Raw genomic sequence first — 57,671 nt, 5'->3', positions numbered from 1 at the left:
GAAGACCTGCAAAAATTCCGCGAGCAGATGGACGCCGCTACGAAAGACGCCGACAAGGCGCGCAAGGGAGGCATCTTCGGGGTGATCTTCGACTGGATCGTGGCGGCCGTCGATGTCGTTGTCGGCGCCGTCAAGGTCGTGACCGGTGTGCTGACGATGAACCCGCTGATGATTGCGGGTGGCATCGCGGACGTTGGCGCGGGCGTCGCCGGCATCGGTGCTGCGGTCTACAAGACGATGGCGCTCGTCGATCCGAAGAATGCCGAGAAGTACGAGGCGGAAGCCACGAAGTGGGGCTACGCGCAGATGGCGTTTCAGGCGCTTGGGATGGTTGTCGGCTTCGGTACGTCGGTGCGCGGATTCATGGTTTCGCGCTCGGTGACGAAGGCCGCTACGCGCGTGATGAAGGGCGGGGCGGGCGAAGCGCTCACGAAGGCCGTGAAGGCCGGTGACGACGCTGCGATCGGCGCGATCAAACAGCGCGTGGTCTCGGAGGTCTCGTATCAGGTCGGTACGGAAGTCGGCAAACGCGTCGGCAAGTCGCTCGCGCAGAACGGCACGCGCACCGCGCGCAATCTCGCCAAACGCGGCTTCAACCGCATGGCCGAGCAATTCACGCAGCAGATGGTCGAGCGCATGGTGTCCCGGTCGTTCGACAGCGTGGTGAAGTCGACGGGCAAGCAAGTCGCCAAGGGCGCACGCGTGACGGCGGCCGATGTCACGAAGTCGTTTAGTCGGCAGATCGGGGCCCAGGGACGTCGTGCCATTGTGCGCGGCATGTGGTCGCTCTCGGGCGTGATACGCGGTGGCGTGGTCGGTGCGCGGGAGATCACGGCGGGCGCGATCGGCATCCAGCGCGCGAAGCTTCAGCGCCAGGCGCGCGATATGGGCACGGAAATGATGTGGTTGCAGTTTCTGATGGAACTCAACGGCGACGACAAGAAGCGTGTCGCCAAGCGCATGGAGACGTTGTCGGCGCAGCAGGGCGAGATCGCCGCGTCTGCCAGCGACGCCGTGACGAAGACGGGCGCTGTGCGCATTCGCATCGCCGCCTCGATGGCGTGAGCGGCGTGCGCGTTATCGATATTCGACGCGGCTTTGGCCGCGTCTTCCGAAAATGGACATGCAAAGGGAAACGCAAATGACGGGCATTGCAACGACGAAGCCGTGGCAAACCACGGCGCAGAGTGAGCGCGGGGCGTGGGTGTCGGATAGGCAGATGCCGGATCGCGGCGGACGTGCCGTCGACGGACTGGTGACGCTCATGCAACTGGTAAAGCTGATGATGGAAATTCGCGTGGGCGAGCGCAACACCGATCAGTCGTACCGCACGCGGCACGACGTGATGCTGTTCGCAAGGGGTGTGGCGGCGCGCGACGAGAAATACCGGGCCAACAAGAAGCACTACGACGCGGCGATGACCTCCGCCGGCGGATCGCTCTTCACGGGCGTCATGTCGCTCGGCGGCAGTGTGATCGGCGCACGCTACGGCATGCGCGACAAGATGGAGATCGGTCAGATGTTCGGGGGTGTGGTGAGCGGCGTCGGGCAGTTCGGCAAACCGGCGTTCGAGTTCGCGGCCGCCGATCTGTCGAACCGGGGGCGTGACAACGAGGTGGTCGGCGAATTCGCGACCGGCCTGACCGACGAGACGCGCAAGAGCAACGATCGTTTGCGTCAGCGTATCGATGCGGCGAGCGCTGAATTGCGCGACGTCACGCGTCAGTTGTACGGCCTGGCGGGGCAACATCTCACCAAACTTTACGAAGCCATCCGCTAACGCATCCAGTGACCCATCCATGACAGTCTGCGAGCGCGCCGTTGCGGCATTTTTCAGAACTCACCGTTTCACGGCGCGCGCGGAAGTCTGCGAACGCATGCACATCACCCTGGGGCAACGCGTCGAGAACGGCGAGTTGTCGCTTTGTCATCGTCTGGACAAAGTCGCTGCGGGCTACGTGCTGACCATCGTCGATTTCCGGCTCGATGCCGACGCGCGCTCGAGCGATCAGGCGGTGAGGCGATTCTGTCAGTTGATCCGCACGTTGTTGCGAACGGTGCCGCATCTGAGCTACGTGCGCGGAATGATTCTGCCCGGCGTGAGCGACGCGCATCTGCGCGACATGCGGCTTCGGCTGGGTGTGATTCTGGAGCGGGAGGGCGCGTTCTGGCGCGACGAAGACGGCGATCGCTGGCTGGTGTTCTGCCGCGATCATCAGGGGCTTCCGACGCGTCACATGGCGGCTCGCAACGCGTCCTCTTCTTCTTCCTCCTCGTCTCCGGCGGCTTACGGCAACATGCCGAGCACACGCCACCACACGTAATCCAACGGGAAGAGCAGCACCAGTGAGATGACTGTCATCACGACGGTCAGCCGTGTGCCGTCTCGCATGCCCACGCCGCCGAGGTGCATCGCGATCATCATCGGCGGGCTTTGATACGGCAACAACACGGTGGAGAACACCGGCACCTGAAGCATCAGGACGGTGTAGAGCGGCAGCCCGCTCGCCGTGGAGAGCTGGCCCGCGAGCGGTGTGAGTACGGCGGGCAGGCCGGGCAGGGTCGCCACAAGCCCGATGGCCGCGCCGATGGCGATGAGCCACGCCGCATTGGTGACTGGCGTGCCGGGCACCATGCCCACGGCATCCAGACACAATCGCGCAACTTTCTCTCCCAGTCCGCTATCCGCAACGACGGCGCCCACGCCGAGGAACCCCGCGACGTAGATGAGCGGCGTGATCTGCATCTGGTCGGTGAAGGTCTTCGGCGTCACGATATGAATCGCGGGCAACAGACAAATGATCGCGGCGGCCACGGAGATCCACGCGGGCGAGATGCTGTGCCATGCGTCCGTCGCAAAGCCTGCCAGCGCGAGTGCCAGCAGAATGGACAGATGGCGCGCGTCGGCGGTGAGTGGTGGCGCGGTGGTGGTGGACGTGTTCGTCAGCGGACCGTCGTCCGGGAACAGACGACAGACGACCCATACGAGAATGACTGCCTTGAGGGCGCCGAGCACGGGGAAGTGGAGCAGCAGGTACGGCGCGTAGTGCAGCTTCACGCCATAGAAGGAGTCGGCTGCGCCCATCAGCACGCTGTTCGGAATGTTCGCAGGGAGGATCGTGGTCGGCGGCATGTAGCTCGCGGCGGCGACCATCATCACGAGACCGGTGCGTCCGCGTCGTCCTTCAGTGAGACCGATGCGATCCGCGAGCGCGAGCACGATGGGGATGAGCAGCAGAATGCGCCCGGTGGTCGAGGGCATCACGAAAGCGAGACCGACGGCGGCCACCATGACGGACGCGACATAGCGCGGGTATGTCGGACGCTTGAGCGCGAACACCGTGGACGCGAGCCGTGAACCGAGCCCGGTCGTGCGCACGGCAAGCCCGGTGACTGCGCCGCCGAAGACGAGCCACCATGCGGCGGAGTGGAAACCGGCAAAGATGACTTCCGGCTTCGCGACATGTAGGAGCGTTGCGAGCAGGAAGAAGGTCAGCGTAGTGACGGGTTCGGGGAACAGACCGAACGCCCACGCGCCGATGGTAAAGAGCACGAGGACTGCCGCTTGCGCTGCCGTGGGCGATAGCCCGAGCGTGGTGCTTCCATGACTTGCAGCCCATAGCGCCAGCGCGAGAAGCACGAAGGCGGCGTAACCGCCGAGCGCCCGCAACCGGGCGCGCAATCGTTCGCGACGCAAGAGATTCGAGGCGTGCAATGTCTCCGACGAAACCGTTTCGTTCATGGCGCTTGTCGTTTTGATGATGGGCCAGAACAGCGATCTTACATGGTTCGGTCTTTGGAATGGTGCGACTACAATACGCGCATCCTTCAGAAGCAAACTCAGACGTTGGAATCAAACGAAGTCATGACCGTCGCCGCACCGAAGCCCTGGTATCTCTATTTGCTGGAGTGTGCCGGTGGACGCATTTACACGGGGATCACGGTCGACGTGGAGGCGCGTTACGCGGCGCATGTGGCAGGCAAGGGGGCGCGCTTCACGCGGGCCTATCCGCCGTCGCGTGTGTTGCTCTCACTGTCGTTTTCCGACCGGTCGACGGCCTCGCGTGCCGAGTACCGCATCAAGCAACTGAGCGCATCGCAGAAACGCGGCCTGATTGCGGGGACGTATGCGTGCGACTTCTCCGATCTCGCCACGCGCGCAGATATTGCAGATCGCGCGGATCTCGGCCACGCCGCCGTCGCCGAGCCCTCCCTCAAGGCACCAGACGCGCCTGTCGAATGATGCGCCGCGCGTCGCGCTGCAGCGCGCCGAACTGGCCGCGCGGCGGAATCGGCGAGACCACCAGCGCCCAACTGTCGCCCGGCACGGTCTTCTCCACCACGGTGTAATAGGTCGACTGCGTGCGGAAGAAGTCGGCAATACCGTCGTGACTGACGCGATAGCTTCGATCCCCGGCCCCCGGCAGCAGGAACACACCAAGCGTGTAATAGACATCGCGATCCGAGTTCACCGGCCCCGACTGCTTATCAAGCAACAAAGCGCGCAGCGTCTTCTCCGTGAGCAGACTCGGGTGGCGCACGTCGAACACGCGCCACACCTTGAGCAACGCGCCCGTCGACATCTGCCAGCCCGCGAACGGCGCAAGCAGGCGCCAGCTTTCGGGCAGCTTCGCATCCGCTACGCCCAGCGGCGCGAAGATGTGCTTCTCGCAGAAGTCCTTGTAATCCTCGCCGGACACCGCCTCGATCACCATCCCGAGCAACAGGTACGAGACGTTCGAATAGACGAAGTCGGAGCGGCCCGTCGAATGGCTGGCTTCACCCGCATCCAGATAGTTGAAGAAGTCGGCGCTGCCGCCCACACGACGAATCGCCAGCCCGCTGAACAGGCCATTGACCGGATCGTTGAAGCCGTTCGTCGCCAGGCCTGCGCGATGGGCGAGCAGGCGTCGTACCGTCAGCTCGCGCAATGACGGGTCGAGCGGCTTGCCGTGGGCCTTGGCGTATTCGGTGAGCAGGTCGCTGAGTCTGGCGTCGAGCGACAACTTGCCTTGCTGCACCAGCAAGGCGATGCCGATCGCCGTCACCGACTTCGACAGGCTCGCGACGGGCAGCAACTGCTGGACTTCGTCGCCCGGCGTGGCGGCTTCGAGCGCGACGCCACCGTCCGACTCGGTGCGCAGCCAGACGTGCGAGAGGTTGTAGCGCTCTTTGAGCTGCGCGATACCCTGCGCGATGGTCGTCTGACCGATCGGCACGGCGGGCTTGATCGGCGTGACCGCGCCCGATGACGGCAAGGCGACGACCGCGCCGGTGGTGTTGGTGATTGCGGTGGCCGATGAGGCCGCCGCATTCGATGGCGCATTCGACGGTGTTTGGGCGAGCGTATGGCCCGCCGTCATCAACGTGGCAGTGCCCAGCAGGATGGTCAGGACAACCCGGCGTGCAGATGCGCCGGTGCGCCCCATGGCGTGCGCCACGGCATGCCAGTCGCCCGGCATGACCGATTGCGCGGTATTGCGTGCCCCTGCCGGACGGCTATGCCGTTCGACGTTCATTACTTAACTCCCCCCGCGCACAAAACTTCGAACCGCGAATCGACTCTCTTCGGAGTCGGAATGGTTCGGAGTGCGCACGTGCCGCTTTGCGGCGATGTTCGAAATCGAAGTGTAGGAAAAACTTCGGGTAAATACCCAGCAAAACCTGCGCATTTTACATTAAGTTGCAGATATCGCGCATTTCTTGCGATAGAGGAATGCAATCGGCCGGGTGCAGCCCCGCGCGACGGGCGCTGCACAGCGAACGTCACCGATATTGCGCTGCCAAAACTCCCTCATAACGCAAAGCATCGGCGGCAGACGCCCGTCTGACGGTGCATCGTGGGCATTTCGGCACGGTAAATGCGTGCTTTGTCAGTGCGGCACCGACAAGACCTGTTACGTATCGCGGTGTAAGCTATCTCTTAAGACTGACAGGCTCCGACTCGCCCACAGGCCGTGAGGGCGGCGTCCCGATGACGTCGTGCCGGCCGAAGGAACGACCGAAACATGACTGAACCGTCCCGTGCGCGCCCGAGCCGGCCCGCCGATCCAGCTTCTCCTGTGGCGCTTTCCCCGGCCACTGCCGGACCCAGCGCTGCGGCCTCTGCCGCTGGCGGGCGTGACGGCGACCCGCCAGAATCCCCCAGTTCCTCCTCTGCTTCGCCCGTCGAGGCCGCTTGGCAGGCCTTGCCCGCGCCGATCCGCCTGATCAGACGGTTTCCGTGGAGCGCTGCCCGCCCGTGGCTGATCGTCGCGGGGGTGTTGCTGCTCGGCCTGTTCGTCTTCGACGCGCTGCATCACATGTTGCGACACGTGCATTACGACAACGTGATCGCCGCCATTCACGCCACGCCGGTGACGCGCCTCGTGCTTGCCATGTTGGCAACGTTGGCGAGTTACGCCGCGCTCACCGGCTACGATGTCTCGGGCCTGGCGTTCGCCGGGGCGAAGGTGAAGCGCTCGACCGTCGTGCTGACGTCGTTCATCGCCTATGCGCTGGGCAACTCCGTCGGTCTCGGTGTGCTGACGGGCGGCACGGTGCGCATGCGGATGTACGCGGCGGCGGGCGTCGATGCATCGAAGGTCGCACAGGCCGTCGCCTTCAACGCCGGGGCGTTCGGGCTCGGGATGACGGTGTTCGGCTCGCTGGGGATGTTGTGGGGCGCGTCGCGCGTGTCGGCGCTGGTGCCGATTCCTGCGTGGATGTTGCAAGCGTTCGCCGTGCTGCTACTGGCGGGCGCCGCCGCGTTCCTCGTGCTGTGCGCGCGCAAACGCTCGGTCGCGATCTTCGGGCGCTGGTCGATGCCGTTGCCGCCGCTGCGCCTTGCGTTGCGTCAGTTGGTGATTTCCGCCGCCGACCTCAGCATGGCCGCCGCCGCACTCTGGTGCCTGCTGCCCGCCGGTGTGGTGGATCTGCCGACGTTCGTCGTCTTCTATGCCATCGCCATGGCGCTGGGCGTGCTTAGCCACGTGCCGGGCGGCGTCGGGGTGTTCGAAGCGGTGATTCTGCTGGCGACGAACGGCCACGCACCGATCAGTCAGGTCGCAGGGGCACTGGTGCTGTATCGCGGCATCTACTATCTGCTGCCGCTGATCTTCGCGGCGTGCCTGCTCGCGGCGTTCGAATTGCGGCAGGGGCCGGCCGCCCCGATCGGACGCGCCGCCGTACGTCTCTTCCCCGGCTTGCTCGCGGCACTCACGCTCGTGGCCGGTGTGATGCTGCTGATCTCGGGGGTGACGCCTGCAACGCGCGATGCCGAAGACTTCCTGCGACGCCATGTGCCGCTGTTCCTCGTGGAGGTGTCGCACCTGCTGGGCAGTGTGGCGGGGCTGTCGATGCTGTTCCTTGCACGCGGTCTGCTGCACCGGCTCGACGCGGCGTGGTGGGGCTCGCTGGGCCTGACCGTCATCGCTGCCGTGCTGGCGATTCCGAAGGGCATCGCGTTGTCGGAATTCTTCGTGCTGGCCGTGCTCGCGACCCTGCTGCTCGTCTCGCGCAAGCAGTTCGACCGGCGCTCGTCGCTGTTCACGCAATCGTTCGAACCGGGCTGGATCATCGCCGTGCTGTCGGTGCTCGGCGCGTGTACGTGGCTGATGTTCATGTCGTACCGGCGCGTTGGCTACGCGAATCAACTCTGGTGGCAATTCACGTTCGACGGCGACGCGCCACGCTCGATGCGCGCGCTGATGGTCGTCGCCGTGATCGGACTGGGGTTGTCGCTGTGGCAACTGCTGCGCCAATCGCCGGGCGCGATGGTGCCCGCGACGGAAGACGAACTGGCGCGCGCGAAGGCCATCATCCGCAAACAACCCGCCGCCGACGCGTGTCTCGCGCTCATGGGTGACAAGAGCTTTCTGTTCTCGCCGTCGGGCAACGCGTTCATCATGTACGCGAAGCATCGCCGCTCGTGGGTGTCGCTCTCCGACCCGGTGGGCGATCAGAAGGAGTGGCCGGAGCTGATCTGGCGGTTCATCGAACTGGCCGATGCGCACGGCGGTCGCGCGGCGTTCTACAAGACGCGTCCGCAAGCGTTGCCGCTCTACATCGACGCAGGACTGCGCGCCTACAAGCTGGGTGAGGAGGCGTTCGTCTCGCTGCCGGAGTTCGGCCTGCAGGGCGCGCGTCGCGCGAATCTGCGTCATGGCGTGACACGCGGCGAGCGTGAGGGACTGACGTTGGAGATCGTGCCGCCGGAAGACGTTGCGTCCCATCTGGCGGAGATGCGGCTTGTGTCGAACGCGTGGCTTGCGCGTCAGCACACGCGCGAGAAGGGCTTTTCGCTGGGGGCGTTCGACGATGCGTACGTCGCGCGCCAGCCGGTGGCGCTCGTGCGTCGCGAAGACCGGCTCGTCGCGTTCGCCACGCTGATGTGTCCCGACGTGCAGCGCATCGAAGCGAGCATCGATCTGATGCGTCAGGTGCCCGATTCGCCGCCGGGCACGATGGACTTCCTCTTCGCGAAGCTGATGCTGCATTTCAAGGCGCAGGGCTATCAACGCTTCGGTCTGGGTATGGCGCCGATGTCGGGCATGGAGACGCATCAGCTTGCGCCGCGCTGGCACCGCTTCGGGCGGATGATGTTCGCGCACGGTGCGCGCTTCTACAACTTCCGGGGACTGCGCAGCTTCAAGGACAAGTTCGATCCGCAATGGGAGGCGCGCTATCTGATGACACCGGGCGGCATTGCCCCCATGCTGACGTTGGCCGACGTTGCCGCGCTCGTGGGCGGTGGCTGGAAAGGGATGATTACGAAATGACAGGGAGCGCGATGGCGATGGATGGCAAGAGCGACGGCAGGCGTGCGGAATCGGTGATCCACAGCGTGAAGCAAGGGCAGCCCATGCGTGCCGCTTGCTATGCAGCGGCGCTGGCGCTGACGTTGACCCTGTGCGCTTTCTCCGCGATAGCGCAGACGTCGAAGACCGCAGAGCAACGTGGTAATCCGTTGAACGTTCTCAAGCCCGCGCCGAAGGCCGGACCGGTGGCGCAATCGCCCGCCGCGGCGTCGAGCGTCGCCGCACCGGTCATGCCACAGGCGGCGGCTGCGGCGGCCGGCGCTGCCGCCTTCCGCAGTGCAGGCACGGGCGGCGCTGCCCCGGAGATCATGACGCACGGCCGCTTCGAGAGCGTTCCCATCTTCCGGCCGGAAGGCGAACCCAACGCGACGGTGCTGTTTTTCTCCGACGACGACGGCTGGACGCCGCGCGCCGAGCGCATGGCCCGCGCGCTGGCCGACACCGGCGCGCTGGTCGCGGGCATCGACACCGCGCGATTGATGGCGAACTACACCAAGGACGATATCGCGTGCGTCTACGCGGCGGGCGATCTCGACAACTTCGGCCGATGGGTCGAGGCCGCCGTCAAACTGCCGGGCTACACCCCGCCGATTCTCGTGGGCGACGGGGTGGGCGGCACGTTCGCGTACGCCATGTTGGCGCAGGCCGGTAGCGATACGTTCTCCGGCGCGTTGTCCGTCGACTTCTGTCCGGTGCTGCCGATGTCCCGTCCGCTGTGTCAGGGCGAAGGCGTGCATTTCGGACGCGGCATCACCCATACGCCGGGCGGCGCACCGATGCGCTTGCTGCCTGCGCCGGTGATGAGCGCCCCGTGGCTGGCGATGGGCGGCCCCTCGGGCGGTCCTGCCGGTCCGGCGCGCGCACCGCGCTGCTCGAACCACGTCGCGCAGGAGTTCGCCGCGCGTACGCCGAATTCCAACTGGCTCGTGGGCGGGCTGGCGGGCAGTCTCGGGGCGATGGATACGAGCGGTACGACGTCCGCCTCGGCGACCGGCGCGTCGTCCACACCGGTGCTGGCGGATTGGGTGACGCAGTACAAGAATGCGTTCCGGCGTCTGAATGCGCATCACGTGGCAGGCACGGCGCGACCGCCTGCGGCCGTCGCCGATTTGCCCGTGATCGAGGTGCCGGCGACGGGCAAGCCTGCCGCGAATCTGGCGGATACCTTCGCCATTCTGATGTCGGGCGACGGCGGCTGGGCCGGACTCGATCGCGATGTCGCCGGGGCGCTTTCCGCGCATGGCATTCCCGTCGTGGGCGTCGATTCGCTGCGGTACTTCTGGTCGGCGCGCACGCCGGCGTCCGGTGCCCTCGACATCGACCGTCTCATGCGCTTCTATCAGACCCGCTGGAACAAGAAGCGCGCGATCCTGATCGGCTACTCGCAGGGCGCCGACGTGCTGCCGTTCATGGTCAACCGGATGCCGCCGCTGGCGCGTGAGCGCGTGGGCCTGCTGGTGCTCATGGGCCTCGGTCAGAAGGCCGATTTCGAGTTCCGCATGACCAATTGGGTGATGTCGAGCCAGAACGGGCTGCCGATCCGGCCCGAGGTGGAGCGTCTGCCCGACGGCATGGCCATGTGCATCTACGGGGCGGACGAGGACGACAGCAACTGTCCGGGACTGGACCCCAAACGGGTGCAGATCGTGAAGATGCCCGGCGGGCACCATTTCGACGGCAACTACACCGCGCTGGCAGACGTCATCTTGCAGGGACTCGCGAAGCGCTGACGACGTTGACGCTCGTCCGGCCGGACGCGCGGGCCCGCCGTCTGTCGTGCCGTTCCAACGCATCGGGCAAGCACGGGGTATCCGCGCTTTCTCGCCTTGCCTTCCCGGCGGGCGCTCCGTACACTGCGGCCAGTTTTTCCCTATCGCCTCACGCACTTAGCGTGCTAAGTGCGTTAGCGTGCGACGAATACGATAGGGACCACACGATACGGCACGACAGACAGGAGAAGATCGATATGGCCGAGGGTTACTTTCCGAAGTGGCAACCGCAGGACACCGCCGCCGGGCGCGTGATCGCCCCCGACGAGCGGTTGCCGTGGCCGCAGACCATCGCGATGGGCGTGCAGCACGTGGTCGCCATGTTCGGCTCGACCGTGCTGGCCCCGTTGCTCATGGGCTTCGATCCGAATCTCGCGATCTTCATGTCGGGCATCGGCACGTTGCTGTTCTTCGTGCTCGTCGGCGGCCGCGTTCCCAGCTATCTCGGCTCCAGCTTCGCGTTCATCGGACTGGTCATTTCGGTGACGGGCTATGCGGGCAGCGGTCCGAACCTGAACATTCCCGTGGCGCTCGGCGGGATCATTGCGTGCGGGGTGCTTTACGCGATCATCGGCCTGATCGTGATGGTCGTCGGCACGCGCTGGATCGAAGCGCTCATGCCGCCGGTCGTGACGGGCGCGGTCGTTGCGGTGATCGGCCTGAACCTGGCGCCGGTCGCGGTCAAGGGCGTCTCGGCGACCCCGTTCGACACGTGGATGGCGCTGGCGACGGTGCTGTGCGTGGGCCTTGTGGCCGTGTTCGCACGCGGCATGGTGCAGCGGTTGCTGATTCTGGTCGGCCTGCTGCTCGCCTACGTGCTCTACGCCGTGCTGACGAACGGCATGGGCATGGGCAAGCCGATCGACTTCGCAGTCGTGGCCAACGCCGCGTGGTTCGGTCTGCCGCACTTTGCCGCGCCGGTGTTCAAGCCGGAAGCGATGGTGCTGCTCGCGCCCATCGCCATCATTCTGGTGGCTGAGAATCTGGGACACATCAAGGCCGTGAGCGCCATGACGGGGCAGAACCTCGACCGTTACATGGGGCGCGCGTTCCTCGGTGACGGGCTGGCGACCATCGTGTCGGGCAGCGTTGGCGGCACGGGGGTGACGACGTATGCCGAGAACATCGGCGTGATGGCCGTGACGAAGATCTACTCGACGCTGGTGTTCGCGGTCGCGGCCGTGCTGGCGCTGGTGCTGGGCTTCTCGCCGAAGTTCGGCGCCGTGATCCAGACGATTCCGGGGCCGGTGCTGGGTGGCGTATCGATTGTGGTGTTCGGTCTGATTACGGTGGCCGGTGCGCGCATCTGGGTGCAGAACAAGGTCGACTTCTCGGACAACCGCAACCTGATCGTCGCGGCCGTGACGCTGGTGCTGGGCGCAGGCGACTTCACGCTGAAGTTCGGCAGCTTCTCGCTGGGCGGTATCGGTTGCGCGACGTTCGGCGCGATCATTCTGTACGCATTGCTGCGCGGACGCGGCGCATCGCGCCCGGCGGCGATGTAACGTTGCCAGGGACGCTCGGTAGCAAAGGGGCGTCAGGCAAAAACGAACGGCACGACCATTACGTCGTGCCGTTTTCGTTGGCGCGGGTGATGTCGACGGGCGGCGCTTGCAGGTGTTCGAGCAACTGGCGTGCATAGACCGGCAGGGCGTCGCGTTCGCGCACGCACAACACCAGCGTACGCAGCGCCCACGGGTCGACCAGCGGCACGATGCCGATGTCGAGCGTAGCGGCCGAGCGATGGGCGGCGCTCAACGGAACGATGCCCAGTGCAGCGCCCGTCGCCACCGCGCGGCACAGGCTGTCGAAGTCGCGCAGGCGCAGCCGGTAGTGCAGGGCGCGTCCCGCACGTCTCGCATGACCGTCGATGTGTTCGGCCAGCGCGCTTTGTGCGGGCAGACCGATGAACTCCGCGTCGAGCACGTCGGCAAACGCCGCGCCATCGCGCGCCGCCAGGGCGTGTGCCGGCGGCGTCACGATGACCAGACGGTCCTGCCGGAACGGTACCGTCTCCAGCCCTGTCAACTCAATCCAGTCGGATACCACACCGATGTCTGCCGCGCCTTCGAGCACGGCCTGCACGACGGCGGGGCTCGTCTGCTCGCGCAGTGCGATTTCCACATTGGGATGCTCGGTGAGGAACGCGCCCAGCAGATCGGGCAGGAATTCGGACATGGCGACCGTGTTGGACGCGACGCGCACATTGCCCTTGAGGCCAGCGGCGTACTCGCCGAGTTCGCCGCGCATCTGCTCGATCTGGAGCAGCACACGACGCGCGTGCGCAAGCAGCGCGCGTCCGGCGGGGGTGGGCACGACGCCCTGAGGATGGCGCATGAAGAGGGCTACGCCCAGCGTCTCCTCAAGGCCGCGAATTCGGGCGCTGGCAGAGGCCAGTGTGAGATGCGCGCGCTCGGCGCCGCCGGTGATGCTGCCAGCTTCGGCCACCAGCAGGCAAAGACGCAGATCGGTCAGGTCGAATCGCATGAGATGGGCACGGGATGGACGGGCGCTGGGCACGGGTGAGGAACAGGGTGCCGTCACGGGGTGCCGTCAGTGTACCGGTTCGTCCGGGCGCGATGTCGACTGACTTGGGCAAGGGCGCATGGTAAACTACGCGCTTTCAAGACACGGCCGTACCCGCGACGGTCTCCCCCGCCAAGCCGCAGAGTTTCATTCGCCGGCGGGTCGTCTTGCAGGCGTCTTCAGACGCGTCGCCCCAATGAGCGCGATGCGTGTCGCACGCCCACGCGGGCATTCCATCCAGAACAAACAACATCGATACGCGCGGGGACACACATCGTGGAGTCCGCGCATTGGTCTTTATATGTCTTTTGTAAAGCTCGGCCTGTCGGCCGACATCTTGCGCGCGGTAGCCGATCTCGGTTACACGCAGCCGACCCCGATTCAGCTGCAAGCGATTCCGGCCGTTCTGCAAGGCGGCGATCTTCTCGCCGGCGCACAGACCGGAACCGGCAAGACGGCAGGCTTTACGCTGCCTATCCTGCAAATGCTCTCCTCGCGCCAGCGTGCGCAGGCCGCGAACGGCAAGCGTCCGATCCGTGCCCTCGTGCTGACCCCCACGCGTGAGCTGGCCGCTCAGGTCGAAGAGAGCGTCACGCAATACGGCAAGTACCTGCATCTAACCTCGATGACCGTGTTCGGCGGTGTGTCGATGGTGCCGCAGGTCAAGCAACTCTCGCGCGGCGTCGACATTCTCGTGGCCACGCCGGGCCGTCTGCTCGACCACATGCAGCAGAAGACGGTCGATCTGTCCGGCATCGAAATTCTCGTGCTCGACGAAGCCGACCGCATGCTCGACATGGGCTTCATTCGCGACATCCGCCGTGTGTTGGCGGTGCTGCCGACGAAGCGTCAGAATCTGCTGTTCTCGGCCACCTTCTCCGACGAAATCAAGCAACTGGCGGACGGACTGCTCAAGTCGCCCGCGCTGATCGAAGTCGCACGCCGCAACACGACGGCCGAGACCGTCGCGCAGAAGATTCACCCGGTCGATCGCGACCGCAAGCGCGAACTGCTCGAACATCTCGTGCGCGAGCACAACTGGTTTCAGGTGCTGGTTTTCACGCGCACCAAGCACGGCGCGAACCGTCTGGCCGAGCAACTGACGAAGGGCGGCATTCCCGCACTCGCCATTCACGGCAACAAGAGTCAGGGCGCACGCACGCGCGCGCTCGCCGAGTTCAAGAGCGGCACGCTGCAAGTGCTGGTCGCGACCGATATCGCCGCGCGCGGTATCGACATCGACCAACTGCCGCACGTCGTGAACTTCGATCTGCCGGAAGTGGCGGAAGACTACGTGCACCGCATCGGCCGTACGGGGCGTGCGGGCGCGAACGGTGAGGCCGTCTCCCTCGTGTGCGTGGACGAGCATCAACTGCTCCAGCAAATCGAGCGTCTCATCAAGCGAACCATCGACCGCGAAGTCATTCCGGGGTTCGAGCCGGATCCGCACGCCGTGGCGCAGCCGATTCGCCAGAATCAGCAGGGTAACGGTCGTGGCGCAGGTGGTGGTGGCGGTGGTCGTGGTGGTCGCAGCGGCGGTGGCGACGACGCGCGTCAAAGCGCACGTGCGCCGCGCGAATCTCGTGAGCCGCGTGAGTCTCGTGACGGTGGCCGTGGCGCGCGCCAGGGCGGCGAAGCGAAGCCGCGTCGCGAAGGCGAGCGCAGCGGACGCCAGGGCGGCAATGGTGCCAACAGTGGTAATGGCGGGAACGGTGGTAATGCTGGCAACAGCATCAGCGTCGCGCAGTCCGCCGGACGCCGTGAGCAGGCGCCGAAGCGTGCGGGCAACCCGGCTGACGCTCAGCGCGCCCCCGCGCGCGCCGGGCAGGGTGCAGGCAATGCGCGTCAGGGACAGAGCGCACCGCGCCCGCAGAACGGCAGCGGTGGCGGCGAGCGCGGTGACTTCGGCCAGCGCGGTGCGCGTCCGGCGCGCCGCGACGGTGCCGGTGGCGCACTGCTGATGGGCAAGCCGAAGCGCGATTAAGCGCTTCGCCATAGGCATCGACGATGTGCACGCAGCTCAACATTCCGGTGAATTTGAGCTGCGGCATGGATTTGAGAGATGCCGCCCGGCGGCTTCGCGAGGCCCGCTCCGGTGCGCATGCGAATGAGTGCAAAGCTGCGCCTTCGCTGGTGCCGTCAGGCGTCCCCAGGTCGGCCCCGGCGAGTGCGCTGCGCAAAATAAGTAAAATATTAACTTTTTGCGCCCGAGAATCTCATGATCGCCCGTGTCACCCGGTTGTTCCCCTTGTGGGCCTTGCTGCTGTCCGTCTTCGCTTTCTTCTCGCCGGGCAGTTTCACCGGCATTACGCCGCATGTCACGGCACTGCTCACCGTGGTGATGTTTGCGATGGGCGTCACGCTGACGTTCGACGACTTCAAGCGTGTGTTCACCCGTCCCGCCCCCATCGTTGCGGGTGTGGTGCTTCACTATCTGGTGATGCCGCTGGCCGCCTGGATCATTGCACGCGCGCTTCACATGCCCCCCGATCTGACGGCGGGCATGGTGCTTGTTGGCAGCGTAGCGAGCGGCACGGCATCGAACGTCATGATCTATCTCGCCCGCGGCGACGTTGCACTGTCGGTCACCATCAGTGCCATGTCGACCCTCGTCGGCGTGTTCGCGACGCCGCTGCTCACGCGCTTGTACGTCGATGCCTCGATTGCTGTGGACGTCGAGGGTATGTTGTTGTCGATTCTTCAGATCGTGGCGCTGCCGATTGGCGCGGGTCTGCTCATCAATCACTTCTTCGGCCGCGTGGTGCGTGCCATCGAAGGGTTTCTCCCGCTGGTCTCGATGGTGGCGATCGTGCTCATCATCGGCGCCGTCGTCGGGGCGAATCAGGGCAACATTGCCACGGTGGGTCCGCTGGTCATGGTGGGCGTGATTCTGCACAACGGACTGGGGCTGCTCGGCGGTTACTGGGGCGGTCGTCTGCTGGGCTTCGACGAATCGATCTGCCGCACGCTGGCCATCGAAGTCGGCATGCAGAACTCGGGTCTGGCCGCCACACTCGGCAAGGTCTACTTCACGCCGCTGGCAGCATTGCCGGGGGCACTGTTCTCCGTTTGGCACAACCTCTCGGGCTCGCTGCTCGCGGGTTACTGGCGCGGTCGCCCGACCGGCACAGCCAACGACAGCCAGGCGACGGCAACGCGTCCGACGCACTGAGTTTTGCAGTGAGCTTTCTGCGTGCCGCACACCGGTGTGTGCGGCGCGCAACGGGAGTCCGCACCGTCATCGCGGACATTTGCCTTTCCGTCTCTCATCGCCTACAACTTCGATATACCGTTCGCGGCGGTGAGAGAGTCTGTATCACGGCGCCCGTCCGTGTTTCCCTTCCCCCGCTCGCCCACAGGGCGTATTCCGGCGTGACCAGCGTCGACAGTCCGCGTTGCGCGTATGGCTTTGTTGCGCGATGTGCTGTCGTGGTCCGGCGTACGAGCGAGTGGTCTGGAGTGACTCAAGCATGTTGCGAAAGAATCCGCGCGGGGATTACCTCGTGGTGCACGAAACGTCGTTCGTCGATCCCACGGCCATTTTGTGCGGCCAGATCATCGTGGGCGAGAACGTCTTTATCGGACCTTATGCGGTGCTTCGCGCCGACGAGGTCGACGAAGACGGCAAGATGGAGCCGGTCGTGATCGGCGCCAATTCCAATATTCAGGACGGGGTCGTGATCCATTCGAAAGACGGCGCGCGTGTGACTATCGGCGAGAACACATCCATCGCCCATCGCTCCATCGTGCATGGACCTTGCGTGATCGGTAACAACGTCTTTATCGGTTTCAACTCGGTGCTGTTCAACTGCGTCGTGCACGACGGCGTGGTGGTGCGGCACAACAGCGTGATCGACGGGCGCGATATTCCCGAGAACTTCTACATTCCCTCGACCACACATATCAGCCGCGAGACCGATCTCGCGACCATCCCGAAGGTCACCGTCGACGCGCGCGAGTTCTCCGAATCGGTGAGCCGCACGAACGTGCAGCTCGCGCGCGCCTATCGCCGGATTCAGAACGAGTTCTGACTGAGCTTTGACGATAGATAGCGGCTCGCCAGCATGCTGCTGGCGAGTGCGCGGAGGCCGTGAACGTTTTGTTGGAGTCCGTCATGTCTTTGCGTGTCAACGGTATTGTCATCGACGCACGCCGCGTCGCCGATGAGATCGATCAGCATCGGGACGCGGCCGATCCGGAAGCGGCGGCGCAACGCGCACTCGTGAGTCGCGAGCTGCTGCGGCAGCGGGCGCGCGATCTGCGCCTGCTGGCCGAGGATGCCGGGGCGAGCGACGACGCGGTCGTCGACGCGCTCTTCTCGCGCGACGTGCAGGTTCGTCGTCCCACGCAAGCCGAGTGCCGGACCTATTTTCACGATCACGCGGGGCAGTTCCGCGTGGGCGACAAAGTGCAGGCGAGTCACATCCTGTTTGCCTTGTCGGCAGGCGTGCCGCTGTCCAGCACGCTGGAGCGCGCGCAGTCCGCGCTCGATGCCGTGCTCGCCGAGCCGACGTCGTTCGAAACCGTCGCGCAGGCCATGTCCGATTGTCCGTCGGGACGCAGTGGCGGCAGTCTCGGCATGCTCGCGCGGGGCAGCGGCGCGCCGGAGTTCGAACTGGTGCTGTTCTGCGGCGACCGGCTCGGTGTGTTGCCGAGGCTCGTCAATACGCGTTACGGTTTTCATGTCTTGCGTATCGAACGTCGCGTGAAGGGCCGCATGCCGCCGTTCGAGCGCGTGGCTGAGCGCATTGCCGCGCAGTTGTACGAGCAGGCGCGCGCACGTGCGCTGCGTCACTACGTGGCGTTGCTTGCAGACGCCGCCGAGATCAGCGGTGCGAACGACGAGTACGAAGGACCCACACGCGTGCAGTAATCGGCACGCCTTCACGCGCAATGCAAAAGGGCGCTGCCCGAGCTGGCTTCACGAACGAAGCAGCTCGGGCCGCGCCCTTTTTTGACGACCGTCGTCGTCAGCCGACGATCAGTTCGAGCGTGACCGTGTCGATCGTGAATGAGCCGTCGTCCTGAATCTTGAAGTGTTGTCGCACGCCGTCTGCCATCGCCTTTTGCAGCGCGCGAATGGCGACCTGCATCGGCTCCGGGGTGCGCATGCGTGTCGTCCACGTCTTGAAGTCGAGGTCGAGCGTACGCGGGGTGAGCGATGCCACCGAGAAGCCTGCGCCTGCCGCCATCGTCAGCCATTCGCCGGACGTGTAGTCGCGCACATGCGAGGTGTCGCGCAGCACTTCCACCGCTTGCAGATAGGTGTCGAACAACGGCTGTCCGCTGGATGCGACGTCGCAGATCACGACGCGGCCGCCCGGCTTGAGCACGCGACGCATCTCGCGCAGTGCCGCGCCGACGTCCGCCCAATGGTGCGCGCTGTAGCGGCTGAAGACGAGGTCGAACGACGCGTCGGCGAAGGGCAGCGATTCCGCTGCGCCGAGTTGCGTGTCGACGTTCGCCAGCCCGCGTTTGGCTGCTTCGCCCGCCACCACGCCGAGCATGTCGGCCGAGAGGTCGTACGCTACCACACGGGCGACGTGCGGCGCGGTGAAGAAACTCACGTGACCAGCGCCGCACCCGAGATCGAGAACCTGCGCATTCGGGTGCGCGCGGGCAATCGCGGCGAGTTGCTCCAGGTCCGCACCCTGCGCATGGTTGGCGCTCGTCAGATAGGCCGATGCTTGCGGGCCGAACTGGCCGGTGACGACAGCGTTGTGCGCCTCATGCGAGGCATTGGCTTTGGACCGGTGGGTGTCGCTCGTGTGGCTCACGGGGAGTCTCCTTCGTTTGTGGGGCGGGGCGCAATCTGTCGCGTCTTGCCCGGTGTATTCCGTAGGTACGGGGGAGGGAGGGGCTTGCGCGACATCGATGGGTCTCACGATAATGGCTCATCGATACCGGTACAAGTTGCCTGTTTATCCTGGTATGAAAACTACCCCCATGCCCACACGTGCCTCGTCTTCGGCCGAGCATACGCCGACTTCTCCCCACAGCGACGACGCCCGTCAGCGTCGGGCGCTGGGGGACTTCCTGCGCGCTCATCGCGAACGGCTGACGCCCGCCGCCGTCGGTCTCCCGCCGATGGGACGTCGTCGCACGCCGGGGCTGCGTCGCGAAGAGGTCGCGCAGTTATGTGGTTTATCGTCGACCTGGTACACGTGGATCGAGCAGGCGAGGGAGGTGTCGATCTCGGCCGGGGCACTGGCGGCTGTGGCGGGTGCCTTGCGGCTCTCGCGCGCCGAGCGGGCGTATTTGTTCGACCTCGCGGGCAAGCGCGATCCCGAGCGTGGCGCAGCGCCGCTGCCGCATCACGCGACGGCACAGGTGCAAGCGGCGGTGGCGGCGGTCGCCGCGCCTGCCTACGCGCTGGACCGCTGCTGGGACGTGCTCGCCTGGAACGCGGCGGCGGCCGACATCTTTCGGGGATGGCTCGATGCGCCGGGCGTGTCGGGAGGCGCGGGCACGAAGAACCTGCTGCGCTATATCTTCCTCGACGCGGGCGCGCGTACGTTGATTCAGGACTGGGAAAGCCGTGCGCGGCGCGTCGTGGCCGAGTTTCGCGCCGAATGCAGTGCGTATCTGGACGACACGCCGGTGCGTGCGCTGACCGATGCGTTGCAACGCGAGAGCCCGGTGTTCGCGGCGCTCTGGTCGCAGCAGGATGTAGTGGAGCGCGAAGGCGGACGGCGCGGTTTCCATCACCCCGAGCGCGGCGACATCGATTTCGCGCAGGTGACGTTCCGGCTGTCGGGGCACGACGACGTCAAGCTGGTGATGTTGCTGGCGTGAGCTGTGACGTCGACGGACTGCGTCGGCGCGCTGCTAATCCGTTGATTAACCCGCCGGACGCAACCACTGCACGAGCAGCGTGGCGGTGGCTATGCCGAGCAGCGTCATGATGAGCGAGCCGCCCACGTGCACGACGACGATGAGCGTCGCGGGGCCGATCTGACCTTCACGCAGCAGTGTGGTGACTTCTGCCGAAAACGTGGAGAAAGTGGTGAGGCCGCCAAGAAACCCGGTGACGATGAACAGCCGCCACTCGACGGGGATCGACGGGATGTAGCTGAACACGGCAACGGCGATGCCGATGAGATACCCACCGCCGAGATTGGCGGCAAGGGTGCCGAGGGGAAGCGTCGGCAGGATGGCGTTGAGTTGCACGCTGAGTACCCAGCGCAGCAGCGCGCCGAGCGCAGCCCCAACGCTGATGGCGACGACCGAAGCCAACATGAATGATTCCTCCTGCCCATCCAACGGATAAAAAAACGGCCAGCCGTTTCGAGCTGACCGTCCTCGCCTCTCAAGCGAATACTACGTGCGTTGCCACTGACATGGCCAAAGGATTTAGTCCTTCGGGAACGACGTGGCGCCGCCGTGCGCGCCCGACCACTCGGCCGGTGCGTGCAGGAATTTCTCGACTTCATCGAGCGTCTTCGTGTCGAAGTGATTCTGCTGCTTCGCGACACGCAGCACGTCCCACCACGTGGCGAGCGAGTGCAGCTCCACGTCGATGTCCTTCAGCACCTGACGGCTTTCCGGGAAGATGTCGTAGTGGAACACCACGAACACGTGGTTCACCTTCGCACCGGCTTCGCGCAGCGCCTTGCAGAAGTTGATCTTGCTGCGGCCGTCGGTCGTCAGATCTTCGACGAGCAGCACGCGCGAGCCTTCCGGCAGGTCGCCTTCGATCTGTGCATTGCGGCCGAAACCCTTCGGCTTTTTGCGGACGTACTGCATCGGCAGCATCAGCTTGTCGGCAATCCAGGCAGCGAACGGAATCCCTGCGGTTTCACCGCCGGCGACCGTGTCGAACTGCTCGCAGCCCACGTCCTGAATGATGACGGCCTCTGCGAAGTCCATCAGCGTACGACGCACGCGCGGGTACGAGATCAGCTTGCGGCAGTCGGTGTAGACCGGGCTGGCCCAGCCCGAGGTGAAGATGTACGGCTTCTCGGCGTTGAAATGCACCGCGCCCACTTCGAGCAGGATCTTGGCGGTGATGTCGGAAATCGCCTGGCGGTCGATGCCAATCATGATGCGGTTCCTTAGCGTAGCTGCCCGCCGTGCGGCGTGCAGCCAGGAGTCGTTGATGAGTCAGCGGTGTGCCGCGCCCGATACCGCGCTAAACACGCTACGCAGATGAACAGCTGACTGCGACGGGACACCCTCTGAGGCAGCGGGCGGCACGTCTTGCGACGAATGGCCAGCGCTTAAACGCGAATTATGCCACAAGTTTCAGCAAAAGCGACGTCAATTATGCACTGAGCGTACATTCGTCGACGCACCAATACGCACGGTGTGCGCGCACGGCGCATATGAAAAGGCATCTCCGACAGATGTGTCCAAAAAAAGAGACAGTTGCCGAGCCTTTATGACAGGCATACACTCTCGCCGAAATTCAGACCGGTCCAGACCACTCCCATGCCCAACGATTCCTCGCCTTCCCTTGCCGCACCGGCCTCCGCCATCGCAAAGCAAGACACCGCTTACGCGAACCGCGCCCTGTGGGCGTCAGCCATCGGCTATGCCATGGACGGCTTCGATCTGCTGATCCTCGGCTTCATCCTGCCGGCCATTGCGGCCGACCTGGCGCTCTCCAGCGCGCAGTCCGGCGCGCTCGTGACGTGGACGCTCATCGGTGCGGTCGTCGGCGGCATCGTCTTCGGCATGCTCTCGGATCGCTACGGCCGGGTGCGCGTGCTCTCGTGGACGATTCTGCTGTTCGCGGTATTTACCGGTCTGTGCTCGCTGGCGCAGGGCTACTGGGATCTGCTGGCGTACCGGACCATCGCCGGTATCGGGCTGGGCGGCGAGTTCGGCATCGGCATGGCGCTGGCCGCGGAAGCCTGCGCGCCGGAACGCCGTGCGCGCGCGTCGTCGTTCGTGGGGCTTGGCTGGCAGGCCGGGGTGCTGGCTGCCGCATTGCTCACGCCGCTGCTGCTGCCGGTCATCGGCTGGCGCGGCATGTTCGCGGTCGGCCTGCTGCCTGCGGTCGTGTCGTTCGTCATGCGTCGTACGCTGGGCGAGCCGGAGATGTTCCTCGCCCAACAGCAACAGCCGCGCGAACATGCGCCGCTCAAGCTGCTGGTGAAAGATTGCGCGACCACGCGCGCGAGTCTCGGCGTGGCCATTCTGTGCTCGGTACAGAACTTCGGCTACTACGGTCTGATGATCTGGATGCCCTCTTATCTGTCGAAGACGTTCGGCTATTCGCTCACCAAGTCGGCGATGTGGACGGCCGTGACCGTGCTGGGCATGGCGTTCGGCATCTGGCTGTTCGGTCGTCTGGCCGATCGTTTCGGGCGTCGTCCCACGTTCATCGGCTATCAGATCGGCGCGGTCCTGATGGTGTTCGTCTATGCGCAGCTTCAGTCGCAGTTCGCGCTGCTGATCGGCGGTGCGGTGATGGGCATGTTCGTGAACGGCATGATCGGCGGCTACGGCGCGCTGATTTCGGAGCTGTATCCGACGGCGGCACGCGCCACGGCGCAGAACGTGTTGTTCAACATCGGCCGTGCGGTCGGCGGCTTCGGCCCGCTGACGGTGGGGGCGTTGGCGGCGGCGTACTCGTTCAAGATGGCGCTCGTGTTCCTGGCTGGCATCTATGTACTCGACATTCTCGCGACGCTGTTCCTGATTCCGGAACGTCGCGGCGAAGCATTGCTGTAAGTCGCAACTATAAGGCGCTGCGGCAGGCGTTACCGCATTCCCAGCCGCACGCCAGCCTTGCTGCGCGTGCGGCGTCACGCTTCTGGCGCAAGGTGTACACTTTGCGTCCTGCGGTGAGCACCGGCCACCGCAAGTCCCACGGTCCGACGCGCGCGAGCGCGGTATTCAGGATCGGGGAAGCGATGGTCATCACGCCATTGCGCTGCGAAGACCCCCGTCGACGACACAATCGCCGAATCCCTCCGGTTGGCTCTTCCCCCCGCCGTGATCCGTCAAAAGACGGCCGAGTCCAGACGCTGCCCGCATGCGGCACAGGCCCGGCCGTCGCCCAGTTCTTAGGTATCGAGATATGGATGAACAACTGAAACAAAGCGCCCTGGCGTACCACGAGAACCCGCGTCCGGGCAAAATCTCGGTGACGCCGACCAAGCCGCTGTCGAACCAGATCGATCTGTCGCTGGCTTACTCCCCCGGCGTGGCCTACGCCTGTGAAGCCATTGCGGAAGACCCCCTCGCCGCCAATCGCTACACGTCGCGCAGCAACCTCGTGGGTGTGATTACCAACGGTACGGCCGTGCTGGGTCTGGGCAACATCGGCCCGCTCGCCGCCAAGCCGGTGATGGAAGGCAAGGGCTGCCTGTTCAAGAAGTTCGCCGGCATCGACGTGTTCGACATCGAACTCGCCGAGCACGACCCGGACAAGCTGGTCGAAGCCATCGCCATGCTGGAGCCGACGCTGGGCGGCATCAACCTCGAAGACATCAAGGCGCCCGAGTGCTTCTACATCGAGAAGAAGCTGCGTGAGCGCATGAAGATTCCGGTCTTCCACGACGATCAGCACGGCACCGCCATCATCGCTTCGGCCGCTATCCTCAACGGCCTGAAGGTCGTTGGCAAGGACATCGCGAAGGTCAAGCTGGTTTGCTCGGGCGCAGGCGCTGCCGCCATCGCCTGTCTGGATCTGCTGGTGAACCTCGGCCTCAAGAAGGAGAACATTCTCGTTCTCGACTCGAAAGGCGTGATCCACACCGGCCGCGACAAGCTCGACGAGAGCAAGGCGCGTTACGCCGTGACCACCGAAGCGCGTACGCTGGCCGATGCCAGCAACGGCGCAGACGTGTTCCTCGGCTGCTCGACTGCGGGCGTGCTGAGCGCGGACATGGTCAAGACGATGGGCACGAAGCCGCTGATTCTCGCGCTCGCCAACCCGGAGCCGGAAATCCGCCCGGAGATCGCGAAGGCTGCGCGTCCGGACTGCATCATCGCGACCGGTCGTTCGGACTACCCGAACCAGGTCAACAACGTGCTGTGCTTCCCGTTCATCTTCCGTGGCGCGCTCGACGTGGGTGCCACCACCATTACGGAAGAGATGAAGCTCGCCACCGTGCGTGCCATCGCCGAACTGGCGCAGGAAGAAGAGCAGAGCGAAGAAGTCGCGCGCGCCTATGAAGGCCAGTCGCTCGAATTCGGTCCGGAATACATCATTCCGAAGCCGTTCGATCCGCGTCTGATCATCAAGATCGCCCCGGCCGTGGCGCAAGCCGCGATGGATTCGGGTGTGGCTACGCGTCCGATCAAGGACATGGACGCCTACCGCGAACAACTCGGCACGACCGTATATCGCACCGGCTTCATCATGCGTCCGGTGTTCGCCGCCGCGCGTGCGCGCTTCGGTAACGACGCTGCCCGCATCGTGTTCGCCGAGGGCGAAGACGAGCGCGTGCTGCGCGCCGCCCAGTTCGTGCTGGCCGAGCGTATCGCCAAGCCGATCATCATCGGTCGTCCGGCCGTGGTGGAAATGCGTCTGCAGAAGATCGGCTCGAAGCTCAAGCCGGGTGTCGACTTCGAGATCGTGAATCCGGAAGACGACGCGCGCTATCAGCGCTGCTGGCAGGCGTATCACAACCTCGGCGCACGCCACGGTGTGACGCCGGAAGTCGCCAAGGCCGCCATGCGCAAGGACAACACCCTGATCGGTGCCATCCTCGTCCATCTGGGCGAAGCCGACGGCATGGTCTGCGGCATGATCGATACGTACCACCGCCATCTGGATGTGGTCGATCAGGTGCTGGGTCGTGCGGCGGGCGTCGAGAACTACGCGGCGATGAACCTGCTGATGCTGGAGAACCGCAACCTGTTCATCAGCGACACGTACGTGAACGAAGTGCCGACGTCGGAACAGCTCGCCGAAATGACGGTGCTGGCCGCGAAGGAAATCGAGCGCTTCGGCATCGCCCCGAAGGTGGCGCTGCTCTCGAACTCGAACTTCGGCAGCGTGAAGTCGGCATCCGCTCAGCGCATGGCCCGTGCCGCCGAACTGCTGGCTGCGCGTGCGCCGTCGCTGGAAGTGGACGGCGAAATGCACGGCGACGCCGCGTTGTCGGAGACGATCCGCCGTGCCGCCTACCCGGCATCGCGTCTGTCGGGCGAAGCGAACCTGCTCGTCATGCCGAACGTGGAAGCGGCCAACATCACGTACAACCTGCTCAAGATGACGGGCGGCGAAGGCGTGACGGTGGGCCCGTTCCTGCTGGGCTGCGCCAAGCCGGTTCACATCCTGACGCCGGCCGCGACCGTGCGCCGCATCATCAACATGACGGCCGTCGCTGCGGCGAACGTCACGCGTTGATGCTCGGTTGATGGGGACGTCCACCGGTCGATAGTCGTTGAATGGCCGGTGAGCGTCACCCTCGGACGCGCATAAAAAAATCCCGCCAGTCGCTTACGCGCTGGCGGGATTTTTCATGGGACAGCCGTTTCGTCGGTATTGATGAATCAAGCGGCGACGCGATGCGAATCGCCGTCACGGAACTGTGCGAGTAACTTCGCCCACTTGATGCGCGTGGCGGCGAGGTTCTGCTCCTTCACGTGGCCGTAGCCGCGAATTTCCTGAGGTAGCTCCGCGAGTTGCACGGCCAGCGAGACGTTGTGCTCGTTCAGACGCGACAGCAGTTCGTTCACCAGCGTCTCGTACTCGCCGATCAGCGCACGTTCCGTGCGACGCTCCTGCGTCCTGCCGAAGATATCGAACGCACCGCCACGCAGCCCCTTGAACTTCGCCAGCACGCCGAACGCCTTCATCATCCACGGACCGTAGGCCTTCTTTACGAGATGACCCTTGTCGTCGTGCTTGGCGAGCGACGGCGGGGCGAGATGGAAGCGCAGCGAGAAGTCGCCTTCGAACTGCTCGTGGAGCTTCTTCATGAACGCCGGATCGGTGTACAGACGTGCGACTTCGTACTCGTCCTTGTAGGCCATGAGCTTGTGCAGCGCACGGGCCACGGCTTCGGTCAGCGGCATTTGCGCGTTCTCGTTCGGCAGGGCCGACTCGGCCGCACGCACACGGTCCACCGTCTGCTTGAAGCGCTCTGCGTAAGCACGATCCTGATACGCGACGAGCTGGTCGTAGCGACGCTGGATCAGCAAGTCGAGCGCGCGCGGCGAATGCAGCGTGATCAGCTTGCCGCCGGTGGCCGACGACTCGGGCGCTTCACCCTGCTGCGCGAGCTTACGCACCGTGGCGAGGTCGTGTGCGGCGCGACGCCCCCACTCGAACGCCTGCTTGTTCTTCTCGATGGCCACGCCGTTCAGTTCGATGGCGCGCGTGAGCGCTGCGTACGAGAGCGGCACCCAGCCCTTCTGCCACGCGTAGCCGAGCACGAACGGATTCGTGTAGATCGTGTCGCCGAGCAGGCGCAGCGAGAGATGGTTCGCATCGACGAAGTCGACGTTCTCGCCCGCCGCTGCACGAATATCGTTCTCCGTGCTTGCGCCGGGGAAACGCCAGTTCGGGTTGCGGATGAACTCGGCCGTCGGCGTGTGTGCGCTGTTCACGACGATGTTCGTCACGCCGTGCTGGACGCGCGAGAGCGTGTCGTCGCTGGCGGTCGTGATGGCGTCGCAGCCGATCACCACGCGCGCGTCGCCCATGGCAATACGCGTGGCGTGAATGTCTTCGGGCTGCTGCGCGATCTGCACGTGGCTCGTCACCGCGCCGCCCTTCTGGGCGAGACCGGTCACGTCGAGCGTCGTAACGCCCTTGTTCTCCAGGTGCGCCGCCATACCGAGCAGGCCGCCGATCGTCACCACGCCCGTGCCGCCCACGCCCGTCACGAGAATGCCGTACGGACGCGCAATCGTCGGCAGTGCCGGTTCCGGCAACGGCGGCAGACCGCTGCTGTCGACCTGTGCCGTCTTCGGCTTACGGAGCTGACCGCCTTCCACCGTCACGAAGCTCGGGCAGAAGCCGTTCAGGCACGAGAAGTCCTTGTTGCACGTGGACTGATTGATCTGACGCTTCGTGCCGAATTCCGTCTCCAGCGGCTCCACCGACAGACAGTTCGACTTCACCGAACAGTCGCCACAGCCTTCGCAGACCGACTCGTTGATGACCACACGCTTGGCCGGATCGGGATACGCACCGCGTTTGCGGCGGCGGCGCTTCTCCGTGGCGCACGTCTGGTCGTAAATCAGGATCGACGTGCCCTTCACCAGACGCAGTTCACGCTGTACGCGGTCGAGTTCGCTGCGGTGATAAATGGGAATGTCGCCGACGAGCTTCACGCCGTCGTACTTCTCGGGTTCGTCCGTCACGATGACGATCTTCGCCGCACCTTCGGCATCGACCTGCGCCACGATCTGCGGCACGGTGAGGGTGCCGTCGACCGGCTGGCCTCCGGTCATCGCGACCGCATCGTTGTACAGAATCTTGTAAGTGATGTTGACCTTCGACGAGATCGCTGCGCGAATCGCGAGCAGACCCGAGTGGAAGTAGGTGCCGTCGCCGAGGTTCGCGAAGATGTGTTCGTCGCACGAGAACGGCGCCTGACCGATCCAGGGCACGCCTTCGCCGCCCATCTGTGAGAAGGTGTCCGTCTTGCGGTCCATCCACACGGTCATGTAGTGGCAGCCGATGCCTGCGATGGCGCGCGACCCTTCGGGCACGTTGGTCGACGTGTTGTGCGGGCAGCCGGAGCAGAACCACGGTTTGCGCTCCACGGCGATGCGCGGCTTGGACAGCGCCTGTTCCTTCGCTTCGATCACGCGCAGACGCGCAGCAATGCGCTCGCGCACGTCGCTCGGCAACTCGAACTTTTCCAGACGCGTGGCAATGGCCTTCGCGATAAGCGCGGGCGAGAGTTCGTAATGGGCGGGCAGCAGCCAGTTGGCCATGGGCACCGACCATTCGCCACCGGCACCGTCCTTTTCGTCGAACTTGCCGTACACGCGCGGACGCACGTCGTCGCGCCAGTTGTACAGCTCTTCCTTGATTTGGTATTCGAGGATCTGACGTTTTTCCTCGACCACCAGAATTTCCTGAAGCCCTTGTGCGAACGCGCGCGCTCCCTGCGCTTCAAGCGGCCACACACAGCCAACCTTGTACAGACGGATGCCGATGCGCTGGCACGTGGCGTCATCGAGACCGAGGTCGGCGAGCGCCTGACAAACGTCGAGATAAGCCTTGCCGCCGGTCATGATGCCGAAGCGCGCGTTGGGCGAGTCGACCGTCACGCGGTCGAGCTTGTTGGCGCGGATGTAGGCGAGGGCGGCGTACCACTTGTAGTCGATCATCCGCGCTTCCTGCACCAGCGGCGGATCGGGCCAGCGGATGTTCAGGCCGTCGGGCGGCATGATGAAATCGTTCGGCACACGAATGTCGACGTTGTGCGGATCGATCATCACGGAGGCCGACGATTCGACCACGTCCGTCACGCATTTCATCGCGACCCACAGACCGGAATAGCGGCTCATCGCCCAGCCGTGCAGACCGTAGTCGAGGTACTCCTGCACGTTCGACGGGAACAGCACCGGAATGCCCGCGGCCTTGAAGACGTGTTCGGACTGGTGTGCGAGCGTGGAGGATTTGGCGGCGTGATCGTCGCCTGCGAGCACCAGCACGCCGCCGTGCTTCGACGAGCCAGCCGAGTTGCCGTGCTTGAGCACGTCCATCGAACGGTCGACGCCCGGTCCCTTGCCGTACCACATGGAGAACACGCCATCGAACTTCGCGGGGTACAGATTGACCTGCTGCGAACCCCACACGGCCGTGGCCGCGAGGTCTTCGTTCAGACCCGGCTGGAAGACGATGTTATGACCGGCGAGGTGCTGCTTCGCTTTCCATAGCGAGAGGTCGAGACCGCCCAGCGGCGAGCCGCGATAGCCCGAGATGAAACCTGCGGTGCTGAGCCCGGCAGCGGCGTCGCGCGCCTGCTGCAACATCGGTAGTCGAACCAGGGCCTGGATGCCGCTCATGTAAGCGCGACCGCGCTCGAGCGTGTATTTGTCGTCGAGCGTGACCGATTCTAGTGCGGCCAGCAAGCTCGGATTGACGGGGGCGTTCATGGGGTGTGCTCCTCACTCTCACTGATTTTGGGATCGCCAAAACTTCCTGCCCCTCCCGCTCTCGTGAAGCAGGACGGCAGCGTGAATGCCGGCCTTTTGATTTTGCGCTTCCGAGGGCTCACATTCGTGATGTCACTCGTCGGGCGGGGCCTTTTTTCGTGATGCTGATGCCAGTCGGACTCATGGTAGCACCGGTGTCATGCCATTGCCTGACGACGGATGACGGTGGCGGTGACGTTCCATGGGTTGCCGATCGACGGCAGTATAGCGAGGATTATGACGTTTACGTAAACGTAAGACGTTTGGCGTAAACCCTGTCTGGTCTTCCGATCGGACACCCCCCAATATAAGCGACAGGTGCGGCATTGAGCCGCTTCCTCGCTTTAGGAATCCTCCTCAAAATGACGGCATTGTGTCGCGATTATGTCGGCAACCGTACGCTTGTCGGTGCCTTCTGACACGGGGGTAACAACGTGTAACGGTGCGGGGCGAACGGGAACGCAGCAGGCAGAATGTGCACTAATGCGTTACCCGTTGCGTGACAAAGCCGTTATCGTCCGCTCAGGCACATTCATAGCGTGCTGTGAAAGCACGCAGCAACAACAAAGCGATACGTAAGAAGGAGTCACTGTGAATCAACGAAACATCGCCAAATTCCTGCTGGTTTCCGCTTCGTTCCTGACCCTGGAAGTGAGCGTCGCCCGTGCCGATGAACTGGCGCGCGACAAGACGGCCGTACCGACCCCCATCACGCAGCAGCGCACCACTCAAACGCCGCAGCGTTACCAAGGCCCGCTCGACCAGCGCACGATCGATCCGCGAGAATTCCAGCGCCGATAATCCCATCGGCCCGATCCACTCGAATCGACCGCCGAACGGCTACGTCGGCGATCCATTCAGAACCCTCAGTTGTTTGAAGGACATAGGGCGCAGCCGGAAGCGGCGAGCGCCTTTTTCTTGCCCTCTTTCTCGGTTCTCATCCGCTGTAATCTCTCGTAACTGACCATTTTTGACACCAACTTCCTGATAAGTGGGTTTATGCGCAATAATATTGCGCATAAATACCAATAACAGGGAGGGGGTATGTCAAAGCTGGAACTGGACAAGATCGACCGGCGGATTCTCGCCTTGCTGCAAAACAACGGGCGTCTTTCCAATCTCGAAATCGCCGAACAGGTGCGGCTCTCGCCGAGCCCGTGACTGCGTCGCATTCGTCGCCTTGAAGAGGCTGGCGTGATTCGCGGCTATGTCGCCTTGCTGGAGCCTACACGGCTTGGGCTCGGACTGCTGGCCTATGTGAACGTGCGACTCGACAAGCGTCACCCGGGCGACGGGGAGGGCGGTTCGGTGATCGAACATTTCCGCAGCGTCGTCGATTCGTGGCCGGAAGTCGTCGGCTGCTACGCGATGGCGGGCGATATGGACTACTTGCTGCGCGTGCATGTGCGCGACATGGCGCATTTCTCACGCTTCATGCAGACGCAACTGCTCGTGCACCCGAGCGTGGTGGACGTCAAAACCAGCTTCGTACTCGATCAGTTGAAGGAAACGACGGCATTGCCATTGCCCTGAGCTGCGTTCGCCGAACGAAAGCCAGAATGCGAAAAACCCGGCCTCGGCCGGGTTTTTTCATGGGCGACGCCGAAGCGTTGGGCCGGGATTCAGGCGGCCCGCTGATTCGGCAGCAGTGCACCGACCAGGCGACGCGCGTTGCGCAATTGACGCTTGAGCGCGTAGTCGAACGCGGCGATCTGATCCTGCATCATTTCCGAGAGCATCGACTGCGTGTCGGCCGGGGGCAAGCTCAGGTAACCGTCTGCCTCGCCGTAGGCAAAGTTGATCTCCATACCGGCCTTCTTCGCAATGCGCATCATGCGGGCGTTGCGCGAGAGACAGTGCATGTACAACGTATCGACGCGCTTGTTGCGGCAATGGATCGCAGCGCGCTCGAACAGACGCGAGCCGATGCCCAGGCCGCGGGCCGATTCGAGCACCGAGACGCCGAACTCCGCGACACGGCCCTTCTTGCCGTCCGGCAGTTGGGCGACGTGAGCCACGGCGACGAGCGCGAGATTGTCGTCATAGACGCCAAAGACGCTGTCACGGGAGAAATCGAGGCTGGCGACGTAGCGCGTGATGATGTCGTCTGAGACGGCCTGACCGAAGCGCAGCAGGCGGTCTTCTTCGCCGAGCGCCAGGAAGTGGCGCTGGAGTCGGTGGATGTCGCCGGACGTCAGCTCACGAATCAGCACGCTCGACCGCTCGTTGGCGGCAACCGTCGCGCGTGCGACGTCGGGCGTGTGGTTCGGGGCAGTCATGGCGTAATCCTTGGGTAATCTTTAGCGCGTCCACCTGATTGTGCGACGCAAAAGAATTATACCCGAAGGGCTAGGTAAAAACCCCAGTGAATTTAGTCCCGACCCTGGAGGGAAGTGTCTAAGTCTCTGAAGAATGGCGTCTTTTCTGGATTTCTCATTTGACGGTTCTTCTATAAGAGTTGCTGCGAGGCAACAAAAAAGGGCGACAATTCGCCCTTTATTTGTAAGTGATCACTAACTCCGACCGCTAACTCCGACCGCTAACTCCGACCGCTAACTCCGATTATGATTTTTCGGGCGTCGCCGGGGCCGGGATTGCGGCTTCGATGCCCTCGGGCAACGGCGCTGCGAGGCCATGTTCGAGCACCGCAATGACTTCGTTGGCGAAGTCGCGATAACGCATGCGGCCGCCCGGTTTGAGCCACGTGAAGGTCCAGTTGATCATGCCGAACAGCATCATCGTCAGCGCGGTCTGATTGTGCTTTGCGACCCGGTCGGGGAAGGCGCGCGTGAGCTGGCGTGCAAACGCGGCGACCACGTCGCGCTGGCGGTTGAGCACGATCTCGCGTTGCTCGTCGTTCAGGAACTTGACGTCGTTGAGCAAGGCGATGTGACGCGTCTGCGACGTCTCGTACTCGTCGAGGAACGCACGGATCAGTTCGTGGAAGGTGTCACGCTCCGACAGTCCGCGACGCTGGCCGAGCGCCTCGACCTCGGTGACGATCAGCATCAGGCGCTTGGTGTAGCGCTCAAGCAGATCGAAAAGGATGGCGTCCTTGCTGGCGTAGTAGTGATACAGCCGGGCCTTGGATGTGCCGCAGGCGGCGGCCAGTTCGGACATCGACGTGCTCGGATAGCTCGCGCGGGCAAAGGCGTCGGCGGCGACGTCGAGAATCTGTTCGCGCTGCGATTCGTGATCGGGCGCTTTGGTACGTGCCATAAACGGGGGTTACTCCAGTCGTAAATCGCACGCGGCGGCGGCCGTAGTGTCACCGCGCAACGCGAGTCGGCCTGCCGCACCGAGTTCGCGGCAGCGCCACAAAAGAAAACTGTCGGTGGCGAAAAAACCTTCGACGCGCGGCATCATTTCGCCGAGAAATGCCGCCATCGGTGTCCAGGCCACCGGGGCGCGAGTCAGAATCTGATCGTCGATCTCGGCGAACGTCGCGCCTTCGAACGTGTTGTGCACCCAGCGCCGGACTTGCGTATTCACTTGCTTGAGCGCTCGCCATTCCAGCGACAGACGGCCAATGCGCAGCAGCGAAATCGGGGCGATGCGACCGAAGCGCTCGGCCAGCACCTCCGGGGCGTACATGCCGACGCTGGTGCGGCGGTTCGCGTCGCTCCCGTTCACCGCACCGGTCAGGTCGCTGCCTCGCAGCAAGATCTCGTTCAGGCGGGCGGGCGTGCCGCGCAGCATGAAGGCCACGCGACGCAGCGTCAACTGATCGGACGCGCTGTCGCCGTGCCAGCACACCACCGCGTTGTCGCCTTCGACGAGGCGATGCAGCGACGCCAGTTCTTCGCGCAGTTCGCCGGCGTAGTCGCGGCGGGCCGATGGCATGACGCGCTGCCAGAAAGCGGCACGCTGGCGTTCGTTCTCGTCGATCTCGCGCAACGGGCCGATGGCCAGATCGTCGCGCAGAACCAGTACAGGGTCGGCGCGTTGCGCTTGCGCCATCGCCGCACGCAATTGCTGCGCGGCGATATCGCCACAGACGTCATGGATGGTATTCATGCCCGGTAGTTTACGGTATTCCCGCTACCTCGGGTTGACGCTCCCGTAATGTCCGGAATAATCGGCGCATTGGCGGGATTTCATGCGCGTTTCGCTCGCGTTGCCGTCGCGTTCGCACGCGGCGGCAAACAGGCGTTCGATCAACGCTCGTCGTAGCTGACCACGACGCGCTCCGTGAGCGGACGCGCCTGGCACGTCAGCACGAAGCCCTGTTCGACTTCGTAGTCTTCCAACGTGTAGTTCTTTTCCATGGCGACCTCGCCTTCGAGCACCTTGGCGCGGCAGGTGCAGCACACGCCGCCCTTGCAGGCGTACGGCAGCGACAGCCCGGCCGCCAGACCCGTATCCAGAATGCTCTGGCCTTCATACGGCTGACGCAGCCGACGCTCCTTGCCATCCATCACGACGACCAGCTCGGCCATCGGCGTGTCGTCGGTAATGACGACCGGCTTCACGCCCGCTTGCGGCGACGGCACACCGAAACGCTCGACGTGGATCTTTTCCTTGGCAACACCTGCGGCGGCGAGCGCGGCTTCGGCGGCGTCCATCATCGGGCCGGGGCCGCAGATGAAGGCTTCGTCGATGCTCGCTGCCGGAATCAGCGTCTCCAGGAACGCGCTGCACTTGTCCTGATTGAGCAGGCCGTTGAACAGCTCGACTTCCTGTGCTTCGTCGGACAGCACGTGATACAGACGCAAACGTCCCAGATACGTGTTCTTCAGGTCTTCGAGCGCTTCCGCGAACATGATCGCGGGCACCGAACGGTTGCCGTAGACGAGCGTGAACTGGCTGTCCGGCTCCGTGGCGAGCGTGGTCTTGATGAGCGCCAGCATCGGCGTGATGCCCGAGCCACCGGCGAAGCCGACGTAATGCTTGGCGTTGTTGGCCGACAGGCGCGTGAAGAAACGGCCGTCGGGGGTCATGACGTCGAGTTGCTGCCCCGGCTTGAGCTGATCGTTCGCGAAGTTCGAGAACTTGCCGCCGGGCACGCGCTTGATGCCCACGCGCAGTTCGCCCGTCGCTTCGTATTCGGGAACGCCTACGCAGATCGAGTAGGAGCGACGGGCTTCTTCACCGTCGATCTCGGTCTTGAGCGTGAGGAACTGGCCTTGTGTGAAGCGATAGGCGTCGCGCAGCGTGTCCGGCACCGTGAAGGCGATGGAGATGGCGTCGGCGGTCTCGGGCCGGATTTCGCGAATCGTCAGCGAATGGAATTGCGGGGTCGTCATCGTAAGCTTCCCAATCAGGTCAAACGCGGGGTCAAACCCGGGTTCAATCGGGTCAATCAATAGGGCTTGAAGTAGTCGAACGGCTCTTGGCACGTGCGGCAAACGTAATGTGCCTTGCAGGCGGTCGAGCCGAAGGCGGAGACGACTTCGGTATGCGTCGAGCCGCAATGCGGGCACGGCACGCCGTCTTTCGGACGGCCGTAGAACGTGATCTTGCGTGGCGCGTCGGCCGACACGGCTTGCGCCCCTGTGGGCGGCGCAATGCCGTAGCCGCGCAGTTTTTCGCGGGCTTCCGGGCTGATCCAGTCCGTCGTCCACGCGGGAGCGAGTACGGTCTTGACGTGCCACGGGCCGAGCCCGGCGTGGGTCATGGCCGCCGCGATGTCCTCGGCGATCTGCTGCATCGCCGGGCAGCCCGAGTACGTGGGCGTAATCACGATTTCGAACGCCGCGCGGCCTTCGCCGTTCGTCACGACGCGCACATCGCGCAGAATGCCGAGCTCCCGAATCGACACGACAGGAATTTCCGGGTCGGGTACCGCTTCGAGGGTTTGCCAGGCGAGCGGCAGCGACGCCTCCGAGGCCGGCGTGAGCACGTCGGGCGCAACGGGAGGGGTGAGCGGCAGATTCGTCATCGCGTGGGCAAACAGGTTCGTCGTAGGCATGATGTGCGCGCGTGGCTTACCAGGTGGCGCCGGGATGCTGACGGGCCAGCCCCTGCATCTCGCCGAGCAGATAGCTCATGTGCTCGGAGTGATGACCGAACTTGCCGGTGCTCTCGAACGCACCGCCGACCGGCGCGGTGAGCGTGGCTTCTGCAAGGGCGTCGCTGACGGTGGCTTGCCATGCGTCCTTCAGATCGGCCATCGTCACACCGGTACCGGCGGCGGCCACCGTGTCTTCGAGCGTGTCGCGCTTGAAGATCTCGTTCATGTACGGCACGAGATAGTCGAGCGCGGCCTGTGCGCGGCGATGCGATTCTTCCGTACCGTCGCCGAAGCGCACGAGCCAGTCGCGTGCGTGGTGCAGGTGATAGTGCGCTTCCTTGACCGACTTGGCGGCGATGGCGGCGAGCGTTTCGTCGGCCGATTGCGCAAGCGCTTGCCACACTTCGACCATCAGCGCCGAGTAGAGGAAATTGCGCACGATGGTGACGGCGTAATCGCGCTCGGCGGCCGTGGTGCCGGCGGTCGGGCCGTAGTGGGGCAGCTCGACGAGTGTCCAGTTACGGAAGGCGAATTCGTCGCGCCAGAAGGCGTAGTCGTCTTCTTGCTTGGCAAAGCCGGTGAGTTCGGTTTCGAGCTGGGCGGCGTGCTGATACAGCATGCGTGCCTGTCCGATGAGATCGAGGCTCAGGTTGGTGAGCGCGATGTCTTCTTCCAGCACGGGGCCGTGACCACACCATTCCGCGTTGCGCTGACCGAGGATCAGCGCGTTGTCGGCGAGGCGCAGCAGATAGGACAGATGTTCCTGCGTCGGTTTCATGTTCTGGGGTCTCGCTTGGGGCGCGCCATTGACGTGCGCTTCGTCACGTCGGCGCGCAGCCGCTTACATGTGATTCACTTCTTCCGGCAGTTGGTAGAAGGTCGGGTGACGGTAGATCTTGTCGGCGGCCGGATCGAACAGCTCGGCCTTGTCTTCCGGCGCCGAGGCCGTGATGGCGACCGACGGCACGACCCAGATGCTCACGCCTTCCTGACGGCGCGTGTAGACGTCGCGCGCCATGCGCAGCGCCATCTCGGCGTCGGCGGCGTGCAGGCTGCCGCTGTGTTTGTGTTCGAGGCCCATCTTGCTGCGCACGAACACTTCCCAGAGGGGCCATTCCTTGTTGCTTGCTTGCGTCATGATCGTTCCTGATGTCTTGTGAGGGCGGCGCGCTCTTGCAGCCGCTTATGCAGCTTGCTTATGCAGCCTGCTTCTCGGCGCGCTGGCGCTGTTTCGCGGCGTGGGCGAGGGCGGCCTCGCGCACCCAGGCGCCTTTCTCGTGGGCGGCCACGCGGGTGCCGACACGTTCCTTGTTGCACGGGCCGTCACCGCCGACCACGCGCCAGAATTCGCTCCAGTCGATCTCGCCGTAATCGTGGGCCTTGCGGGCTTCGTTCCACTTCAGATCCGGATCGGGGAAGGTCACGCCGAGCACTTTGGCCTGTTCGACGGCAGCATCGACGAACTTCTGACGCAGGTCGTCGTTCGAGATGCGCTTGATGCCCCACTTCATGGTCTGGGTGCTGTGGATGGATTCCTTGTCGCTCGGGCCGAACATCATCAGCACCGGCCACCACCAGCGGTTCACCGCTTCCTGCACCATGTCGCGCTGGCTTTGCGTGCCGCTCATCATCGCGAGCAGGGCGTCGAAGCCCTGACGCTGATGGAACGACTCTTCCTTACAGACTCGGATCATGGCGCGCGCGTACGGACCGTACGAGCAGCGGCACAGGGGCACCTGGTTCATGATGGCGGCGCCGTCGACGAGCCAGCCGATCACGCCGACGTCGGCCCACGTGAGGGGCGGGTAATTGAAGATGCTGGAGTATTTGGCCTTGCCGGAGTGCAGGGCGTCGATCATCTGGTCGCGCGAGGTGCCGAGCGTTTCGGCGGCGGAATAGAGATAGAGACCGTGACCAGCTTCGTCCTGCACCTTGGCGAGCAGGATGGCCTTGCGCTTGAGGCTGGGCGCGCGCGAGATCCAGTTGCCTTCCGGCAGCATGCCCACGACTTCCGAGTGCGCGTGCTGCGAGATCTGGCGAACGAGCGTCTTGCGATACTCGGCAGGCATGTAGTCCTGCGGCTCGATCTTCTGGTCGGCGGCGACACGTGCGTCGAAGCGAGCTTGCTGCGTCTGCTCGGCCTCGCTCAGGGCTTGCACGCCCTTGGGGCTGTTGCCGGCCAGATCGATGGCTTGCGTATACATAGAGGGAGGCCTCCGCGGCATGTGGGGATATGGAACGCATTATAAACCGACCGGCCGGTCGGTCAATAAATGTTTTCCATTAGGGCGGGGAGACGATTGCCAGGACGCCGACGCGCGTCTGTCCGACGCATCTGAAGAAAGGCGCCCGGTTAAGGGAGATCTGCGGGATATTGGCAGAGCATTTAACGGTGGAGCGTGCGAATGCCGGGTGCCTTCATTTAAAGGGGGAAGAATTTTTTAAATAGTGGCTCTTTACTCTGTGGCAGAATTTACGCAGATAGAAAATCATTCGATAAGTGGTGCCACATAAATCCCGAACGCAGATTCGAGGGTATTTGGTGCTACTCCCAGGGGGCACGCCGCTGATGATTCGCCATAAGATTTTCAAAAAAAATGCCAATCTATCTTCCCGGAAGCACTTGCATATTGGATTTATTCGCGAAAGCAGTGTCCGTGGATCCCACGCCGATGAAGTAACGTCGCCGACCGCCGATCTCACGTCGGATTCGCGCAACGGTCATTCGCGAAAGAAGGTGCTATTGAGTCCTCTTGGGCGCCATCACGCGATTCTGGCCGCCGCTATCGCAGCGCTCGTGCCCTCCGCGCGGGCGTTCGCACAATGCAGCCCTGCGCCAGCGACGCTCAGCATTTCGTCCGGCAGTTGTTCGGATCCCGCCTCGACTGCACGCGAGAGCACCGGCGCAGCGCCTGTGGTCGAAGTCTCCGGCACCGGGAGCTACAGTGGCAACTCCGTCAACCTGAGCGCAACGGGCAGCGGCTACGGCATGCTTGCGACCGGCGGCGGGACGATCACACTCTTGGGTTCATCGACAACCGGCAACACGATCAGCACCTTCGGCACCGGCGGCCATGGCCTCTATGCTGTTGGGGGTGGCGTGATTGCCGGTAGTTACGTGGCCGTCGACACGAACGACGCCGGGGCATACGGCGTCGGAGCGGTTGGGGCAGGCAGCCGGGTTTCGCTCACGGATAGCGCGCTAAGCACGGTGGCTGACAACGCCCATGGTGCCTATGCGGCCAGTGGTGGGGCGATCACCCTGACTCGCACCGACGTGACGACCTACGGGATGGGTGCCTCCGCCATCTTTGCCGATGCCGGGGGCGCGATCACGCTCAACAATCTGAATACCTTCAGTTTCGGCGATAACGCAGCGGGTGCCGTCGCCACGGGCGCAGGCAGTCGCCTCACGCTGAATAACACGTTCGTGAATATCCTCGGTAACGGCAGCACCGGATTGTCTGCAACGGGCGGAGGGGGAATTTCCATGGTCGGCGGCGCCATTGCGAGCGGCGATTACTACGGCGTCACCGTCATCGCCAACGCTCCCGGCATGCTCGCCAGGGGCGGCGGAAGCAACATCCAGGTCAGCAACGGCGCAACGTCCGCAACTTATGGCGCGAATAGCCCCGGCGTATGGGCCGACGCCGGAGGGAAGGTCAACTTTTCCGGCTTTGGCATTTTCACGTACCAACCCAATTCCCCGGGCGCGCTCGCGAGCGGCGCAGACAGTTCGATCGCGCTGACCGACACGATCGTCCGCACGTCGGGGCCTTCCAGCGCGGGGTTGTCCGTGACCGATGCCGGCACGGTGACCGTGACCGGGACCGAGGTGACGAGCGGGTACAGGCCCACCGGGAGCAGCCCGCCGGTCCTCCAGTTTCCCGACACATCGATCGGCTCGCAGGCCAACGGCGCGGATGTGACGGGGGCCGGGAGTCAACTGCTGGCCGACAGGACCAGGATCACCGCAAATGGTGATGGCGCAATAGGCGTCAAGGTCAGCCAGGGTGCCAGGGCATCGATCACCGGCGGCAGCATCACCACGCGTGGGCAGAGTGCTCCGGGTGCCGTTGCAGAGAACGTCGGCAGCGATATCGTTCTGACCCGTACTGCAATAACGACCGCTGGCAGCGGTGCGCACGGTATCGCGGCGATCGGTGGCGGCACGCTTTCCGCCGTCGATACGACAGTCGCGGTGAGCGGCGCCGGATCGGCTGCGATTCACCTTGCCGGTGTTACCCCCAGCGCCATCTCGTTCACGGGCGGCAGTTTGAGCGCCACCAGCGGCGCGATTGTGTACGCCGAGGGCGGGACGGGCATCGTTTCGATCAGTGACGGCACAGCGATCGCTGCGGCCATGGTCAACGGGCGGCGCCTGCTGGCGCAGGTGACTGAAAATGCGTCGGGCACGCCGAGCAATCTGACGCTGAACATTGCGCGAATCCCGTCGCTCGCCGGTGACATCGTCGTTGATCCCTCGACGCTCACCTACAACCTCGTTAGCAGCAATTGGACGGGCAATCTCGTACTGCTGGGTCAGGCCAATACGGCGAATGCCAACCTGAGCGCATCGCAATGGACGGGCGATCTGCTGGCCGACGCGGGCAACACGGCTGACGTGACGCTGACTCAGGGCAGTCTCTGGACCGGTCTGGCGAGGAACGCAACGAAGGTTGCGATCGACGCCAGCAGTGTCTGGAATGTCACTGGAGACTCGAATGCCACCGGCACGGTGGCCAATGCGGGTCTGATCCAGTTCGTCCCCCGGTCGGGAAGCTACAGCACGCTGACGGTGGGCAGCTACACCGGCAGCGCCGGGAGTCGCATCGGCTTCAACACCTACCTTGGTGCCGACAACTCGCCGACCAATCTGCTGGTTATCAAGGGTGGTCAGGCCAGTGGCACAACAGCCGTGGTCGTCGACAACACCGGCGGTCCGGGGGCACAAACCGTGGCAGATGGTATTCGTCTCGTGCAGGTCAGCGATGGCGGCACCACCACGACCGGCGCTTTTACGCTGGCCAGACGCGTTGCTGCCGGGGCCTACGAGTACCAGCTCTTCCGTGGCGGCAGTACTAGTCCGGACGACTGGTTCCTGCGGTCGTATCTCAGCGATAAACCGGCGGACCCTGCGACGCCGGTCGATGCTGGCATTGCGTTGTACCGCCCCGAAGTCGCGCTTTACTCCCCGATCCCTGCCATCGCCCGGCAGATGGGCCTTGCGACGCTGGGAACGCTGCATGAACGCGTTGGCGAGGAGGAGAATTTGCGTGGTTTGCCGGGACCGCGACCCTATGCGAACGGCGTGTGGGGCCGTGTGTTCGGGGGGCGAGTGAACAACCGATGGGACGGGACGGTGAATTCGAGCGCGTCCGGCAATCTGGTCGGCTTTCAGACGGGCCTCGATATTTTTCGGCGGACGACGGATGAAGGCCACCGAGACCACGCTGGCGTGTATTTCGCCTACTCGGACTTCGATTCGCCTTCAGTGCGCGGCTTCGCGCTGGGCACGCAAGACCTGACGGTGGGCAAACTGGTGCTGAACGGGCCGTCGGCTGGCGCGTATTGGACGCATTTCGCTCCGGGCGGCGGCTACCTCGACGCTGTAGTGCAGGCGAGTTGGTATGACGCAAAGGCCACGTGCCTGTATGGCTCGGGCATGTCGACCAAAGCGACGGGATACACGGCGTCGCTCGAATCAGGCTACCCGTTCCGATTCGGAAAGGACGATCGCTGGCTGATTGAGCCTCAGGCGCAGATTGTCTACCAGGGCGTGTCGGTCCGGCGTTCGGGGGATCAATATTCGGATGTGGACTGGAATGCCGGTAAGGCGTGGACGGCAAGGCTGGGGGCGCGGCTGCAATACACCGAACAGGACGAACGGGGGCGTCTGTGGCAGCCCTACGCGCGGGTCAATCTCTGGCATGTCTTCCCTGTGAGCGACACCGCATTCTTCGGGCCGTCGTCGCCCGGCATCGAGACCCGCATCGGTGACACGGCGCTGGAGATCGGTGGCGGTATCACGGCTCGGGTGAACCAGTATCTGAGCTTTTACGGTCAGGCCAGTTATCGGTGGTCGGTCGGCAGCGTTCACGATCGCAGGACGACGACCGCCGGGACACTGGGGGTTCGCGTTAACTGGTGACGGTCGCGTTCAAGCCCTGCGGCTGACCGAAATTCTCGCGATATTGCTGGGGCGACACACCGAAGCGGCGCTGGAAGACCTTGCGCATGTTGTGCGGGTCGCCAAAGCCGCATTCCCATGCCACGGTCTTGAGCGGCGCATTGCCGTTCTCCAGCATCACGCGTGCGGCGTCGACGCGGGCGGCGCTCACGAAGTCTGCTGGCGTCACGCCCGCATCGCGTGCGAATACGCGGGAGAAGTTACGCACGCTCATCTTCGCCACGGCTGCGAGATCGCCGACCGACAACGGCTCCGCCAGATGCTCCAACACGTAATGCTGGACTTGCGCGACCGGTGAATTCGGCTCGGCGTAGGGCGTCAGATACGGACTGAACTGCGACTGACCGCCCGCGCGCTGTGTGAAGACGACCAGACGCTTCGCCACGTTCAGCGCCACCTCCTGCCCGTGATCCTGCGCCAGCAGATGCAACGACAGGTCGATCCCTGCCGTCACCCCCGCCGACGTGTAGAGACTCCCATCCTGAATGAACAGCCGGTCGACTTCGATACTCGCACCGGGCGCGCGCTCGGCGAGTACGTCGACATCGTTCCAGTGCGTCGTCACACGCTTGCCGTCGAGCAGGCCCGCCGCCGCGAGGATCAACGCGCCGTTGCAGATCGAGCCGTAGCGTCGTGCACGCGGGACCATGTCGGTCAGCCAGCGATAAACGTTCGGCCCGAGATCGTCCGTCAGTAGCGACGGACCGCCCGCCACCAGCAGCAGATCGACGTGTCCGCCGACGTCCTGATAGTGACGCCGAGGCAGCAACGCCATGCCGTTCGAACAGGCAATGGCCCCGTGCTGCGTGCCGATGACCTCCGTCTGGTACTGATCGCCGGGCAGCAGGAAGCGATTCGCTTCGGCGAAGACGTCCAGCGGCCCGCTCACATCGAGCGATTGCACGCCGGGGAACACCAGCAGGGCGACGTTACGGATCATGGCAATTCGGTGGAAGACGGTTCAGGTCAGGTGGGTGGCAACGCAGGCAAACGGATCGGGAAACACTGGCAGTGACGCGACCCATTTTGGCAGAAAGCGGCGCATCGACAAGCGATCGGCCGGACGCTGGCGGAGTTAAAGTCAAATCTGGTGTACGGGGCGTGAGCAAGATTAGGCGGCCAGGGGCTGCTGAGCCGGTGTGCTGTCGGTCACCGGCTCTCCATCCTTGAACGTCATCCCGTCAAGCATCGTCGCGATCTTTTCGGGGGCGCGGATGCGCCGCCACGAGTCTTCGGCCGACTCGATCAGCTTGAATGCCAGGCCGAGGAACGTCGCGCGCGAGACGCAGTTGCGCGTGCGCTTGGTGCGGTGACGCACCGTCGCGAAGGTCGATTCAATCGGATTCGTCGTGCGCAGATGCTGCCAGTGTTCGGCCGGGAAATCGTAAAATGCCAGCAGCTCGTCGCGATCTTGCGTCAGCTTTTCGACCACCTTCGGATACTTTGCCGAGTGGGTATCAACGAAGTGATCGAAGGCAACCAGCGCTTCGGCACGCGTGGCGGCCATCCAAATGTCCTGCATCGCCTTTTTGGCGCGGGCCTGCTGCGATTTCGGCAGCGCGTTGAGCACGTTGCCCATCTTGTGGAACCAGCAGCGCTGATGCTCGGTCTGCGGGAACACTTCTTCCATCGCTGCCCAGAATCCCATCGCACCATCTCCGCAAGCCAGCAGCGGCCCTGACTGCAGACCGCGCTTTTTCAGATCGAGCAGCAGTTCGGCCCACGACGCCTTCGATTCCCGATACCCGTCACTGATCGCCACACGCTCTTTCGTTCCGTCCGGTTTGACACCAATGATCACCAACAGGCACTGGCCGTCGGAATCGTCGCTGCGCACGCCGGTGTGAATGCCGTCAGCCCACCAGTACACCCAGCGCGCCAACGACAACTCACGCTGATTCCACTGAGCATGCTCATCGGCCCATTGCGCCTTCAGACGACTCACCACATTTGGCGACAGGCCGCTGACCTGGCCGCCCAGCATGATGCCCATGGCTTCGCTCATGTCGCCCGTCGAGATGCCTCGCAGGTACAGCCACGGTAGTGCGGCCGACACGCGTGCGGATTTGCGAACGTACGGCGGCACGACCGCCGAATTGAAGCGGATGCCCGAACCCGAGCGATCACGCACCTTCGGTACCCGAACCGGCACCGGACCGATGGCCGTGACGACTTCGCGCTCTGGTAGGTAGCCGTTGCGCACCACGGCACGCCGACCGTCGATCGACCTCACGTTGCTGTACTGTTCAAGCATGCTCGCCAGTTCCGCTTCGACTGCCTGCTCGATGATCTGCCGCGCGCCTTGCTGGATCAGTTCATCGAGCGCGCTCTTCGTTTGTGCTTTACTGCCGTTCGTTTCTTTCGTAATCTTCTTCATGGTGGTCGGGGCCGGCTCGCGCCGGCTTTGCTCGGTGTGCCTTCGACAAGCAACATTCTCAGCTAAACCGCCACCGCCTTCTCATATTTCCCAAAGCACCCCGTACACCAGATTCGACAATAGCTCACGCTGGCGCGAAGATGCCGCTGGTTGGCCCGATCGACCCGCTCGCGTTGCCCGGCGAGGTGCGGCGGCGATTCGACAATCCTCTGAGCGACGACATCCCCTGTCGCCCGTCCCCCCGATCCACCGCATTCACCCATTCACCCAGAGGTATTCGATGTCGAATCAAGTGACTTCCCCCGCCGTGCGTTATCCCGACGAAGCCTCGCTGGCCGAGCGTGTCGGCCCCGCGTTCTCCGTCGACGGCATGCTCGCCGCCCGCAACAAGACTCGTGCTGCGATTCGCGATATTGCGGCGAACGTGCGTCCCGGCATGGTCGAGGAAGATGCCGTCGTCATGGCCAAGGGCGTGCTGGTGTCCGCCGGTCTCGAACTGAGCTGGCACCCGACACGTGTTCGCTTCGGCAAAAACACGCTCAAGCCGATGCGCCAGCCGTCCGCACCGGGTGTCGTGCTCGGCGAGAACGATCTCTTCTTCATCGACATCGCGCCGCGCTTCGAAGCGTGGGAAGGTGACGGCGGCGCGAGCTTCGTCGTCGGCAAGCATGACGAATTTGAGCGCTGCGCCCGCGACGCCGAGACGCTGTTTCACGACGTTCGTCAGAAGTGGCAGCGCGAAGGGTCGACCGGACAGGCGCTCTATGCCTACGCCGACGACGTCGCACGCCGCATGGGCTGGACGCTGAACTTCGAGCTGCCCGGCCACCGTGTCTCGGACTTCCCGCACGCTGCGATCCACACCGGCTCGCTGGCGGACTTCGAGACAACGCCGTCCGCCATGCGATGGATTCTGGAGATTCACCTGCGCGATCCGCAACAGCGTTTCGGTGCGTTCTTCGAAGACATGTTGCTTGAGGACGCCTATTACTGAATGCACTGACGGATGTGCAGGCGCCCCTGCGTCTGCCACCTGTCCATCACGTTGCCGGATGCCGCTGTCGCATACGCGCCACGCGTAGCCACGATGGCGCATCGTCCGTCCCATGCCCCTGAAACTTGTTTGCTATACTGCGAACGATTCTCATTTGAAAAACGGTGCCTGAGCCTCGCGGCCTCACCTGGCCCGGGGACAGGAGGGGCGTATGCCCGCCGACGACACGCTGCAGCGCGACACTTCGCTGGGTACGCTCAATACGCTGCAGGGACTCTACAACGACCATCACGGCTGGCTTCACGGCTGGCTGCATCGCAAGACCGGCTGCTCGCATCGCGCGGCCGATCTTGCGCATGACACTTTCGTCCGTCTGCTGGAGCGCGATCCGCCCCGCTTGCTGGCGTCGCCGCGCGCGTTCCTCACGACCGTCGCGCAGCGCGTCCTCTATAACTACTGGCGACGCGAGCAGATCGAGCGCGCCTATCTCGACGCCCTGGCGCAACAACCCGAAGCGCTTGCCCCGTCTCCCGAAGCGCGCGCCATCGTGCTGGAGACGCTGCTCGAAATCGACCGCTGTCTCGACGGTCTGCCACCGCTCGTCAAACGTGCCTTCCTGCTGGCGCAACTGGACGGCCTCACGCATCCCGAAATCGCCGCCGAACTCGGCATTTCACTGGCGACGGTGAAACGTCACCTCGTGCGTGCGGGCACGCAGTGCTTCTTCGCGATGGGGATGGCATGACCCGGTCTGCGACTTTCGACGCGGCGATTGCCCGGCAAGCCGTCGAGTGGTGGGTGACGCTGCAAAGCGGCGACGCCACCGAGACGCTGCGCGCCGCATGCGCGCGCTGGCGGGCGGTGAATCCGGAGCATGAGCGAGCGTGGCTTCACATCGAGAACGCCGACCGGCGTATGCGTCACGTGTCGGGCACGTTGGGGGCGGCCGTTGCGCAGGCGGCGCTGCGCGCGCCCCGCTCGCGCGGACGCCGCATGGCGGTGAAGGCCATCGTCGGCGCGCTGTTTGTCGGCACCGGCGTGTGGGTCGCCAATGATCCGATGGCGGTGCAATGGCTGCGCGCCGATGCACGCACCGGGCCGGGCGAGCGTCGCACGCTGCGTCTGGCCGACGGCACAACGCTCGTCCTCAATACCCGCAGCGCCGTCCGCTTGTCGATGGACGGCGACGTGCGACGCATCGGTCTCGTCGAAGGCGAAATCATGGTGACGACCGGCAAGGACGCGGCGCACGTGCCGCCCCGTGCGTTGATCGTCGCCACGACGCACGGCACGCTTGAACCGCTGGGAACACGTTTCGTCGCGCGTCGGATCGATGGCGGCCGCGACGCTTGCGTGCAAGTTTTCGAAGGTGCCGTGCGCGTGGTGCCGCAAGGCGCACCCTCAGATGACAGGGCGAGCGTGCGGATCGTCCGCGCGGGAGAACAGGCGTCGTTCAGCGCACGCGGCGTCGAGGCGGCGCTGCCACTGGCCGAGGGCGACGGCGCGTGGGCCGACGGCATGCTCGTCACCGTCGACATGCGACTCGACACCTTCCTTGCCGAACTGTCGCGTTACCGGCGTGGCTATCTGCGGTGCGATCCGGCGGTGGCGTCGCTTCGCGTCTCCGGCACGTATCCGCTGGCCGACATCGATGCCATTCTCGGCGTACTGCCGCATGCATTGCCCGTATCCGTGTCTTCCGTCACGCGGTACTGGGTGACGATCGGACCTTCACGGTCAGTGAGCTGATTTGCCGGTCTCGCGTGACAAGGGAAGTGAAACCTTCTCTCCATTGCCTGAACGAGATCTCACATCATGGCCGTTGCTTCACCCGCTCTCCCCGAACTACCGCGCGCCCAGCCGCGCGCCGCTACCGGGTTGCGTCGCCGCCGCGTCTGCGCCGCCGTCGCGCTGACGTTTGCGTCGTTCGCTTCGACGTTTGGCGCGGGCGTCGCCCATGCGCAGACGTCCGAACAGGTACCCGCGACAGCCAAAGCCGCCGCCGCTGCACGCGTGTATGACATCCCGGCAGGCGGGCTCGATGCCGTACTCACGCGCTTCGGACGCGAAGCGGGCATCTTGCTGACGTATACGCCTGCCTTGACGGCGGGGCGCCAGAGCCCGGGTGTGCAAGGCCGCTTCGACGTGCCGGGCGCGTTCGGTCAGATGCTTGCAGGCACCGGACTGACGGCGTCGCCACAGGGGGCCGGTTACACGCTCGTGCCGCAGACGGCCCCGGCGGCTGCAACGCTGGCGGCCGGTGGCGGCTCGGGCGACGTCGCGCTGCCGACGACGCAGGTGCGGGGGCAGGTGTGGTCCGATGCCTACCGTCTGCCCGTGGACGCGAACGTCACCCGCTCGGACACCCCGATCCTCGACATCCCTCAGGCCATCAACGTGGTACCGCGTCAGGTGCTCGCCGACCAGCGCGCCCGCACGCTTGACGATGCGTTGCTCAATGTCAGCGGGATCGTGCAGGGCAATACGCTGGCGAGTACGCAGGACACGCTGCTCAAGCGCGGTTTCGGCGGCAACCGCGACGGCTCGATCATGCACAACGGCATGCCGCTCGTGCAGGGACGCGGGCTGAATGCGAACGCGGATTCGGTCGAAGTGCTCAAGGGGCCGACGTCGCTGCTCTCCGGGATCATGGACCCCGGCGGCGTGATCAACGTGGTGAGCAAGCGTCCCCTGCTCAAGCCGTACACCGCAGTGAGCGTGGCGGGCACGACGTATGGACATGGTAAGAACGGCGTCGAGGAGACGCTCGATACGACCGGCCCGATCGGCGATTCGGGACTGGCTTACCGGCTGGTCGTCGATCAGAACAATCAGCAGTACTGGCGCGTCTTCGGTTCGCAGCGCGAGACCCTCGTCGCCCCGACGCTTGCCTATTACGGACGCGATACGCAGGTGGTTGCCTCCTACGAGTACCGTAACTTTCTGACGCCGTTCGACCGGGGCACCGCGCTGGACCCGAAGACGAACCGGCCGCTGGCAATTTCCGCGCGGGAGCGTCTGGACGATGTCCACAACGAAATGGCCGGGCAGTCGCATCTGGCGCAGATCACCGTCGACCATCAGTTCAATCCGGACTGGAAGGCGCATTTTGGCTACAGCTACAACACCGAGACGTACGACGCGGGGCAGTTGCGCATTACCGGCGTGAATTCCACGACCGGGATCGTCTCGCGCAGTAACGACGGTACGCGCGGCTCGGACAGCACCGACAGCTTCGGTACGGCGTATCTCGACGGCAAGGTGATGCTCGCTGGCATGCGTCACGACCTGCAATTCGGCGGTGACTGGGAGTATCGACGCATCTATCGGCGCGATCTGCTGCGTCAGGCTGCAAAGTGCACGTTCTCTTATCTGAATCCGGTGTACGGCTGCGAGGTGATTCCGAGTACGGTGTCCGCTGCCGATAGCGATCAGACCGACACGCTGCACGACGCGTCGCTGTTCTTCCAGGACGCCCTCCATCTGACCGATCGCTGGATCGTGGTCGGCGGTGTGCGGTTGCTGACGTATAGCCAGATCGCGGGCAAGGGGCGGCCGTTCAAGGAAAATACGAACATCAGCGACTCGAAGTGGCTGCCGCGCGCGGGTGTCGTTTATAAGGCGCGGGAGTATCTGTCGTTCTACGGTAGCTATTCCGAGTCGCTCAAGCCGACGTCCACCATTGCGCCGTTGTCGACGGGGGTGGTCATCGACTCGAACGTCGCGCCCGAACACGCGAAGTCGTACGAGGTCGGGGCGAAGCTCGACATGCCGAACGGGCTGAGTGGCGACCTCGCGGTGTTCAACATCGACAAGCGCAACGTGCTGGTGTCGCAGGCGGTGCCCGGGAGCAGCACGCTGGACTGGCGCACGTCCGGGGCGGCACGCTCGCGGGGTGTCGAACTGGATGTGTCGGGGCGCATCGGTCAGCGCTGGAACGTCATCGCGAGCTACGCATTCATCGACGCGAAGATCACCGATGATCCGATGTACACCGGCAACACGCTCGTCAATGCGGCACGCCATACGGCGTCGCTGGCAGGGGTGTATGACTGGGGGCCGGTGCTGGGGGACGGGAGCGGCAATCTGCGTCTCGGAGCGGTGGGGCGGTACATTGGGGCGCGTCCGGGCGACTCGGCGAACAGTTTTACGCTGCCGGCGTACTTCGTTGCCGATGTTTTCGCGACGTACGACACGAAGATCGGACGGCATCCCGTTCACTATCAGCTCAACGTGAAGAACGTGTTCAACAAGACGTACTACCCGTCGAGCGTCAGCCAGACGGTCGTGGCCATCGGCGACGCGCGCTCCGCGACGTTGTCGGCAACGTTCGAGTTCTGATAGATCAGAGCAGGTCGTCGCTTGGAAGCAGCGTGAAAGCACCTGCGACGGCGTTGCGGCTGAAGGTTGCGTAGGGTTCCACGTCGAACACGCGCGGGTTGCCGTTCTCCTCGCCGACCCAGCGAAGCGCGGGCATCGTCGGCGGCGTCGGCGTGGGCGGCGCAGTGCCCGGCGGTGCCAGCTCGACCCGGAAGCTGCTGCGCGGTGACGTCGCCCGGTCGAAGATCCGCGCCATGCGTTCGGCGAACTCGGGGCTGTGGATGACGATCGCCAGTTCGGTGTTCAGACGTACCGAGCGAGGGTCGAGGTTGAACGAGCCGAGGACGACGTCGCGCCGGTCGATGACGTACGCCTTGCCGTGCAGGCTCGCCTTCGATGACCCGCCGAACGTGACGCGGCGCGTGGGGCGCTCGCCGTCATCGGTACGGATCGGCTTGAATTCGTACAGTTCGATGCCGGCTTGCAGCAGGGCCGGACGGTAGCGCGCGTAGCCGGCGTGGACGGGGACGACGTCGGTCGCTGCCAGCGAATTGGTCAGTACGCGGACTTTGACGCCGCGTTGCGTCAGCGTCGACAGAAACCTGACGCCGCCATCCAGTGGCACGAAATACGGCGAAATGATCAGCACTTCGCTTTGCGCCTTCGCAGCGAGTTGACGGAGTTTGTCGGCCGGGGCGCTCTGGGTTTCGGTGGCGGGGGCGTCGAGTTTGTCAGGGGTGTCGGCGGCGAGTTCGGCGGGAGCCCAGAAGAGCGGGACCGTACCGTCGCGCAGACCGGCGGCGAGTGGGGGCTGGTGCAGGGCCTCGTGCCCCGCGGGGACGCCGTCGGCGTCGCGCCAGTGCTTGGCGAGGGCGTCGCGCGTGGCGTCCAGCGTCTCGTTGTCGATCTTTGATTGCACCTGCTTCAGCGGATAGGACTGCGGGCTCGTCCAGAAGTGGTCGAAGCTGCGGGAGATGGCGTCGACGACCGGCCCTGCACAGAGCAGATCGAAGTCGCGGAAGGAGAGGTCGGGGTTGGCATCGAAGTATTCGTCCCCCAGATTGCGGCCGCCCACGATGGCCAGTTGATTGTCGGCGACGAGCGCCTTGTTATGCATGCGGCGGTTCAGCTGGTCGAAGCGCGTCAGGAGGTTGCCAGCACGCTCCAGTAGCGTGGTGTCGCGCGTGCCGAACGGATTGAAGACGCGGATTTCGATGTTGGCGTGTTGGTCGAGCGCGGCGAAGGCGGGGTCGGTATGGCGACGGTTGATGTCGTCGACCAGCATGCGCACACGCACGCCCCGGTCGGCAGCGTAGATCAGCGACTGGAGCAGCAGACGGCCGGTGACGTCCTCGCCCGCGCTGTAGTACTGCACGTCGAGACTATGTTGGGCGGACTGAACGAGCGCGAGACGGGTGGTGAAAGCGGCAGACCCCGTCGCGAGCAACTGGAAGCCGGATTGGCCCGGATGCGTGCGAATGGCCGGGGCGAGGGCGGTGGCCAGTTCGCCGGGCGTACCGGCCGGTGTGTGAGACGTCCATGGCGACGGCTCCGGTGGCGGGCGCACCGACGTGCAGGCCCCGGCCAGCAGGGCGATCGGAATGAGCACCGCGATGCGCCAACGGCGAAACGGCTGGACGACGCAAGACAGGAGGGCGCGCGCTAGGAGCATCTCAAACGCTCTTATATAGAGAGGTAGGGGGAGACATCGACGCAGGCCTCGCCTTTCCATATAGGGAAGCTTTCAGGAAGCATATGCGATTTCATTCGTTGCGTCGCCGGGGGCGGGCCGGATACAGTGGACCCGTCTCCTCCATGTGTCCTGTCCCATGGATCTTGGCCCGCTCACGACGCGGGCCTTTTTTGCCCTTTTCAAATTATTTTCACAAAGTGCTTGCCAGGGTTCGGGGTTTTCACTAATATTCCGTCTCTCGCAACGACAGCGACGCAGCGAAAGCGGCGACGAAGTTGAAGCGACGGGCTGGAAAGCCCGGTGGTTAGTGGTTTTGGAGCTTGCGAGTCGCTACGGCGACGAACGAAGAAAGCGAAAAAAACTGTTGACGACGACGAGAAGCTGCGACATAATCTCACTTCTCTGCTGCTGATGCAGCGACGCAGAAAACGAAGCGACGGCGCGGTAGTTGAGCGACGAAGTTAAGTCAGATGCGATTGATCTTTAAAAATTAAACAACCGATAAGTGTGGGCACTCGATGAATGGTGCGTCTGCTTCGGCAGATAAGCTTTAAATTTATTGAGGCTCACATAGTAATAGGTAAGTTAAGTAATTAACTTGTCAGCATACTTTGAGAGCGACCGGTTCGAGTGATTTATCACGAAAAACCGAAAACAGTAACAGGTTTAAACTGAAGAGTTTGATCCTGGCTCAGATTGAACGCTGGCGGCATGCCTTACACATGCAAGTCGAACGGCAGCACGGGTGCTTGCACCTGGTGGCGAGTGGCGAACGGGTGAGTAATATATCGGAACGTACCTTGTAGTGGGGGATAGCTCGGCGAAAGCCGGATTAATACCGCATACGCTCTGAGGAGGAAAGCGGGGGACCTTCGGGCCTCGCGCTACAAGAGCGGCCGATATCAGATTAGCTAGTTGGTGGGGTAAAAGCTTACCAAGGCGACGATCTGTAGCTGGTCTGAGAGGACGACCAGCCACACTGGGACTGAGACACGGCCCAGACTCCTACGGGAGGCAGCAGTGGGGAATTTTGGACAATGGGCGAAAGCCTGATCCAGCAATGCCGCGTGTGTGAAGAAGGCCTTCGGGTTGTAAAGCACTTTTGTCCGGAAAGAAATCCTCTGGGTTAATACCTCGGGGGGATGACGGTACCGGAAGAATAAGCACCGGCTAACTACGTGCCAGCAGCCGCGGTAATACGTAGGGTGCAAGCGTTAATCGGAATTACTGGGCGTAAAGCGTGCGCAGGCGGTTTTGTAAGACGGATGTGAAATCCCCGGGCTTAACCTGGGAACTGCATTCGTGACTGCAAGGCTAGAGTATGGCAGAGGGGGGTAGAATTCCACGTGTAGCAGTGAAATGCGTAGAGATGTGGAGGAATACCGATGGCGAAGGCAGCCCCCTGGGCCAATACTGACGCTCATGCACGAAAGCGTGGGGAGCAAACAGGATTAGATACCCTGGTAGTCCACGCCCTAAACGATGTCAACTAGTTGTTGGGGATTCATTTCCTTAGTAACGAAGCTAACGCGTGAAGTTGACCGCCTGGGGAGTACGGTCGCAAGATTAAAACTCAAAGGAATTGACGGGGACCCGCACAAGCGGTGGATGATGTGGATTAATTCGATGCAACGCGAAAAACCTTACCTACCCTTGACATGTACGGAAGTCCGCTGAGAGGTGGATGTGCTCGAAAGAGAACCGTAACACAGGTGCTGCATGGCTGTCGTCAGCTCGTGTCGTGAGATGTTGGGTTAAGTCCCGCAACGAGCGCAACCCTTGTCCTTAGTTGCTACGCAAGAGCACTCTAAGGAGACTGCCGGTGACAAACCGGAGGAAGGTGGGGATGACGTCAAGTCCTCATGGCCCTTATGGGTAGGGCTTCACACGTCATACAATGGTCGGTACAGAGGGCTGCCAAACCGCGAGGTGGAGCTAACCCCAGAAAACCGATCGTAGTCCGGATCGCAGTCTGCAACTCGACTGCGTGAAGCTGGAATCGCTAGTAATCGCGGATCAGCATGTCGCGGTGAATACGTTCCCGGGTCTTGTACACACCGCCCGTCACACCATGGGAGTGGGTTTTGCCAGAAGTAGGTAGCCTAACCGTAAGGAGGGCGCTTACCACGGCAGGATTCATGACTGGGGTGAAGTCGTAACAAGGTAGCCGTAGGGGAACCTGCGGCTGGATCACCTCCTTTCTAGAGCATGCACTGGAAGTTGAGTGTTCACGCTTATCGGTTGTTGACTGCGTAGATCTAAGTCGGGTCTATAGCTCAGTTGGTTAGAGCACCGTCTTGATAAGGCGGGGGTCGATGGTTCGAGTCCATCTAGACCCACCAAGCTTTTTAACCACTGTGCGACAGACTCAAGTGGTGGTAAGTCGGCTTGATTGGGGGATTAGCTCAGCTGGGAGAGCACCTGCTTTGCAAGCAGGGGGTCGTCGGTTCGATCCCGTCATCCTCCACCAATACCTTAGATCGCATCGATGTCAGTCAAAAGCAAGTTATCTCAGTGGTACTTCTGAAGTAAATCCCTGAAAATGAATGCTTTTGAATGACAGCAATGTCATGCAGTTTATGTTCTTTAACAATTTGGAAGAAGAAGTAGTACAACGGAAGCGCGTTAGAGATGGCGCGTGGAAATTGTACGGGTTGTGATTGTATCAACCAGTATTTAAGTGATCGAAAGATGACTTGGAATACGGCACAACGCTAATACTCAACCTGTAGCGAATGTCTGGCTTCGGCAAGACACACTCGTTATAGGGTCAAGCGAATAAGTGCATGTGGTGGATGCCTTGGCGATTACAGGCGATGAAGGACGCGATAGCCTGCGAAAAGTTGTGGGGAGCTGGCAAATAAGCATTGATCCACAAATGTCCGAATGGGGAAACCCGGCCTTTTAGGTCATCCTAGACTGAATACATAGGTCTAGCGAAGCGAACGCGGCGAACTGAAACATCTAAGTAGCTGCAGGAAAAGAAATCAACCGAGATTCCCAAAGTAGTGGCGAGCGAAATGGGACCAGCCTTCAAGATTTAGCACCGGTGTTATCAAAACGGAATGGAAAGTCCGGCCATAGTGGGTGATAGCCCCGTATGAGAAAACCCTGGTGTGGAACTAAGCTTGAGAAAAGTAGGGCGGGACACGTGAAATCCTGTCTGAAGATGGGGGGACCATCCTCCAAGGCTAAATACTCGTAATCGACCGATAGTGAACCAGTACCGTGAGGGAAAGGCGAAAAGAACCCCGGGAGGGGAGTGAAATAGATCCTGAAACCGCATGCATACAAACAGTCGGAGCCTCGTAAGGGGTGACGGCGTACCTTTTGTATAATGGGTCAGCGACTTACATTCAGTGGCAAGCTTAACCGAATAGGGAAGGCGTAGCGAAAGCGAGTCCGAATAGGGCGTTCAGTCGCTGGGTGTAGACCCGAAACCAAGTGATCTATCCATGGCCAGGTTGAAGGTGCGGTAACACGTACTGGAGGACCGAACCCACTAACGTTGAAAAGTTAGGGGATGAGCTGTGGATAGGGGTGAAAGGCTAAACAAACTTGGAAATAGCTGGTTCTCTCCGAAAACTATTTAGGTAGTGCCTCGTGTATCACCTTCGGGGGTAGAGCACTGTCATGGTTGAGGGGTCCATTGCGGATTACCTCGCCATAGCAAACTCCGAATACCGAAGAGTGCAATCACGGGAGACAGACATCGGGTGCTAACGTCCGGTGTCAAGAGGGAAACAACCCAGACCGCCAGCTAAGGTCCCTAAATATTGCTAAGTGGGAAACGAAGTGGGAAGGCTAAAACAGTCAGGAGGTTGGCTTAGAAGCAGCCACCCTTTAAAGAAAGCGTAATAGCTCACTGATCGAGTCGTCCTGCGCGGAAGATGTAACGGGGCTAAGCAATATACCGAAGCTGCGGATGCGAGCTTGCTCGCATGGTAGGAGAGCGTTCTGTAAGCCTGTGAAGGTGTCTTGTAAAGGATGCTGGAGGTATCAGAAGTGCGAATGCTGACATGAGTAGCGATAAAGGGGGTGAAAGGCCCCCTCGCCGTAAGCCCAAGGTTTCCTACGCAACGTTCATCGGCGTAGGGTGAGTCGGCCCCTAAGGCGAGGCAGAGATGCGTAGCTGATGGGAAGCAGGTTAATATTCCTGCACCGTCGTATGATGCGATGGGGGGACGGATCGCGGAAGGTTGTCCGGGTGTTGGAAGTCCCGGTCCCTGCAGTGGAGAAGGCGCTTAGGCAAATCCGGGCGCGTAATTCAAGGCTGTGGGGCGAGCGAACTTGTTCGCGAAGCAATTGGAAGTGGTTCCAAGAAAAGCCTCTAAGCTTCAGTCATACGAGACCGTACCGCAAACCGACACAGGTGGGCGAGATGAGTATTCTAAGGCGCTTGAGAGAACTCGGGAGAAGGAACTCGGCAAATTGGTACCGTAACTTCGGGATAAGGTACGCCCTTGTAGCTTAACTGGCCTGCGCCAGGAGGGTGAAGGGGTTGCAATAAACTGGTGGCTGCGACTGTTTAATAAAAACACAGCACTCTGCAAACACGAAAGTGGACGTATAGGGTGTGACGCCTGCCCGGTGCCGGAAGATTAAATGATGGGGTGCAAGCTCTTGATTGAAGTCCCGGTAAACGGCGGCCGTAACTATAACGGTCCTAAGGTAGCGAAATTCCTTGTCGGGTAAGTTCCGACCTGCACGAATGGCGTAACGATGGCCACACTGTCTCCTCCCGAGACTCAGCGAAGTTGAAGTGTTTGTGATGATGCAATCTACCCGCGGCTAGACGGAAAGACCCCATGAACCTTTACTGTAGCTTTGCATTGGACTTTGAACCGGTCTGTGTAGGATAGGTGGGAGGCTTTGAAGCAGGAACGCTAGTTTCTGTGGAGCCGTCCTTGAAATACCACCCTGGTTTGTTTGAGGTTCTAACCTAGGTCCGTAATCCGGATCGGGGACAGTGCATGGTAGGCAGTTTGACTGGGGCGGTCTCCTCCCAAAGTGTAACGGAGGAGTACGAAGGTACGCTAGGTACGGTCGGAAATCGTGCTGATAGTGCAATGGCAAAAGCGTGCTTAACTGCGAGACTGACAAGTCGAGCAGGTGCGAAAGCAGGTCATAGTGATCCGGTGGTTCTGTATGGAAGGGCCATCGCTCAACGGATAAAAGGTACTCTGGGGATAACAGGCTGATACCGCCCAAGAGTTCATATCGACGGCGGTGTTTGGCACCTCGATGTCGGCTCATCTCATCCTGGGGCTGTAGCCGGTCCCAAGGGTATGGCTGTTCGCCATTTAAAGAGGTACGTGAGCTGGGTTTAAAACGTCGTGAGACAGTTTGGTCCCTATCTGCCGTGGGCGTTGGAAGTTTGAAGGGGGCTGCTCCTAGTACGAGAGGACCGGAGTGGACGAACCTCTGGTGTACCGGTTGTCACGCCAGTGGCATCGCCGGGTAGCTATGTTCGGAAGAGATAACCGCTGAAAGCATCTAAGCGGGAAACTCGCCTTAAGATGAGACTTCCCTAGGAACTCGATTCCTTTGAAGGGTCGTTCAAGACCAGGACGTTGATAGGTCAGGTGTGGAAGCGCAGTAATGCGTTAAGCTAACTGATACTAATTGCCCGTAAGGCTTGATCCTATAACCAGTGTGTTTTTCCTGGTGTGAGTATCGCTGTGCCGATACAACTCATAACCCACAAGAATTGTTGTACTACGCTTCTTCCGAATTGGTTTTGCTGACCCCGCTCAGCAGAACATACAAGTTAAGCCTGATGACCATAGCGAGTTGGAACCACCCCTTCCCATCCCGAACAGGACCGTGAAACGACTCCACGCCGATGATAGTGCGGATACCCGTGTGAAAGTAGGTAATCGTCAGGCTCCCCTTAAAAACCCCTTGCTACCTCAGTAGCAAGGGGTTTTTGCTTTGTGACACGTGAAAGTGCGAAAACGCTTAGTTCGTATAAGACGACTCTGAAAGGTAAGCCTCCGGTAAACCCATCCCCAATGGAGAGTCCGGGCAATCAGGTGTTTGCCGGCTTCCAATGATGCGGTAGCAGTTGCGCGATGTCTCTGGCTTTGTGCGTCGGCAATCGAGTCAGCACGTCCTTCAGATAGACGTACGGATCGTGCCCATTGAGTTGTGCCGAGCGGATCAAGCTCATGATCGCCGCACCGCGCTTACCCGCACGCAATGAGCCAGCAAACAACCAATTGCCGCGTCCCGTTGCCCATGGGCGGATCTGGTTTGAACCGCCCCGGATTTTGTGGAGATACCGTCTTGCCCGTCAAGCGATTGCGACGTAGTTCGCCCGATAAGGCTGTCGTGTCTTCAGAACGCCGAAACACAGATGCACAAGCTTACGCATTGCAGCGCCGAGTATAGACATGGTGGATTTGCCACGCGCTGCCAAGCGTTCACACAATGCCTTGATGTGGGGGTTATAGCGTTTAGCGACGACGGCCGCCATGTAGAGAGTTGCCCGTACCTTGGGCGGCCCGGCCTTCGATAAACGTGAAGGGCCCTGGATCGACGATCCCGACTGCCTCTGCACCGGCACCAGGCCGAGATACGCCGCAAGTTGTTCTGCAGAATCGAAGTGGCGCGCGTGCATGATGGCAAGCAGCGTGCGGCCTACCTGAGGGCCAACTGCCGGGATACTTTGCAGCAGCATCAAGTTTGCTTTAAGGCCCGGATGGGCAGCAATGTGATCATCGATCTCGCGTTGCAGGCTGGCTAAATGGCGCTCCAAAAACTCGATCGTCTCGAGAATCGAATGCAGGACTAGCGCCGTTGGAGCCGTGATTTCCGCTTTCTCATGCCGGTTGCGCTCACGCTGAAGATCTTGTGCAAGCGCTTCACGGCGCGCCATCAGTGCTTGAAGTATGCGAGCCTCGGGCGCTGGAGGACTCCAGCGCATTGGCTGTGCGTGCATCGCAAAGCGCGCTAACACGTGGCTGTCTACCATGTCGTTCTTCGTGCGC

The 57,671-nt window shown here is 63.0% G+C and carries 40 protein-coding genes, 2 tRNA genes, 3 rRNA genes and 2 pseudogenes (2 of these 47 running past the window's edge); 26 read left to right on the top strand and 21 right to left on the bottom strand.

Annotated features, from left to right (window positions below):
- The 3 genes from sctE to MB84_RS23620 all read left to right on the top strand — a co-directional run.
- On the top strand, positions 1 to 1,065 hold the 3' portion of the coding sequence (sctE, locus tag MB84_RS23630; protein WP_169835038.1) for a type III secretion system translocon subunit SseC family protein. Its footprint begins 327 nt before the window's first position; the window shows 1,065 of its 1,392 coding nt (coding positions 328-1,392); its start codon lies beyond the left edge, outside the window; the stop codon is at positions 1,063 to 1,065.
- A gap of 76 nt (positions 1,066 to 1,141) precedes the next feature.
- Positions 1,142 to 1,780: a hypothetical protein gene (locus tag MB84_RS23625; RefSeq protein ID WP_046290100.1), complete on the top strand. Its 639-nt coding sequence runs from the start codon at positions 1,142 to 1,144 to the stop codon at positions 1,778 to 1,780.
- 97 nt (positions 1,781 to 1,877) lie between these two features.
- Positions 1,878 to 2,324 (top strand): hypothetical protein, encoded by a 447-nt coding sequence (locus MB84_RS23620; RefSeq protein ID WP_157122829.1) that lies wholly within the window; start codon positions 1,878 to 1,880, stop codon positions 2,322 to 2,324.
- Here the strand turns inward: MB84_RS23620 and MB84_RS23615 are convergent.
- Positions 2,288 to 3,742 (bottom strand): SLC13 family permease, encoded by a 1,455-nt coding sequence (locus MB84_RS23615; RefSeq protein ID WP_046290099.1) that lies wholly within the window; start codon positions 3,740 to 3,742, stop codon positions 2,288 to 2,290. The genes MB84_RS23620 and MB84_RS23615 overlap by 37 nt on opposite strands.
- A 123-nt stretch (positions 3,743 to 3,865) precedes the next feature.
- Between MB84_RS23615 and MB84_RS23610 the strand changes: the two genes are divergently transcribed.
- Positions 3,866 to 4,243, top strand: coding sequence for a GIY-YIG nuclease family protein (locus MB84_RS23610; protein ID WP_084010089.1), 378 nt, complete (start codon positions 3,866 to 3,868; stop codon positions 4,241 to 4,243).
- Here the strand turns inward: MB84_RS23610 and MB84_RS23605 are convergent.
- Positions 4,215 to 5,519 carry a serine hydrolase domain-containing protein gene (locus MB84_RS23605; RefSeq protein WP_046290098.1) on the bottom strand — a complete coding sequence of 435 codons (1,305 nt, stop codon included), beginning with the start codon at positions 5,517 to 5,519 and terminating at the stop codon, positions 4,215 to 4,217. The genes MB84_RS23610 and MB84_RS23605 overlap by 29 nt on opposite strands.
- Before the next feature lie 489 nt (positions 5,520 to 6,008).
- Between MB84_RS23605 and mprF the strand changes: the two genes are divergently transcribed.
- The 3 genes from mprF (at position 6,009) to MB84_RS23590 (ending at position 12,072) form a co-directional block, all read left to right on the top strand.
- Complete coding sequence (gene mprF, locus MB84_RS23600; RefSeq protein WP_084009948.1) at positions 6,009 to 8,759, top strand: bifunctional lysylphosphatidylglycerol flippase/synthetase MprF; 2,751 nt, start codon at positions 6,009 to 6,011, stop codon at positions 8,757 to 8,759.
- Entirely contained in the window at positions 8,756 to 10,528 is a 1,773-nt protein-coding gene (locus MB84_RS23595) for a virulence factor family protein (RefSeq protein WP_211279326.1), read from the top strand. Before mprF ends, MB84_RS23595 begins: the two co-directional genes overlap by 4 nt.
- A gap of 236 nt (positions 10,529 to 10,764) precedes the next feature.
- The gene (locus tag MB84_RS23590) at positions 10,765 to 12,072 is read left to right on the top strand and encodes a solute carrier family 23 protein (RefSeq protein WP_046290097.1); all 1,308 of its coding nucleotides are present in this window, start codon (positions 10,765 to 10,767) and stop codon (positions 12,070 to 12,072) included.
- Between the two features lie 58 nt (positions 12,073 to 12,130).
- Here MB84_RS23590 and MB84_RS23585 read toward each other — a convergent pair whose 3' ends face one another.
- Positions 12,131 to 13,054 (bottom strand): LysR family transcriptional regulator, encoded by a 924-nt coding sequence (locus tag MB84_RS23585; RefSeq protein WP_046290096.1) that lies wholly within the window; start codon positions 13,052 to 13,054, stop codon positions 12,131 to 12,133.
- A 340-nt stretch (positions 13,055 to 13,394) separates the two neighbouring features.
- Here MB84_RS23585 and MB84_RS23580 point away from each other — a divergent pair, with 340 nt between their 5' ends.
- The 4 genes from MB84_RS23580 to MB84_RS23565 all read left to right on the top strand — a co-directional run bounded on the left by MB84_RS23580 (position 13,395) and on the right by MB84_RS23565 (position 17,966).
- Positions 13,395 to 15,077: a DEAD/DEAH box helicase gene (locus MB84_RS23580; RefSeq protein WP_046290095.1), complete on the top strand. Its 1,683-nt coding sequence runs from the start codon at positions 13,395 to 13,397 to the stop codon at positions 15,075 to 15,077.
- Positions 15,078 to 15,311: 234 nt separating this feature from the next.
- Positions 15,312 to 16,265, top strand: a complete 954-nt coding sequence (gene panS / locus MB84_RS23575) for a ketopantoate/pantoate/pantothenate transporter PanS (protein WP_046290094.1) — start codon at positions 15,312 to 15,314, stop codon at positions 16,263 to 16,265.
- Between the two features lie 298 nt (positions 16,266 to 16,563).
- A complete protein-coding gene (locus MB84_RS23570; protein WP_046290093.1) occupies positions 16,564 to 17,124 on the top strand; it encodes a DapH/DapD/GlmU-related protein in 561 nt (186 codons plus the stop codon).
- 83 nt (positions 17,125 to 17,207) lie between these two features.
- A complete protein-coding gene (locus MB84_RS23565; RefSeq protein ID WP_046290092.1) occupies positions 17,208 to 17,966 on the top strand; it encodes a peptidylprolyl isomerase in 759 nt (252 codons plus the stop codon).
- A 97-nt stretch (positions 17,967 to 18,063) separates the two neighbouring features.
- Here MB84_RS23565 and MB84_RS23560 read toward each other — a convergent pair whose 3' ends face one another.
- Entirely contained in the window at positions 18,064 to 18,870 is an 807-nt protein-coding gene (locus tag MB84_RS23560; protein WP_046290091.1) for a class I SAM-dependent methyltransferase, read from the bottom strand.
- 169 nt (positions 18,871 to 19,039) lie between these two features.
- On the opposite strand from MB84_RS23560, the gene MB84_RS23555 reads away from it, so the two are divergent.
- Positions 19,040 to 19,888 carry a helix-turn-helix transcriptional regulator gene (locus MB84_RS23555; protein WP_046290090.1) on the top strand — a complete coding sequence of 283 codons (849 nt, stop codon included), beginning with the start codon at positions 19,040 to 19,042 and terminating at the stop codon, positions 19,886 to 19,888.
- 45 nt (positions 19,889 to 19,933) lie between these two features.
- On the opposite strand, the gene crcB is transcribed toward MB84_RS23555, so the two are convergent.
- The gene (crcB, locus tag MB84_RS23550; RefSeq protein ID WP_046290089.1) at positions 19,934 to 20,332 is read right to left on the bottom strand and encodes a fluoride efflux transporter CrcB; all 399 of its coding nucleotides are present in this window, start codon (positions 20,330 to 20,332) and stop codon (positions 19,934 to 19,936) included.
- Positions 20,333 to 20,446: 114 nt separating this feature from the next.
- Positions 20,447 to 21,136, bottom strand: coding sequence for an orotate phosphoribosyltransferase (locus MB84_RS23545; protein ID WP_039393823.1), 690 nt, complete (start codon positions 21,134 to 21,136; stop codon positions 20,447 to 20,449).
- A 387-nt stretch (positions 21,137 to 21,523) separates the two neighbouring features.
- On the opposite strand from MB84_RS23545, the gene MB84_RS23540 reads away from it, so the two are divergent.
- Positions 21,524 to 22,771, top strand: a complete 1,248-nt coding sequence (locus tag MB84_RS23540; RefSeq protein ID WP_046290088.1) for an MFS transporter — start codon at positions 21,524 to 21,526, stop codon at positions 22,769 to 22,771.
- Positions 22,772 to 22,778: 7 nt separating this feature from the next.
- Here the strand turns inward: MB84_RS23540 and MB84_RS30085 are convergent, their stop codons facing one another.
- Positions 22,779 to 22,961, bottom strand: coding sequence for a hypothetical protein (locus MB84_RS30085; RefSeq protein WP_157122828.1), 183 nt, complete (start codon positions 22,959 to 22,961; stop codon positions 22,779 to 22,781).
- A gap of 159 nt (positions 22,962 to 23,120) precedes the next feature.
- Between MB84_RS30085 and MB84_RS23535 the strand changes: the two genes are divergently transcribed.
- On the top strand, positions 23,121 to 25,400 hold the full coding sequence (locus MB84_RS23535) for an NADP-dependent malic enzyme (RefSeq protein WP_046290087.1): 2,280 nt from the start codon (positions 23,121 to 23,123) through the stop codon (positions 25,398 to 25,400).
- A 146-nt stretch (positions 25,401 to 25,546) separates the two neighbouring features.
- On the opposite strand, the gene MB84_RS23530 is transcribed toward MB84_RS23535, so the two are convergent.
- Positions 25,547 to 29,113: an indolepyruvate ferredoxin oxidoreductase family protein gene (locus MB84_RS23530; RefSeq protein WP_046290086.1), complete on the bottom strand. Its 3,567-nt coding sequence runs from the start codon at positions 29,111 to 29,113 to the stop codon at positions 25,547 to 25,549.
- A 630-nt stretch (positions 29,114 to 29,743) separates the two neighbouring features.
- Between MB84_RS23530 and MB84_RS23525 the strand changes: the two genes are divergently transcribed.
- Both MB84_RS23525 and MB84_RS23520 read left to right on the top strand, forming a co-directional pair.
- Entirely contained in the window at positions 29,744 to 29,953 is a 210-nt protein-coding gene (locus tag MB84_RS23525; protein ID WP_046290085.1) for a hypothetical protein, read from the top strand.
- Positions 29,954 to 30,196: 243 nt separating this feature from the next.
- Positions 30,197 to 30,685, top strand: a pseudogene (locus tag MB84_RS23520) (Lrp/AsnC family transcriptional regulator).
- An 89-nt stretch (positions 30,686 to 30,774) separates the two neighbouring features.
- Here MB84_RS23520 and MB84_RS23515 read toward each other — a convergent pair.
- The 8 genes from MB84_RS23515 to paaA form a co-directional block, all read right to left on the bottom strand.
- Positions 30,775 to 31,431, bottom strand: coding sequence for a GNAT family N-acetyltransferase (locus MB84_RS23515; RefSeq protein WP_046290084.1), 657 nt, complete (start codon positions 31,429 to 31,431; stop codon positions 30,775 to 30,777).
- 283 nt (positions 31,432 to 31,714) lie between these two features.
- Positions 31,715 to 32,371 carry a TetR/AcrR family transcriptional regulator gene (locus tag MB84_RS23510; protein ID WP_046290083.1) on the bottom strand — a complete coding sequence of 219 codons (657 nt, stop codon included), beginning with the start codon at positions 32,369 to 32,371 and terminating at the stop codon, positions 31,715 to 31,717.
- A 9-nt stretch (positions 32,372 to 32,380) separates the two neighbouring features.
- Complete coding sequence (locus tag MB84_RS23505) at positions 32,381 to 33,169, bottom strand: DUF1835 domain-containing protein (protein ID WP_046290082.1); 789 nt, start codon at positions 33,167 to 33,169, stop codon at positions 32,381 to 32,383.
- Between the two features lie 140 nt (positions 33,170 to 33,309).
- Complete coding sequence (gene paaE, locus MB84_RS23500) at positions 33,310 to 34,398, bottom strand: 1,2-phenylacetyl-CoA epoxidase subunit PaaE (RefSeq protein WP_046290081.1); 1,089 nt, start codon at positions 34,396 to 34,398, stop codon at positions 33,310 to 33,312.
- 56 nt (positions 34,399 to 34,454) lie between these two features.
- Positions 34,455 to 35,063: a 1,2-phenylacetyl-CoA epoxidase subunit PaaD gene (gene paaD / locus MB84_RS23495; RefSeq protein ID WP_157122827.1), complete on the bottom strand. Its 609-nt coding sequence runs from the start codon at positions 35,061 to 35,063 to the stop codon at positions 34,455 to 34,457.
- A 16-nt stretch (positions 35,064 to 35,079) separates the two neighbouring features.
- Entirely contained in the window at positions 35,080 to 35,883 is an 804-nt protein-coding gene (paaC, locus tag MB84_RS23490) for a 1,2-phenylacetyl-CoA epoxidase subunit PaaC (protein ID WP_046290080.1), read from the bottom strand.
- Between the two features lie 63 nt (positions 35,884 to 35,946).
- Positions 35,947 to 36,243 carry a 1,2-phenylacetyl-CoA epoxidase subunit PaaB gene (gene paaB / locus MB84_RS23485; RefSeq protein ID WP_039393802.1) on the bottom strand — a complete coding sequence of 99 codons (297 nt, stop codon included), beginning with the start codon at positions 36,241 to 36,243 and terminating at the stop codon, positions 35,947 to 35,949.
- A gap of 58 nt (positions 36,244 to 36,301) precedes the next feature.
- Entirely contained in the window at positions 36,302 to 37,309 is a 1,008-nt protein-coding gene (gene paaA / locus MB84_RS23480; RefSeq protein WP_046290079.1) for a 1,2-phenylacetyl-CoA epoxidase subunit PaaA, read from the bottom strand.
- 710 nt (positions 37,310 to 38,019) lie between these two features.
- Between paaA and MB84_RS23475 the strand changes: the two genes are divergently transcribed.
- Positions 38,020 to 41,256 carry an autotransporter outer membrane beta-barrel domain-containing protein gene (locus tag MB84_RS23475; protein WP_169835037.1) on the top strand — a complete coding sequence of 1,079 codons (3,237 nt, stop codon included), beginning with the start codon at positions 38,020 to 38,022 and terminating at the stop codon, positions 41,254 to 41,256.
- Here MB84_RS23475 and MB84_RS23470 read toward each other — a convergent pair.
- Entirely contained in the window at positions 41,246 to 42,235 is a 990-nt protein-coding gene (locus MB84_RS23470; protein WP_046290077.1) for a GlxA family transcriptional regulator, read from the bottom strand. The genes MB84_RS23475 and MB84_RS23470 overlap by 11 nt on opposite strands.
- Positions 42,236 to 42,406: 171 nt before the next feature.
- Entirely contained in the window at positions 42,407 to 43,672 is a 1,266-nt protein-coding gene (locus tag MB84_RS23465) for an IS256 family transposase (protein ID WP_046290067.1), read from the bottom strand.
- Between the two features lie 280 nt (positions 43,673 to 43,952).
- On the opposite strand from MB84_RS23465, the gene MB84_RS23460 reads away from it, so the two are divergent.
- From MB84_RS23460 to MB84_RS23445, 4 genes are all read left to right on the top strand, one after another.
- A complete protein-coding gene (locus MB84_RS23460; protein ID WP_046290076.1) occupies positions 43,953 to 44,666 on the top strand; it encodes a M24 family metallopeptidase in 714 nt (237 codons plus the stop codon).
- 211 nt (positions 44,667 to 44,877) lie between these two features.
- Positions 44,878 to 45,411 carry a sigma-70 family RNA polymerase sigma factor gene (locus tag MB84_RS23455; protein ID WP_046290075.1) on the top strand — a complete coding sequence of 178 codons (534 nt, stop codon included), beginning with the start codon at positions 44,878 to 44,880 and terminating at the stop codon, positions 45,409 to 45,411.
- Complete coding sequence (locus MB84_RS23450) at positions 45,408 to 46,415, top strand: FecR domain-containing protein (protein ID WP_046290074.1); 1,008 nt, start codon at positions 45,408 to 45,410, stop codon at positions 46,413 to 46,415. Before MB84_RS23455 ends, MB84_RS23450 begins: the two co-directional genes overlap by 4 nt.
- A gap of 66 nt (positions 46,416 to 46,481) precedes the next feature.
- A complete protein-coding gene (locus tag MB84_RS23445) occupies positions 46,482 to 49,007 on the top strand; it encodes a TonB-dependent siderophore receptor (protein WP_046290073.1) in 2,526 nt (841 codons plus the stop codon).
- A gap of 4 nt (positions 49,008 to 49,011) precedes the next feature.
- On the opposite strand, the gene MB84_RS23440 is transcribed toward MB84_RS23445, so the two are convergent.
- Entirely contained in the window at positions 49,012 to 50,658 is a 1,647-nt protein-coding gene (locus MB84_RS23440) for a phospholipase D-like domain-containing protein (RefSeq protein ID WP_046290072.1), read from the bottom strand.
- A 689-nt stretch (positions 50,659 to 51,347) separates the two neighbouring features.
- Here MB84_RS23440 and MB84_RS23435 point away from each other — a divergent pair.
- The 5 genes from MB84_RS23435 to rrf all read left to right on the top strand — a co-directional run bounded on the left by MB84_RS23435 (position 51,348) and on the right by rrf (position 56,567).
- Positions 51,348 to 52,880 (top strand): 16S ribosomal RNA (locus MB84_RS23435).
- Between the two features lie 64 nt (positions 52,881 to 52,944).
- Positions 52,945 to 53,021, top strand: a tRNA-Ile gene (locus MB84_RS23430).
- A gap of 52 nt (positions 53,022 to 53,073) precedes the next feature.
- Positions 53,074 to 53,149 (top strand) — tRNA-Ala (locus tag MB84_RS23425).
- A gap of 298 nt (positions 53,150 to 53,447) precedes the next feature.
- Positions 53,448 to 56,325, top strand: a 23S ribosomal RNA gene (locus MB84_RS23420).
- Positions 56,326 to 56,454: 129 nt separating this feature from the next.
- A 5S ribosomal RNA gene (rrf, locus tag MB84_RS23415) occupies positions 56,455 to 56,567 on the top strand.
- The 16S, 23S and 5S rRNA genes sit together here with 2 tRNA genes alongside, the layout of an rRNA operon.
- A 143-nt stretch (positions 56,568 to 56,710) precedes the next feature.
- Here the strand turns inward: rrf and MB84_RS23410 are convergent.
- Positions 56,711 to 56,935: pseudogene (locus tag MB84_RS23410) on the bottom strand (transposase domain-containing protein); the annotation flags it as partial.
- A gap of 39 nt (positions 56,936 to 56,974) precedes the next feature.
- Positions 56,975 to 57,671, bottom strand: the 3' portion of a protein-coding gene (locus tag MB84_RS23405; protein WP_046289961.1) for an IS110 family transposase. The gene runs 287 nt beyond the window's last position; the window shows 697 of its 984 coding nt (coding positions 288-984); its start codon lies off the right edge, out of view; its stop codon occupies positions 56,975 to 56,977.

The sequence above is a fragment of the Pandoraea oxalativorans genome, from assembly GCF_000972785.3.
Taxonomy (GTDB): Bacteria; Pseudomonadota; Gammaproteobacteria; order Burkholderiales; family Burkholderiaceae; genus Pandoraea; species Pandoraea oxalativorans.
This window is presented reverse-complemented; position numbering and strand designations above follow the sequence as displayed.

Bases quoted from the DNA above. Each gene is read 5' to 3' on its own strand.
- MB84_RS23625 (WP_046290100.1), top strand. From the start codon at position 1,142: ATGACGGGCATTGCAACGACGAAGCCGTGGCAAACCACGGCGCAGAGT.
- MB84_RS23620 (WP_157122829.1), top strand. From the start codon at position 1,878: ATGCACATCACCCTGGGGCAACGCGTCGAGAACGGCGAGTTGTCGCTT.
- MB84_RS23615 (WP_046290099.1), bottom strand. From the start codon at position 3,742: ATGAACGAAACGGTTTCGTCGGAGACATTGCACGCCTCGAATCTCTTG.
- MB84_RS23610 (WP_084010089.1), top strand. From the start codon at position 3,866: ATGACCGTCGCCGCACCGAAGCCCTGGTATCTCTATTTGCTGGAGTGT.
- MB84_RS23605 (WP_046290098.1), bottom strand. From the start codon at position 5,519: ATGAACGTCGAACGGCATAGCCGTCCGGCAGGGGCACGCAATACCGCG.
- mprF (WP_084009948.1), top strand. From the start codon at position 6,009: ATGACTGAACCGTCCCGTGCGCGCCCGAGCCGGCCCGCCGATCCAGCT.
- MB84_RS23595 (WP_211279326.1), top strand. From the start codon at position 8,756: ATGACAGGGAGCGCGATGGCGATGGATGGCAAGAGCGACGGCAGGCGT.
- MB84_RS23590 (WP_046290097.1), top strand. From the start codon at position 10,765: ATGGCCGAGGGTTACTTTCCGAAGTGGCAACCGCAGGACACCGCCGCC.
- MB84_RS23585 (WP_046290096.1), bottom strand. From the start codon at position 13,054: ATGCGATTCGACCTGACCGATCTGCGTCTTTGCCTGCTGGTGGCCGAA.
- MB84_RS23580 (WP_046290095.1), top strand. From the start codon at position 13,395: ATGTCTTTTGTAAAGCTCGGCCTGTCGGCCGACATCTTGCGCGCGGTA.
- panS (WP_046290094.1), top strand. From the start codon at position 15,312: ATGATCGCCCGTGTCACCCGGTTGTTCCCCTTGTGGGCCTTGCTGCTG.
- MB84_RS23570 (WP_046290093.1), top strand. From the start codon at position 16,564: ATGTTGCGAAAGAATCCGCGCGGGGATTACCTCGTGGTGCACGAAACG.
- MB84_RS23565 (WP_046290092.1), top strand. From the start codon at position 17,208: ATGTCTTTGCGTGTCAACGGTATTGTCATCGACGCACGCCGCGTCGCC.
- MB84_RS23555 (WP_046290090.1), top strand. From the start codon at position 19,040: ATGCCCACACGTGCCTCGTCTTCGGCCGAGCATACGCCGACTTCTCCC.
- crcB (WP_046290089.1), bottom strand. From the start codon at position 20,332: ATGTTGGCTTCGGTCGTCGCCATCAGCGTTGGGGCTGCGCTCGGCGCG.
- MB84_RS23545 (WP_039393823.1), bottom strand. From the start codon at position 21,136: ATGATTGGCATCGACCGCCAGGCGATTTCCGACATCACCGCCAAGATC.
- MB84_RS23540 (WP_046290088.1), top strand. From the start codon at position 21,524: ATGCCCAACGATTCCTCGCCTTCCCTTGCCGCACCGGCCTCCGCCATC.
- MB84_RS30085 (WP_157122828.1), bottom strand. From the start codon at position 22,961: ATGACCATCGCTTCCCCGATCCTGAATACCGCGCTCGCGCGCGTCGGA.
- MB84_RS23535 (WP_046290087.1), top strand. From the start codon at position 23,121: ATGGATGAACAACTGAAACAAAGCGCCCTGGCGTACCACGAGAACCCG.
- MB84_RS23530 (WP_046290086.1), bottom strand. From the start codon at position 29,113: ATGAACGCCCCCGTCAATCCGAGCTTGCTGGCCGCACTAGAATCGGTC.
- MB84_RS23515 (WP_046290084.1), bottom strand. From the start codon at position 31,431: ATGACTGCCCCGAACCACACGCCCGACGTCGCACGCGCGACGGTTGCC.
- MB84_RS23510 (WP_046290083.1), bottom strand. From the start codon at position 32,371: ATGGCACGTACCAAAGCGCCCGATCACGAATCGCAGCGCGAACAGATT.
- MB84_RS23505 (WP_046290082.1), bottom strand. From the start codon at position 33,169: ATGAATACCATCCATGACGTCTGTGGCGATATCGCCGCGCAGCAATTG.
- paaE (WP_046290081.1), bottom strand. From the start codon at position 34,398: ATGACGACCCCGCAATTCCATTCGCTGACGATTCGCGAAATCCGGCCC.
- paaD (WP_157122827.1), bottom strand. From the start codon at position 35,063: ATGCCTACGACGAACCTGTTTGCCCACGCGATGACGAATCTGCCGCTC.
- paaC (WP_046290080.1), bottom strand. From the start codon at position 35,883: ATGAAACCGACGCAGGAACATCTGTCCTATCTGCTGCGCCTCGCCGAC.
- paaB (WP_039393802.1), bottom strand. From the start codon at position 36,243: ATGACGCAAGCAAGCAACAAGGAATGGCCCCTCTGGGAAGTGTTCGTG.
- paaA (WP_046290079.1), bottom strand. From the start codon at position 37,309: ATGTATACGCAAGCCATCGATCTGGCCGGCAACAGCCCCAAGGGCGTG.
- MB84_RS23470 (WP_046290077.1), bottom strand. From the start codon at position 42,235: ATGATCCGTAACGTCGCCCTGCTGGTGTTCCCCGGCGTGCAATCGCTC.
- MB84_RS23465 (WP_046290067.1), bottom strand. From the start codon at position 43,672: ATGAAGAAGATTACGAAAGAAACGAACGGCAGTAAAGCACAAACGAAG.
- MB84_RS23460 (WP_046290076.1), top strand. From the start codon at position 43,953: ATGTCGAATCAAGTGACTTCCCCCGCCGTGCGTTATCCCGACGAAGCC.
- MB84_RS23455 (WP_046290075.1), top strand. From the start codon at position 44,878: ATGCCCGCCGACGACACGCTGCAGCGCGACACTTCGCTGGGTACGCTC.
- MB84_RS23450 (WP_046290074.1), top strand. From the start codon at position 45,408: ATGACCCGGTCTGCGACTTTCGACGCGGCGATTGCCCGGCAAGCCGTC.
- MB84_RS23445 (WP_046290073.1), top strand. From the start codon at position 46,482: ATGGCCGTTGCTTCACCCGCTCTCCCCGAACTACCGCGCGCCCAGCCG.
- MB84_RS23440 (WP_046290072.1), bottom strand. From the start codon at position 50,658: ATGCTCCTAGCGCGCGCCCTCCTGTCTTGCGTCGTCCAGCCGTTTCGC.